Raw genomic sequence first — 46,978 nt, 5'->3', positions numbered from 1 at the left:
GGGAACAGGGAACAGGGAACAGGGAACTCGTCTGTGTAGACACGCTATGCACGGTTTCCCGGAGGTTAGCCTGCCTATCACGCTGACGCTACGCACCACACAGGCTAGAAAACCTTGGTTTTACATTAGTCCGCACAGGCAAAGCGTCAAAGCTAATACCAATTTTAAAAAAGAATGCCACAGATACACACGCCCAAACCATTGTGATATCTATCTTTCTTCATTTTGAATTTTGTAGGCGTAAGCCTTCCCTACGGGACGCTAGGCGATGCCATAGGCTATGCAAGAATTTTGAATTGGTATAACTGCTACCTATGCCAATGATCATCCATCTAACAGGGGACAAAAACAGGTGACAATGGGAAAGAGTTGAACTTTGAACCAGATGGGGAAAAGTTAGTGCTGATGTATCTAAGTGGACTATGAGCGATCGCCCTTTAAAATTATTATTAGTTGATCCAGACACCATCTTCCGTCTAGGGCTACGGGTAGCTTTAGAAGCAATTCCTGATTTGCAAGTGGTAGCAGAAGCAGCAACAGATACGGAAACTTTGCAGATACTAGCAGAAATTGGACAAAAAGACCCGCATCAAGTGAACTTGGTAGTTCTGGAATTAGGTGACAGTCGCTCGCCAGACAGTCAACAACAAGGTTTGCAACTGTGTCAACAACTCAAAGCTTTATATCCCACCCTACCCATTTTGTTACTCAGTTCTGTACAAGCACCAGGAATATTAATGGCTGCTAGGGCTTTTGGTGTCAATGGTTACTGTCCTAAAGGTACACCTATTTCTGAATTAGTCACCGCAATGGCAGCAGTAGCCAAGGGGAATTCCTATTGGTTAAAAGAAAAAGTTAGTACAGAATTAACTCCTCCCCCTCCCCCAATCTCACCACGCTTACCTTTGGCAAAGGTGCGGCAGAATTTACATTTATCAGGAATTGGTTACATTGATACTGCTCTCAAAGCAGTCACAGCACAATTACAAATTCCTGGTTTACCAATTTTAGACCGGGCAGTGCTAGCAGGACAACGGCGAGAACTCTTAACAGCACGTTGGTTGCTGAATCATTTACTCGTTTCACCCTTAGAAAGACAACAAGAACAGCTACAGGAATTCACAGCAACACCCCAACAAACATTACCTGTGATACAGCCACCTAGTGTGATTATCACCTCAGATACACAAACAAGTTTAACCTCGCCGCCGTTACTGAGTCCCAGAACACTGCAATCTAATTTATTTGCTGCTTGTATTAATAAACTGCAATTCTCTTTAAAAAACGTCTCAGATAGTCCTTTAGAAATTGATATCTTGCGCGAAGAGAAAAAACGAGAATTACTTTACCTAATTTTGCAGAGATTAGCTCAACAGCTAGATGAACTGCGTGATGCCCAAATCACAATTAATCAATTAGCAGAGTTGAGGAATGTAATTTTAAAAGATTTGTGGCAAACCACAGTTAGTGAGTTTTTTGGGAAATTCTCCCAAATGCGTGTAGGCGAGCGCCACATAGAAATTGTGAATGTATTATTACAAAATCCTGCAATCATACAAGCGGCAATTCTCAATAAAATTCCGATGACTACGGAATTATGCGCTTATTTATTATTCCAAACAGATTTGCAAGTTGATAATAACTACTATCCGGCAGGTAGTTCAGAAGCCAATTCACAAGCTGAATTACTTTTAGAAAACTTATTGATTCAGGTAGCTAATGGTGTGATACAACCATTACTTAACTATTTAGCCGATGTAGAACAAATCAAGCAAAACTTTTATGACCGTAAATTGATTTCTACGCGAGAGATTGAGAGATTTAGAAATGATTTATCTTGGAAATACCGTTTAAATAGATATGTGAATGAAGCTAGAGAAATCTTTGAAAGCCGTTATCATTTATTTGTATTTGCGCCTCGTGGTATTGCCACAATATCGATTTATGCGCCTCGGAGAGAGGAATTAGCACAGTTGTCTGGTATTCCTTTAGTAGTGACATTGGTACTAGAATTTAGAGATGCGATCGCGCCTAGATTACAATCATTATTAGCTTTTTTCGGTAGTGGTATTGTCTTTGTCCTCACACAAATAGTAGGGCGTGGTTTAGGTTTAATAGGTCGTGGGATCATCCAAGGTATTGGTAGTGTATCTTTCTCAGAAAAAAACTTTAAGCGTAACAGTGAGCGTTATAAATAATTTTTAATAAACTACAAGGAGGAATGGAAGCATAACTATGTGGAAAAAATTGCGGGGTGGATTTTTGATAGGGGTTGGTTATATGCTGTCTCCCCTTTCTTGGTGGAATGATTTGTTTTTTAATCTACCAATTGCTTTGCTTTTAGGTTATCTAGTCAGTTTCATAAATCAAGATTGGTTTCTCCCCGGTACGTTAATTGGTTATTGGCTGTCTAATGTCTTAGGTATTTTAATGATGCAGTTTGGTGCAATGGATATGTTTTTAAAAACAGAGAAACGTCACCTGAAGCGAGACGTTTTAATTGGTTTAGGTAGTTCAACACTTTATACTTTAGTAGTTGGAGCTTTAGTTTACTATCATCTGTTAGAAATACCTTCCTTTCTCAATGCTTTTTGAGAACAAATTAAATTGATAACTGATAACATAAAAATTGCAATTTTCACAAAAATTCAGTCAGTTATAAGTAGAACAGCGTCAATAATTAAAGGTTCGTAGTAAGGACTTTAGTCCTTATTTCAGGACTGAAGTCCTTACTACAAACTCGATTTCCATAAATTTACATTACTTAAGATAGTTATATTTATTCCCATCGACTTACTTAACTGACTTACACTATGATATTCGGAATTTATTCCGAGGCAACTGATAGGCGCAAGATATCTTGATCGCTGTGCTAATTTATGCCACTTGAAAAGAATCACCTAGCATTTTTATTTCTGGTAAAGGTTCACCATTTTCTAATGCTGTTTCAATGAGCATTTCTAAAACCTCCTGAGCATTTTTCAACGCTTCTTCATAACTATCGCCATGAGTGCAAGGCTGCATTATATTGGTAAACTCAGGTAAAAAAACCACATAACATTGGTCTTCCTCTGAGCATTGAAGAATTATTGTGTATTTCATTCTTCTGTTTCCTCCCCTGCTTCGATGTTCTTTAATTGTGCCAGTGCTTCAGTTATATTTTGCACCAGTTCCTACCTTAGTATGCTAAATTTTTTATTTTTTAACGCAGAGGGGTGCGGAGGTTTTTTATTTTTAAGAGATGAATATACAAGCTTGCACTGGTTCATAAATTCCAATTGCGGCGAAAATAAAAGAAACCTTCTAGCCAGTCTTGTAAGGCTAGGTTGCTATTTAATTTTTGCTCACTCCATAATTGGGCTGTTTGTGCGATAATTTCTGAAAAGCTAGGATAAATAGCTGATAAATTTCCTAAGTTTTTGATATTAATTTTTTGGGACATTGCCAAAGCAATTAGATTAATTAATTCTCTGGATTCTGCTCCTAAAATAGCTGCTCCTAAAATTTCACCGTTACGTCGGACAATTAATTTACAAATACCTGTAGTTTTATTGGCTAATTGGGCTGCTGCTATTGATTTATAATAATGTTTTAGGACTAAAATATCTTTGCGTCCAAATTGTCGCTGTGCTTGCAGTTGAGTTAAACCAACTTGTGCCATGTTTGGCTCAGAAAATATTCCCCAAGGTATATGTTGATAGTTAACTTTTAATCTGGGTAAAAATAGTGCATTTTTGATGGCAATTCTCGCTTCATAATTAGCCAATTCAGGGAATTCATAACCACCGATTACATCACCACAAGCATAGATTCTGTGGTTAGTAGTTTGCAGTTTTTCATTGACTAGCAACCGATTTGGATACGATTTTACTTTGGCGGCGGCTAAATTTAAAGTTTCTAGATTTGGTTGCTGTCCAGTAGCCACTAAAATTTCATCAACTTCTATGGCTTTATCTCCTGCCTGAATCCATTTTTTACCATCAATTCGCCTGACTTGAGTTACTACTGTTTCTGTGAGGATACGCACCCCATCAGCTTCTAATTGTGCTTGTAGTAATTGGGAAATTTCTGGTTCAATATGAGGTAGCAGGTAAGGATATTTAATGATTAAAATTACTCTGCAACCTAGTCTCACCAAAGTTTGTGCTATTTCAATACTTTGGGGAACACCGCCAATAATTACCCAATCTTGAGGCGGTGTTGATTTTTGCAAAGTTTGCCAAATATTTGATAAAGTTAGATAGTCGGTGGCTTGTAACCCCTCAATTTTTGGAATGGCTGGACGAGAACCACTCGCTAATAAATAAGTGCGTCCCCGCAGTAAGCGTTGATTAACTGCAAATGCCAAACGGCGAGAACTTTGGAATTCACCCCTACCGACAATAACATCGACTCCTTGGGCGGCTAATACAGCCGGAGAAGTCTGTTCTTGGATAGTGGAGGCAACGCCTTGAGCATACAGCATCGCCTGTTGCCATTCTACAGATATTGGGCATTTTTGGGCAGTATCAGCCTGTGTGGTGTGAACACCAAAACCGACTAAATCACCGAAATGTTGGGCTAGGTTGCCAATTTCGCCCATAGCTTGGCGATAAATTAACCCGGTATTCACTCTAGTTTCAACTAATGCTACTTTGGCTCTGTATTGGGTGGCAGCTAAGGCGGCGTAACGTCCAGCTAGACTTCCGCCTACGATTACTATGTCGTAGTCAATGGTCATTAGTCATTAGTTATTAGTCATTAGTCATTGGGCATGGGCGTAAGCAGTCTGTAGAGACGTTGCATGCAACGTCTCTACAAGTTATTCTCCTCTCCTCAGTCCCTTCCAGTCCTCAGCACTAAGTTTAACGCTGTTATTAGGCGTTGGTTATCAGAGTTAGTGCGTACAGCTACGCGGAAGAAGCGATCGCCTAGTTCTTTAAAACTCAGGCAATCACGAATTAAAATCTGATGATGTTGGAGTAGTTGTTGTTGTAACTGCAAACTCGATTGTTCTGTTTCTACGAGTAAAAAGTTAGCCGCAGCTTGTTGGAGTGTTAATCCTGGGGTGCTGGCTAAACCTTGAAACAGTTGCTGGCGTGCAGGTGCTAGCCATTGCCAAGTTTGTTGTTGAAATTCTTCATCCTGGAGGACAGCTACAGCCGCCGCCGCCGCCAGGGTGTTGACAGGCCAAGGATCACGCCATAACTGCCATTTACGGAGGCGGTCAGGGTGAGCGATCGCATATCCTAGTCTCAGACCGGGAAGACTGTAAAATTTTGTCAGCGATCGCAACACTACCAGATTTTCATACTCCTGCACCAGCCCAATCAGGCTTTGTTCCTCATCGGGAGGTACAAAATCCATAAAAGCTTCATCCACCACCACCAAAGCAAACTGCTGCAAATAAGGCAAAACTTCCTCACGGGTAAACAGTTTACCTGTTGGGTTGTGGGGATTATTTAGCAACAAGGCGCAGTTAGTAAACAGTGCTGAGTTCTGAGTGTTGAGTAATTGCTGTAACTCAGCACCCAAAACTCGGTTCTCAGCACTCAGAAGGTTACACTCCAGAACTTGAGCGTTATACGCCGCTAGGGTGCGGTAGTAGTCGCCAAACGCTGGAGTGATTAACACGGTTGCGGCTAGTTCAGCTAATTCCTTACCTGCCAAAGTCAGTAATTCGGCTGAACCGTTGCCCGGTAGAATCCACTCAGGCGGCACTTGGTGGAAGTTCCCCAGAGCTAATCTCAGATCACTGTAATCTGGGTTGGGATAGTGCCTGAGATTTCCCATTTGCGATTGAATAGCAGCGATCGCACTGTTGGGCGGCCCCAACGGGCTGATGCTCGCAGAAAAATCCACAATAGCATCAGGAAGGCAGCCAGCTATTGCTGCTGCCCAAGCTAAATTTCCCCCATGAGCCGGTTGCCGCATTACATCCAGATTCCTAACAACAGAGTCTATGCTTTTGGGGGCGCAACTCTTTCTCTAAAGAGCTTACCAGCCGAGAAAGCAGGAACTTTGGTGGCGGGGATTTCCATCTTTTCGTTAGTTTTGGGGTTACGACCTTCACGAGCCTTACGTTCCCGTGATTCAAAGGAGCCAAATCCTACCAGCGTCACTTTATCGCCAGAGGAAACAGCTTCAATAATCGTTTCCAAAGCAGCAGTTAAAACCGCATCTGCTTGTTTTTTAGTCACGCTAGCCTTTTCAGCTACTGCATCAACCAATTCACCCTTGTTCATTTGGAACTCCTTGAGGTTTACTTGAGATTTCTTCTAGATGCACCATGTCGCATCTTCACTGAAACCTCTGTTTTGAGCAATACAAAAGTCGTCTTTGGGGAGTATTTCTACTCAAAATCGCTGTAAATCCCATCTACTCGACTTTTCAATGAATCATTCTAAGGTGAACTAGCCAGAAGTGGATAGATGAAACCGTTAATTTATATGGATTTCAGCATTTTTTTTATTTTTGGGGTCATTGTTGCACTCAAAACCACCCCAAAATTAGGAATAAATACTTATTGTCAGCATAGGGCAGGGGTGCAGGGGAGGCAAGAGAGCAAAGGGGAAAATCTCATGCCCAATAACTGTTGACTTTTGACTTGATTTGTGTATTAGTAGTGTCAATCCAGTAGGGTGCGTCAGTACGAGTAACCCTAGCCATACTAAGAAAATATTCATTCTGACGCACCCTACTAACTGAGGAGTGTCAATCTTCGATGCGATAACCTAACTCTGACAATCTGAAGCGAGAGTGTCGCCATTTGGGTTGGACTTTGACGAATAATTCGAGATAGACTTTACCAGAAATGAGTTTTTGAATTTGCTCCCGTGCTGCACTACCAATTGCTTTGAGCATTGAGCCACCTTTTCCAATTAAAATTCCTTTTTGAGAATCGCGCTCAACGTGAATAGTTGCTAGTACACGGGTGATGCTGGGTGTTTCTTCAACTTGATCAATGGCGATCGCTACAGAATGGGGAACTTCTTCACGGGTTAACAACAAAATCTGTTCGCGGATCAATTCCCCCATAATAAACCGTTCTGGCTGGTCTGTTACCAAGTCGGGCGGATAGTAGAAAGGCCCATAATCTAAATTTTCAACTAATAATGTTTGCAGTTGGGGTAATCCTGTTCCTGTCTTGGCGGAAAATTTGACTATTGGCCATTGATAAGTATTTGCTAACTCTTGATAACTCTCATCAATACTTTGATAATCTGTGGGTTGTTGATCAACTTTATTCACACCTAAAATTACTGGTGTCTGGCTGCGAGTCACTAACTCAGCAATAAAGCGATCGCCTGCACCACAAGCTACTGTTCCTTCTACCACAAACAGCACTACATCCACCGAATCAATCGCTATTTTGGCGTTTTCCACCAAAATCTCACCTAATTGATGATGGGGTTTGTGTATTCCTGGTGTATCTACAAAAATGAATTGAGCCTCTGATGTGGTGACAATTCCTCTTAAACGATTGCGCGTAGTTTGTGCTACTGGTGATGTAATCGCTATTTTTTGCCCCACTAATTGATTCATCAAGGTAGATTTACCGACATTGGGACGGCCTATAATGCCAATAAAACCAGATTTGAACTCAGGAGGTGCTTGGGGAATCGCTACATCTCCTGAAAAAGATAAAATGTCATTGTCAATGCTAGCCACTGTGAGTTCTACCGTTATAATTTATAGCTGAGATAAGTTTTTACTAAGTCACGCCACAAAATATCAATTCTTCCTGAGATTTGCGCGGAACCATCTTTGTTTAAGTTTAATCTACGACTAAATATATTTTGCTTTCCTCTCAAAAAAAATGAGATAGAAATACACCACTATCTCAAATCTTCTACCTTTGTGAGTATTGCTGTTTCAATCCTATGATGTTCTTTTAACTCCATTTAAGTGGATTGGTTCATAAAACTTGAGCAGCCAGTTCATATTTCATGAAGAATTCCTAAAACAAACTCACCTTGATTCACCGCTTGATTTGTGGCAACGTCAAATACTAATCCATCTTCACCCGCACAGATATCAATGACTGTAGGTAGTTGACTTTCTTTATTAAAACTGAGAATTTGATAGAGTCTTTCGCCGGCTTTTACTTTTGTACCTAATTCTACTCTAGATTGAATCATCCCCCCAGCGATCGCATAGTATTTTTTCCGCTTGCTACTCTGAGCAAAGTACATCTGATCAGATTTATTGGCAGCTAAATTTAAGTTAGTATTTGCCAATACACCCTTCTGTAATAAATAATTCTTTACACCTGCCACACCTTTATTTACAGAATCAGGATTCATTTGCATTCCTGCACCTAATTCTAATGTCCAAGCTTCTACATCAAATTTTACTGCTCTCCCTAATTGTTGAAAACATTCCTCTAAAGCTAGCCAGGGTTTAATAAAAGCTTCGTCAAAAGCATCTCCATCATATTTATCCAGTAAAATACCCAAATCTAATAAAAAATATTTGGCAGTTTCTTCACGTTGTCGGAAATAATAAACATAGTCTAAACCTTGATTATTAGAGCTATGTAAATCAATTAAGTAATCTGCATCAAGACACAGGGATTGGAGTTGATACCGAAAAATCTCAGTGTAAGGTACACTACTAGGAGAATTGATTTCAGCTAAATTTTGCGCGAATTGTTGTTTAATGATAGTTAAGTAATTCTGGCGAATTGTTTCTAAACTCTCATGCAAATGAGATTTAGCAAATTCTAATAAACCATTGGCTGCTTTTTCATAATCCCAAAAAATCCGATTCCAGTCTTTAAATTCATAAGCACAATGTCGCCCTGGCGAAAAATGTTGAGCGCGTTCATTAGTCCCCATCGGGTTACACACGGGAACTAACCAGATTTCTCCTAATAAATCAGTGTCTTCAATTGACGATAAAAACTCAATTAGTTGATGAATAACTGCATTACCAGCAATTTCTGCACCGTGTAAATTCGATTGAATGTAAACCTTTTTACCAGGGTTAACACTGATGAATTTGTATACTTGTAAAAACAGGCGATCGCCTGAAGCCATTTGACGCAGTGGAATAGTAGAAATCACAGGAAGCATAAGAGGCTACTGGGAAAAGTTGAGGGAGCAGAGGCAATAGAGGAAGTAGCATATTAGTAGAGTGCGCCAGACATCAAAAATACGTTTATTGACAGCATTTAAACAGTCTGACGCACCCTACAAGACATTTGTCATGTCACACTTGCGTAAGTCCTCTCCAATATCAAAATTATTCGTTAGTATTGTTTCGGATTTATTGGTGGTGGAGTGTTAATTACTGTGTGGCGTAAATATATTGTGATTGCTCCTGTGAGTGTGAGCATAATTTTTCTAGCTACTGGTTGTATGGAAGATAAAGCTTCTCAGTGTCAACGACTAATTCAAGTCGTGAATGCGGGTAATGCTTTAATAGATTATAATAAAGGTCAACAAGTAACAACAAGTTTACAATTATCTAAGGATTTAGTAGCAATCACACAATCTTTAAGAGAACTCAACTTATCAGATCCTAATTTAAAAGAGATTCAAAGCGGATTTAAGAACGTTTTCCAAAATCTCAGTCAAGCGATCGCCAAAGCATCGAATGCCCTAGGTGACGCTAAAGCAGCCGAAGCATCACCATCTGGTAGAGAAACATTACAAAAAGCCAGAAAAGAAATTGAAACCGTACTCACAGGAGCCGCTACAACTGCTGGTAAGGAGTCTGATGTACTCGTCAAACGACTGAATCAGTATTGTACTCAGCCAGAATAATTGAGGGTGAGCTGTGCCAAAATTCTGGAATCCAACCTAACCAGATTGTAACTTATTTTATCGCTAGGAACAGAGCAAGATTGAGACAAATATCTATTTGAAGTTCTTGGTAGGAGAATTGACTACTAAGAACTTCTTTTTCTTAAAGATTATTTATCAAGTAAAAATATAGATATATTGCCATTAAAAAGTTATGACAGCAGAATTAATAACCAAAATTTTGCAGGTTTTAAGTAGAAACATGAGGTGGATGACTTGGAATCTATTTCTAGCTTTTATACCTTTAGCTTTAAGTGTTTGGCTGTTTCGCACTAGACGCGGACGCTCTTGGGTATGGTGGTTAGGATTGTTAGTTTTCTATGCCTTCTTACCAAATGCTCCGTATTTATTAACTGATGTTATTCACTTAATTCATGACATCCGGACAATTCAATCTGTGTGGATAATTACCTTGGTACTAATTCCTGTGTATTTACTGGTGATTTTGGCTGGATTTGAAGCTTATGTCATATCTTTAATTAATCTTGGTTACTACTTACACCGCATTGGTAAAACTCAATGGATTTTATGGATTGAGTTAATTACTCATGCTCTTTGTGCTATCGGTATTTATTGGGGTCGTTTTTTACGTTTCAACAGTTGGGATTTTATTACTCAACCAGATGCTTTACTAACTACAGGTGTAGAAGAACTGTTAGGAAAACAACCTTTAATAATTATCGCGGTCACGTTTGTTGTACTTCTAGTTTTATACTGGATGATGAAACGAGTAACCCTAGGCTTGGTGATGCCAAAAAATACAATAAGGGGAATAAACTCAGATTAAACTGATACTAATACACCCAATATAGGTTAAAAGTAAAAATTAACAGCTAATATGGCAGTCTTGTAGAGTGCGTCAGACTGCTTAAATGCTGTCAATAAACTTATGCTTGATATCTGACGCACCCTACTAATGTCTTTATCCGCGTTTATCTGCGTCCATCTGCGTTCAATTAGGCTTGATATTTGCTTCTATCCAGGGTCAAATGAAACTGTTAATCATGCTCAAAATCATGATGAATTGTCACTGTTGACATAAAATCACTGGACTTACCATTTTTAATCGCATCAAAAGTACCTTTGATAGTGCCAGCGATGGGAACAGCAACCAGCGCACCCAGTAAATTTGCTATTTCATATCCCATCAAAATAGCCACAAAAATCCAGATGGGATTCAAGCCGATAAAGTTGCCCAGTAACTTGGGAGACAATAGGTTATCTTTTATCTGTTGCATGAGAATGGCAGCGATCGCAACTTGAACAGCTAACCACCAATTTTGTAATAGCACTAAAAGGGTGACAGTCCCAATACCCAGAGTAGCCCCAATAAAGGGAATAAGCTCAGAGATGCCAATGAGTACAGCAAACAATAAAGCAAAGGGTACTCTAAGAATTAAAAAAATGGGTGTCAGCACTACAACCATGAATAGTGCTAATAATATCTGACTGAGGAAGAAGTTTTGGAAATTTAGCTGTAAAGATTTAGTCAGGGGGATACCGATATTAGCAGGTAGGAGATTGATTAAACCATACCAGACGCGATCGCCATACAACAGCATATAAAATGCCAACACCACCACCAAGACAAAATTCAGCAATCCTGAGAGCAAAGTTCCCGCTAACCCGACTGCACCCCCAGCTAACTGCTGAACTACATTCTGAATACTGGCATTGATTTGATTACTCAATACCCTCAAATCAATAGGTAAGCGTCGTTGTTTTGCAAACGCTTCCAACTGCACCAAGTTTTCTTGACTACTACTTAACCAATCAGGAATTTTATTTAATAGTTGAATAGTTTGGTCAATCACCATTGGTACTAGAGTCACACCCAAAATGCTAAAAAGAGTTAAAGTAAAAAGTAAAACGATAATTACAGCTTGGGTACGACTGATTCTAGCCCGTTCAAAGAATTTCACAGGATAATTCAATAAAAAAGCTAAAATCGCCGCACAACTCAAAATAGTAATCGGGTGCTGAAAGTAACTAAACAGAACAGATAACAGCCAAACATTCAGAGCGACGATAGGGCCGCTCAGACCATAAAATAATAAACGTTGAAGGGATGGCGAACGGCGCATCTGACGCAATCGCTTTTTATTACTCCTATAGTTAATAGTCAAGAGTCAATAGTCAACAGTGATTTTCCTAGGCTCTAGTATTACCTCGCCAGGCTCCTGCCTTCTTTGATAACATATTTGACATTAAGGAAACAAATGACAATGGACAGAACCATAGCCGACCTTCGCAAAGACTATACCTTGCAAGGTTTGAGCGAAACCGAGGTTAATCCTAATCCTTTTATACAATTTAAACAGTGGTTTGATCAGGCATTATCAGCCCAACTTCCCGAACCCAATGCTATGACTATTGCCACAACTACACCAGATGGGAGTCCTTCGGCTAGAATGGTGCTGCTCAAAGATTTTGATGAGAGGGGTTTTGTTTTCTTCACCAACTATAACAGCCGCAAAGGACAAGAACTAGCGGAAAATCCCCAAGCAGCTTTGGTTTTTTGGTGGGCAGAATTGGAACGTCAAGTCAGAATTGTCGGGCGTGTAGAGAAAACTTCTGAGGCGGAATCAGATCAGTATTTTTACAGTCGTCCGGCTAACAGTCGTTTGGGTGCGTGGGCTTCTGATCAAAGTGCAGTTATCGCTAGCCGAGAGGTTTTAGAACAGCAGATGCAGGAATTGCAGAGTAAATATGAAAATCAGGAGATTCCCCGCCCACCCCATTGGGGAGGTTTGCGGGTGATCCCCACAGAAATTGAGTTTTGGCAAGGACGCTCTAGTAGATTACACGATCGCTTACTTTATACTCGTTTAGATGATAATAGCTGGAAAATTCAGCGTTTATCACCGTAATTCTACAGACGCGATTCCTCGCGTCTTTACTCAGTTTTAGGCGCAAACTGTAATTTGGGATCAGGCATAAAAGTATATCTGAGATATATGCCACCCCAAACCAACAAAATAATTAATAAGCCACCAATTCCTAAAGGACTAGGTAGCCAAAATACCACTTCTATGTGGTTGAGTTCACCGGGTTGGAGTTGCCAGACTAATTGATTACCTTGTTTCTCTGGTACGATGGCATTTTCTGTGACTGGTATGTTTTTAGCACCCCAAGGAGTGTTTAACCCAAATTCTAAATTGAGAATAGAACCAGCATCAGCTAAAACATTACCTTTGCTAGAAATTAAGGTAAGCGATCGCAAGTCTAAATCATAAATTAATTTGTTGCGTACTACTAATAAAAAATTGTTTTGGAACAAGAGAAAGTTTGACTCAATTTTGGGTAATTCCGAGTTATATTCTGCTGGTTCACCTTTAGTCTTTTGCTGATGATTAGAATTAAAGAACTCATTAAATTTAGTTTGTAATTCCTGACCATTAGTAAAAGGAATTGTTACCACAATTTCCTCGTTAGAAATACGCTTAGTCTTACCTTCTAATCTGCGAGCGCGTTTTTCTATACTATTTAACCATTCATATACATAATCACCGCTAAAGCTGGTCAGCCTTTCTCCTATTTTGATATGCTGTACGAATTCACCACTATTAGAGTTGTGAAAATTCACCCCTACATCATAATTTACACAACCAGATAATAGCAGCGATATTAACAAGATAAATGGCATAATCTGGCGATTATGCAATTTTACTAACATTAATTGCAATGGTCTAATTAACGCCATTAACCATCTTGTCAACATAGAATAATTCATGAAATATGCTCCTCAGAGAAAAATCAATATTCTAGTCATTGTTGACACAAGCCCAACAAATATTAGTTTTGAATTTTGAATTTTGTAGCTTGCTTCTCTTACGAGACGCTACCGCGCTCGCGCAGCGTATCCGTAGGATTCACCCGTAGGGTATTTTGAATTTTATAGTCCTTGCCAAACCAAGTAAGAAATCGTCAAACCAATGGCAACTAACGCCGCCCAGATAAAGCGATTGTCTTTAGTATTAACCTGACTCAAATCAACAAATTCAACTTCAGCAGGTTTGCGGGCGGGAGATTTGCGGGGTTTGGCGGCTATACGGATTTTGGCTTCATTATCAGAGAGTGCAGCTAAATCAGGAATTTCCGTCATCCAATTACTGGGACGTTTTAGCTTTGGTGCTTGCAGAATGTAAACTAATCTGCGGGCTTGCTCACGAGTCTCTGAGTGGGGATGACGACGGAGTTGTTGACATAGTGCGATCGCATCTTCTGTACGTCCAGATGCTTCATAGGCTGTCACTAACCATATATCAACTTCGCCACCCAAACGGGAGTTACGCTCTAATAAAGCCCTTGCTTTTTCGAGATTTTCGACAGATTCACGATATTTGCCATTTTCAAAGGCGATTTTACCTGCTTGATATCTCGTTCTAGCTAATTCTAAACTTTCTGTACTCACCACTGTTTACTCACCAATCAGCACTGCTTTCATTTTGCCAAGGCTGTGAATGTTGTTGATATCTTTCTTGGGGACTGGGGACAAATCAATTCAAAATTCAAAATTCAAAATTCAAAATTAAAGAATTCTGGGGAAAAATCTCCCCACCCTCCCCTACCTCCCCTACTCCCTCATCCTCCTCATCTCCCCCATCTCCCTCATCCTCCTCATCTCCCCTAACCGGAAGTAATCTGAGAACCGAGAATCATTGTCCCGATACCGATATCTGTGAAGATTTCCAGTAATAGGGCGTGGGGAATACGTCCGTCGATGATGTGGGCTGCACGTACTCCTTGAGCAAGCGATCGCACACAACAATTGACTTTGGGAATCATTCCGCCACTGACTATCCCATTAGAAATTAACTCCCGCGCTTCCCGAATATCTACTTTGGGTATTAAAGTGGAAGGGTCTTTATAATCTTTTAAAATACCTCTGGTGTCGGTCAATAAAATTAACTTTTCTGCCCCTAAAGCGGCGGCAATTTCTCCGGCTACTGTATCGGCGTTAATGTTATAAGCTTGTCCCGTTTCATCGGCTGCAACGCTAGAAACTACAGGAATATAGCCATGAATAGCCAGAGTTTCGAGAATTTTGATATTAACATTACTGACTTCTCCTACAAAGCCAATACCTTCTTGACCTTGGGGACGGGCAGTAATTAAGTTCCCATCTTTACCACACAGCCCGACAGCCAAACCACCAGCTTGGTTAATTAAGGCAACAATTTCCTTATTAACTCTACCTACCAGCACCATTTCCACAACATCCATTGTGGGTGTATCTGTGACACGTAAACCATTCTTAAATTGTGGTTCGATGCCCAGTTTATCTAACCAACTGTTAATTTCTGGGCCGCCACCGTGGACTAAGATTGGTCGTAAGCCAACGCAGGATAAAAAGACAATATCGCGGATAACTTTGTCTTTGAGGGTGCTGTCTTTCATAGCAGCACCACCATATTTAACAACAACAGTGCGACCGGCGAATTGTTGAATATAAGGTAGTGCTTCACTTAGCACTCGTACCCGCGTCGCTTCAGTTTGCCTGATGTAATCAGTATCGTTGACCATCATGAACAGAGGTTGAGACTTACATACTTATGCAGTCAGTGTAGAAGACTTTTCCACCCGCCACAATCTTTGATTACATATCTTCTTTTTGACTCTTGAGTGGGGACTGGGGACTGTTGACTGTTGACTAATAACTAATGACTAATGACTAATGACTATTTCAACACACTGGGAATAGCCGCCATTACTTTGTCAGCAATTTGTTCTGGTTTTTCTCCCGCAACCACAGAGATTCGTAAATCTGCTTGGGCGTAAAGTGGTGTGCGTTGTTCGAGGAGCGATCGCAGTTTACCTTGAGGATCAGCATCTTGCAATAATGGTCTTGTGTTATCCTCAGCTAAACGGGTATAAAGTAACTCCACAGGTACATCTAGCCAGACAATTAAACCGTGATGCAAGTAACTCCAGTTTTCGCGCCGCAGCACAATACCCCCACCTGTAGCGACAGTCAGCTTAGTATAGGCGCAAATTTGCGCTAACACATCACTTTCTAACTGACGAAATGCTGCTTCGCCTTCTTCCGCAAATAACTGATTAATAGATTTTTTCCCGGCTTGGACAATTACATCATCGGTATCCACAAACCCATAACCTAATTGTTTTGCTAGTAATTGCCCTACTGTGGTTTTACCAGATCCCATCATCCCAATTAGGTATAGGTTAACTCCTTGCAACAAACTACTCACTCTACTTTCAAACTCCGTTTTTAGACGACTTTCTTCGGCTTGGTTTTGGTGTTGTGTTGTCCCAGGTGACTGCATAAATCAGCAGTCTTCTATTTCAACACATAAAATTTTCCTATAAAAATTTTCCTATATTAGTTACTTAGTTGTATACTCCATCAATGCTGATGTTTGAAAGAACTTGCCAGCTTGCTTGGTAATAAATCTATTACTTCTGAGATTCATCTGTGTGAGAGTTTGGACTAGCATCCTAGTGTATTATTTCTGCTGATATTTGAGCTAATATCCCCTCTAGGGTAGGTGAAAGGGGTAGCGATCGCCAAATACCATAATCAAATTCTTCTGGAATCTTTTGTCTAACTTCGCACAAAAGGCTGTTTTTCCAATCCCACCCATGCCCAAGATTAACAATAGGCGACTGTTTAATTTTTGCGATTTCTGTTTTCCCTGAAAACGTCTAATATCAATAGCTACAATCCCATTCCTCAAAGTAGCTAGTATATTTATCTGTTGTTTATGTATTTAATGTCACTTAGGCAATAGATTAATAATTTTCTGTGTAAGTCAGAAGTAATCAAGAATCAATTTTTTTCTCTTTAATTTCCTAACTTTTGTGAGTTGACGTAGTAGAGATTAATTGGTTATGGTTAGACTTAATGGAAAATTCATACAACTTGTTGGAAACTTTAAGCGTAAACTTGCCGTCAACCACAACTAGGATAACTCTAACCTGAGTAGCGCGGTTTTTTAGTGCAAATTACGCAGTTTGATACAGCACGATATGACGATTGTCAACTTTAGTTATGGCAAACTCTATCAATAAATGATTGCATCTCAAGGTGTGAAAAATGACTCAATTTCTCAAACTCTTAAAAAATTTGGTGACTTGGAAGGTTGAGGCATAAATAATACTGCATATCTTACGGTCGTTAGACCAGATTAATTTAATGTGGTGTGTAATGAGGCATCAACCATGACTCGAATTCGTGACGTTGTGCAACAAGCTTTAGTAACTGGCTATCTAACGATAGAAGCCGAAAATCAACTACGGCATCTGTTAACTACTCAGTATGACCTAGAAGATTTTAACGCCTTTATGAATTTGCAAGAAGCTGCTATGAACGGTATAGTCAAGCAAGAATCTCGCGAACGCTGCGGCATTGCATAAGTCTAGCTTTATTTGGAAGATTGATCATCTTCCCAATCATCATCTTCAAAAAATCCCCAGTCATCATCATCGGCTACATCATCAGCTACATCTTTGGCTGGTTGTTGATAGGGGGGAATAATCACTCGGTAATCAGCATCATAGACTGATTCTGTCTTACCTGCGGCAGTATTTTTTGGCTCACGGTAACTATAAGAATAAAAAGAGCCAGACTGAGAACCACTTTTGGGCTGTTGTGGGCGTTCGTAGGTAGCAGAATCTTGAAATGACTGAGCTTGAGAACTGGGTTGAGGTGCTTTCGGTGGCTGTTCTGCCACATCCCAATCATCGTCTTGATGATTAGGGGTTTCCCAATCATCAAACTCGTTATTAGTGGCGTACTCCGTTTGACTAGCTGCCTGTGAAGAATTGGATGGCGGACGTGTAAATTCTGGTTGGCGGCTAGCGGTAGTACGTCGAGAATTGGTAGTTGATTTCCAGGGGCTTTGGCGTGGTGTTCCCCCAAAATAATTAGATAAATTAAACAAGCTGGTGATTAATAAAGATGTGCCAGCACCAGCAGCTGTGCTAAACAAAATCCACATCGCCAGGGGTATCGGCTGGCTACGCATACCTAGAAATACTAGGGATAAAACAGGCGACCAATTTTGGACTAACAAAAGTGTTAGTCCTCCCATGATTGCGATTAAAAGAATTAAACGAATTAAAGTCATAAGTAAGGGAAGCAGGGGAGCCGAGGGAGCCGAGGGAGCCGAGGGAGCCGAGGAAGCAGGGGAGAAGAACTTTTACCTAGTCAACCGTCCCCCATTTTGAATTTTGAATTGATCTGTCCCTACTCCCTCTTTCATATTTACTTTTACCTTTTTACTTACTTCCCTGCCAGCGTTGAATGGGTATGCAATCAATATCCAGTTGATCTAAAGTGCGAGCCACTACAAAATCAACTAAGTCCTCGATAGTTTGAGGATGGTGATACCAAGCCGGTATGGCGGGTACAACCCGGACTCCGGCTTCTGCTAAGGTAGTTAAGTTCCGTAGGTGAATTAGGCTAAAAGGAGTTTCGCGGGGGACGATGACTAACTTGCGTCCTTCTTTGATTTGGACATCGGCAGCCCGTTCTAATAAGTCGGAACTCAAGCCTCCTGCTAACTTTGCCACGGTACTCATACTACAAGGAATCACAATCATCCCCAAGGTACGAAAAGAACCACTGGCGATATTTGCTCCCACATCACTCCAAGGATGACAGCGCAGTTTACCTGCAAGGGGAACTTCAGCTTGTTCTCGCCAGAATTGTTCTTGTGTGGTTGGTTCTGATGGCATCCGAGTTTCCTGTTCGGCTTGCCAAACCATGTATGTTGATTTAGAGGCTACTAATTCAATTTCATAGTCTGCCGCCAGCAGATATTTCAAGGCACGAACGGCGTAAATCAGTCCAGATGCTCCTGATACGCCGATAATTAAGGGTTTGTTATGATTTGTCACCGTTGCTTAATAAAAATTTACTCATCTTCAGCATAAGGTTCTAAATCATCTGGTTCAAGTTCGTTTCTGAGGTAGATATCCGCCGTGTCACCATTGACACCACCCATACCTAAACCTTTGGCTAAACCATCATTACCTACGGTGACTAAATCTATTTGCTGGCGATAGTAATCGACACTTTTGACTTGGACAGCGACGCGATCGCCTAATCTATAAGAAGCGCGATTTTTCCGGCCAAACAGTGCTTGTTGTCTAGCGCGGTACTCATACCAATCATCTTTGAGGGAACTAACGTGTACTAATCCTTCTACCCGTAAAGGTACGCCAGGACTACCTGCGGTTTCGGACTCGGTGATTGGTACTTCAATTTCCACAAAGAAACCGTAGGATTGTACGCCAGTAATCACACCTTGGAACACTTGCCCAATGCGTTGTTTCATTAATTGGGCTTTTTGTAGTCCGGCTAAATCGGCTTCGGCTTCTTGAACTTCTTTTTCCCTATCGTTGATTTGGACAATTACCCTTGTTAATTCGCTTTGTAGTTCCTGTTGTAATTCTGGCGGCAGGACGTTCCAGTTAATTTCCTCGTGGCTAGAGGAGTGACGCAGGTTTACCCGTTCTTTCACACGGGTATTACGGCGATCGCGTCCGTGTTCTAGTAGCTGATAGTACACTCTTTGCATCAGTAAATCTGGATAGCGTCGCAAGGGAGCAGTACAGTGGATGTATTGCGGTAGTGCTAAACCAAAGTGATTACCCTTGGTAGTGCTGTAAACTGCTGGCTTGAGGGTATCTTGCAACAGATAAGTCAACACTTGCTCTGAGGGAGATTCAGCAAACGCCCGGATCAGGTGTTGATAATCTAAAGGTTCAATTTCTACTTCTGATTCTAGTCCTAGTTCTACACCCAAGTTAATCGCTAACTTCAACATTTCCTGCACATCTTCTGCATCCGGTGTACCTTGTGTGCGCCAGATTGCCGGAATGCCTAAAGCACTCAAATGTTGTGCCATCAGTTGATTCGCCAAGAGTACGAATTCTGTAAATAGCGATCGCACCGGGGAATCATCCATAACTACCGCCCCCAAAATTCCTTCATCAAAATAGGGGTTTTGAGTTGAGGGTAAATTTAACTGCAAGCTACCACGGGCAAGGCGGGTTTTTCTCACAGTCTTAGAAATGCTGTACAAATTATGTAGTAGTTCAATTACCTCTGGGGATTCTTTGATGACTTCTCCTTCCAGAATTGCTTCGGCTTGTTCTTGGGTGACGGATGTATCTACATGGATAACGCTGGGTTGAATTTCCCAGTCTAAAACCTCACCTGACTGAGAAGAGAAAGTCATTAAAAACGAAATTGCCAAGCGATCGCTATTCGGCACTAATGAACAGCGTTCAGCTACAGCATCCGGTAACATAGGTAATACTAAGTCACCCAAATAAACTGATCTACCACGTTTAATCGCCTCTCTGTCTAAAGCTTCATCAGGTTGCACATAATGAGAGACATCAGCGATGTGAAAACCTAACTGCCAATTGCCGGAAACGGTTCTGGTTAAACTGAAAGCATTTTCTACTACATGAGGATCATTATTTACTTCTGTGAGCGTAATAGTAAATAAATTACGTAAATCTAGTTTGTTTTTCAGGTCTGCTTTCAGTAACTTTTTGGGTAACTTTGATGCTGCTTCTAATATTGACTCTGAGAAAGTCCGGGACAAATCATGTTTACAGGTAACTAAATCTATATCAGCTGCGGCTTCGGCATCGCTGCCGAGGATTTGCACGACTCTCCCTAGGGGCGGATATTGGGCTAGAGGATAGCGTAGCACTTCTACATGGGCCAGGTGATCGAGGGCTTCCTCTAACTTCATGCCATTAACTAAAAGTTTCAGTTCAAACAGCAGACGATCATCTAAGGGAACAGCACGGAAACCCCCTTCTACCTGTTTAATCCGTGCTAGTAAAGTATGATTGGCACGTTCTAAAATTAACTTGACTTCGCCTTCGGGAGAACGGCGACGACTACCTTCTTTGAGAACTCGGACTAAAACGCGATCGCCATTCCAGGCATTACTTAAATGACTTTCCCGAATATAAATATCCTCTGCCCCTTCGACATCTTGGATAGCAAAGCAAAAGCCTTTACTCGAACAACGTAGCTTGGCTTCAATCAGTCCTTCTTCTGTAATGCGGCGATACTTACCCCGTTCCTTCACCAACAGCCCGATTTTCTCCAATACCTCCAAAGTAATGTGGAGTTTTTCTAAACTATCTTCATCCTCGCATCCTAGTTTCTTTTCCAAAACTTTGCGAGCTACCAATTTATCATCGGTGAAATTGGCAAGGAGTGTAGCGATTGAAAATTCCATGCAGTGAACCGACCTTTGGTCAAAACGTCATTGTTTGTTGAATCTGGTACTGTGTTGTACACCCTCACGGCCTACAGTATATTAGCTGGAAACGAAATACCCTAAGTCAGGGTTCCCGAAGTTCCAGTCAAAGAAGCTAGCCCACCCTAGCGGGAAGATGCTTGTGAACCAGACGCTCTTGCTAGCTTGCTTCTCCGGAGGAGTACATCCGTTACGAACTTCTCACTGCACGACAATTTCAGAGTTAACCTGCGTTGGAGTCCCTTTACCTCACCAAACTCATAGATTACGCCTGATGCCAATTGTTTTCACAATAGTAATCACGCCAATGGCTTTGATTTCTGGGTGGGGAGAACTCTCCACATTACCCAAAAAAGCGGTACATCGTGAAAAACACAGGTGTTTGATTGTCTAGCTTCAAGGTACTTTTACGCCATCAGACTCTGATTTTTTACTAGGAGAAACTGCCGAATCAACCCATTTGCCCATACGTAGAATCAGTAACAATTGGGTGGCAGCTTAACAAGCAGTGAGGGCGAACCTTATCTCCATTATTGTAGATTTAGAGCGCACTTCGAGAAAATAGTTCTGAAGAGCGAATTGGGTAAATAGTATAGCATTAATAGTCACGCCACTGAGAGTTAATCTACCAAAGCGCGAAATTAGTCTTGTCAAAAGCTACTGCTAAAATTGGGACATCCGAGACAGATGATCATCTGCTTTTCTCCCCAAAATTTCCGGTGGTAGTCATAGGTAAAAATAACTATGCAACACCAGGGCCTAGGGTGCTTTGCTTTATCGCTAGCAATTTTTATAGGGTGGGTATTGTTCTTAGCTAAATTTTGAATTACTTCACACCCCTGATTCTTTAGATTTATATTGGTGGCAAGATGATGTTGGCTCAATTCCAGAGCTTGTATCCCAACGGCAGTTTAATTGCTGAATTAGTGCAAATTTTTCAAGGTAAATATGTCGTCAGGGCAAGTGTTATCATTGAAGGTGTCACCCGTGCGACGGGTATGGCAGCAGCTGAAACCATAGAAGCAGCAGAAGACCAAGCCAGAACTAGAGCATTGATGGTGTTGGGAATGACAAACACCCCCCAAACATCCGTAACCGGGACTGCTCAAGGGGTATCTCCAATACAGGTGAATTCTGTTGTCAATCAGCCTGGCTATGCTACGCCTCAAGACAGTAATTTTGGTAGTAATCAATGGTCAAAGACGAGCGATCGCACTCAAGATACCATCAACCGCTTTTCCCCTACAACTCATGCAGGTAGCCATAGCATAAATGACACCCCAAGTCAAGAATTTAGTCCCAGTTTACCTGCGACTAGCTACCAAGAACCAGAATATGATCCTGCCAGCGAAGACCTGCAAATGATGTCAGCTAGAGAGCTAGATACTGCTTCCTCTGTTGATGTCACAGCTAGTAATGTCACACCCTTTACACCCCGTAGCTACAATACCCCAGAAAACGTGACTAATTTACCCAGCCCAGGCAAGAAAAAGAAAAAAGCTGAACCTGTAGATTTATCTGATGTCATAGCCAAAACCGATGTCGAACTGCAACGCCTAGGCTGGACACCAGAACAGGGTAGAGAGTATTTAATTAAAACCTACGGTAAACGAGGGCGGACTTTACTTACAGAGGAAGAACTGCACAGTTTCCTCAAATACCTAGAATCTCAGCCTGATCCCATCGCCGGGTTTTAAATTAGTCAATTCCCCTCCTTACTGACAGGGAGGGGTTAAGGATAAAGTGATTATTGACTTACAACTGCTACAGGACGACTACCTGCTGAGTGACGGTCAATCACTTGGTCAATTAAGCCGTATTCTTTGGCTTCATCTGGCGACATAAAGAAATCACGTTCTGTGTCTTCGGCAATGCGCTCAATGGGCTGACCTGTGTGTTCGGCCAAATAATCATTTAACCGTTGTTTGTGGTATAAAATTTCTCGCGCCTGAATTTCGATGTCAGTAGCTTGACCTTGTGCGCCGCCTAAAGGTTGGTGGATCATAATCCGCGAATGGGGTAAACTCATCCGCTTGCCTTTAGTACCAGCACTGAGGAGAAATGCTCCCATACTGGCAGCTAATCCGGTGCAGATGGTACAAACATCAGGGCGAATCTGTTTCATGGTATCAAAAATACCCATGCCAGCAGTCACAGAACCACCAGGAGAATTTATATACAAATAAATATCTTTTTCTGGGTCTTCAGCATCCAAAAACAGTAATTGGGCAACTATCAAGTTAGCCAAATTACTGTCAACTTGTTGACCCAAAAAGATAATCCGCTCACGCAACAGGCGAGAGTAAATATCAAAAGCGCGTTCACCGCGACCCGATTGTTCAATGACGATAGGAATAGTCATGCAGCGTGCTTGTAGCTATTTTGAATACTATTTTATCGAGGACAACACCTTTCTGGGTGGGAATAGGCCATAGGGAATAGGGAATAGAGGAAAAATCAGACCTGACTATGGGGTGTTGAGCCGCCTCATCCCAAGCTGAGGTCATTTCTTCTATGGTTTGGTAGATGCCAAAAATCCTGATTGGCACTTTTTATAGTGAGAGTACGTCTAAAGAATTGACTATGCTGGTTATTTCTCACAAATCCGATAAACCCAGAGTACGAGGTGTAGTTAAATTCGCCAATCTCACTAGCAATGCTATCAACTGAGGGAGACCTGCCATGCCAAAAAGACTTGTGCAAGCCACCATCATAACTTTCTTACTTTATATTATTGCAGGACTCAGCCCCAATACGAGACTGCAAACCAGGGCGGGTTCACCCTCAACGGAAACGCCAGCACAAATCATTAGTATGTTGTTGCGTTCTCGCAATTAACCACGCTCACCAACAAGTTAAAACAACTTTTTCCACCCGACTCCTCACTCCCTCCTTACTTAATGTGTTTCTTAGGAGATATATATTTAGACATTGAGGTAAACACTGACAACAGGTAAACTGGGCTAAGAAGGCAACTACCGAATCTCAGCTATGACTAATCGCCTTGCTCACGCTCAGAGTCTTTACTTACGCAAACACGCCGAAAACCCGATTGACTGGTGGCCTTGGTGTGATGAAGCTCTTGCAACTGCAAAGGCAGAAAATAAACCGATTTTTCTGTCGATTGGTTATTCCAGTTGTCACTGGTGTACTGTGATGGAAGGTGAGGCTTTTTCTGACTTGGCTGTAGCTGAGTATATGAATGCTAATTTTTTGCCTATCAAGGTAGATAGGGAAGAAAGACCAGATATTGATAGCATTTATATGCAAGCTTTGCAGATGATGAGTGGTCAAGGTGGCTGGCCTTTAAATGTGTTTCTGTCACCAGAAGATTTAGTACCGTTCTACGCTGGGACTTACTTTCCTTTAGAGCCACGCTACAACCGTCCTGGTTTTTTGCAAGTGCTGGAAGCTTTGCGCCGCTATTATGATACAGAAAAAGAAGATTTACGCGATCGCAAGGCTGTAATTCTGCAATCTCTCCTCACTGCTGCGGCTTTACAAACTGACGCTACACAAGCAGCACAAGCACAGGAATTACTGCGACGCGGTTGGGAAACTAGCACGGGAATTATTACCCCTAATCAGTATGGTAATAGTTTTCCGATGATTCCCTACACAGAATTAGCTCTGCGGGGAACTAGATTTAATTTCTCATCTCCCTATAATAGTCAGGAAATTTGCACTCAGCGCGGGCTAGATTTAGCTTTGGGCGGCATTTATGACCATGTAGCCGGAGGTTTCCATCGCTACACGGTTGACCCTACGTGGACAGTCCCGCACTTTGAAAAGATGCTCTATGATAATGGTCAGATTGTCGAGTTTCTGGCGAATTTGTGGAGCGCGGGAATACAAGAACCGGCATTTACTAGGGCTGTAGCTGGTACTATCGAATGGCTACAACGGGAAATGACAGCACCACAAGGTTATTTCTATGCGGCTCAAGATGCTGATAGTTTTAGTAATCCTGGGGAAACTGAACCGGAGGAAGGAGCTTTTTACGTTTGGAGTTACACTGAGCTAGAAGCATTATTAGCACCGACAGAATTAGCAGAATTACAACAGGAGTTTACTGTTACTGCTAATGGTAACTTTGAAGGTAAGAATGTTTTGCAAAGACGTAATCGAGGGCTGTTAAGTACAACTGTCGAAACGGCCTTAGATAAATTGTTTACGGCTCGTTATGGTACTGCACCTGATGCTTTAGAAACTTTTCCCCCAGCGCGTGATAATCAAGAAGCTAAAACTCTGAATTGGCCGGGACGCATTCCTTCAGTTACAGACACTAAGATGATTGTAGCTTGGAATAGTTTGATGATTTCGGGGTTGGCAAGGGCTGCGGCAGTGTTCCAAGAACCGTTGTATTTTGAGATGGCAACACGGGCAGCGAATTTTATTTTAGAGCATCAGTTTGTGAATGGACGATTCCATCGACTAAATTATGAAGGTAAGCCGAGCATTATCGCACAGTCTGAAGATTATGCGCTGTTTATTAAGGCTTTGTTAGATTTACAGACTTGTGTTCCTGAGCAGAGGTTTTGGTTAGAAAAGGCGATCGCTCTACAAACTGAGTTTAATGAATTTCTCTGGAGTGTAGAATTAGGCGGTTATTTTAATACAGCTAGTGATGCAAGTCAAGATTTAATCGTGCGGGAACGTAGCTATGCTGATAATGCTACACCATCAGCCAACGGAGTGGCGATCGCTAACTTAGTGCGTCTAGCATTGCTGACTGACGACCTGCATTATCTCGATTTAGCCGAACAAGGTTTAAAGGCTTTTAATAGTGTAATGCAACAAGCACCCCAAGCTTGTCCCAGTTTATTCACGGCGTTAGATTGGTATCATAACTGTACTTTAATTCGTAGTACCACGGAGCAAATCAAGCTTTTAATACCGAAATATCTACCAACGGCTGTGTTTAGTGTGGTATCTAATTTACCAGCAGGTAGTGTTGGTTTAGTTTGTCAAGGTTTAAAATGTCTTGCTCCCTCTGAAAGTATCGAGCAAATGTTAGAGCAAGTGCAGCAGAGTCAAAATAGAGGTTAGTTGATGCAGATGAAAAATACTCTCACTGCTATTGTTTTAGCAGGTGGTAAAAGTTCTCGGATGGGTGAGGATAAAGCTTTGCTGACCTGGGAAGGTGTACCATTATTGCAGAGGGTGTGTAGTGTAGCGGCGAGTTGTGCTGAGACTGTTTATGTAGTCACACCTTGGCCAGAACGCTATCAACACTTAGACTTATCCCATAGCCAATTTATTCCAGAAGTCCCTATCACCTCATCCCAGGGGCCTTTAGTTGGTTTTGCTCAAGGTTTGACACAAGTACAAACTGAGTGGGTGTTGCTACTAGCTTGTGATTTACCGAAATTGCGGGTTGAGGTGTTGCAAGCTTGGGCGGCTGAATTGGATAATGTAGAAGATGAGGCGATCGCAACTTTAACTCAACACTCAAAAGGCTGGGAACCCTTGTGTGGTTTTTATCGCCGTCGCTGTTTACCGCAACTATTAGAGTTTATCAATCAAGGCGGGCGATCGTTCCAACAGTGGCTTCAGCATTATCCTGTACACATTTTACCCTTACCAGCACCGTCTATACTGTTTAATTGCAACACCCCAGAAGATTGGGCTTTGCTCACAGATTAAAAATCAAACTTTCTCCTCACGACAGATAAATGTAAAAATTTTTACCTTTATAAATTTTAAATACAGTATGTTTTGTTATCTATCAAACATTACTTACTCACGCTATTCCTGTATATTAAATACAGCTTTTCTCAAAAACCTTGTATACATAAAGGCGAGTAGCACAGTCATCTGATTTTCGGGGATTTTGACTGATGTGCTTACTCGCTTTTTTTTACAAATATGTTTTCGTAGTAATATAGCGTTTTCTAGTCTAATGAAGTACCAACTTATCTGCGTTTATCTGCGTCCATCTGCGTTTAATTCTGACTAACTGTACCTTACTTGAATGCGAATAGTTATAGGAATCATATTTGATTTCTGAAAAAAACTCAGTACACCTCTGTTCCCTGTTCCCTGTTCCCTGTTCCCTACCTACACAAATAATTTTATTAATCAAATCGGATTCCTATATATAGTATTCTTGATGTCATCTCATGCAACCTAAAAATTTGCTAGTTGCGTCACTCCTGTTTCAATATTGCTTACAATTAAAATAAACACGAAAGAATTTTAATATGCTTCGTCGTTGGATATCATCAGCCTTAGCAATTTTATTGAGCATAATTATTAGTGCTTGTGCAACTGCAACTACTCAACAGTCATCAGCACCAATTACTAATAATACTGAAATATCTCAACCAGTTTCTCAGCAATTACCAACAGTCAAAGCCAAAAGAGTTGTTACTCTCTCATCTTTGGCTACAGATATTATCTATCAACTGGATAAAACAAAACTTGTAGGTATTAGTGGTAGTACATTATTTAAAAATGACTCACGCTTCCAGAACATTCCGCGTGTCAGTGAAGGTCAAACTCCGCCCAATTTAGAAAAAATTGTAGCACTCAAACCAGATTTAGTCATTGGTGCAGCAGGATTTTCTAACCCAGCAATTGAACGACTCCAACAATTAGGAATTCCTACTTTATTAACGCAAGTGAATACTTGGGAATCTTTAACAGCACTGACTAAACAACTAGCCCAATTAATTGATGCTAATCCTCAGCCTTTATTAGACCGTTACCAAAGTTTTTTACCAGATAAGGTTAACCAGAGTCCTTCTACTTTAGTTCTGGTGAGTATACAACCAATTTTAGCACCAAATAAAAACAGTTGGGCAGGAGATTTATTAGAGAAATTTCAAGCGAAAAATTTAGCAGCAGAATTACAAGGTAAAAGTCCAATTGCAGGTTATGTTACACTTTCGCCTGAGAAAGTTGTTGCAGCAAACCCTGATGTGATTTTGGTAATTAGTCCGCCTTCAGGGGGTTCAGAAACAGCAGTGTTAGATAGTTTTAAAAAAGAAGCTTTTTGGCAAAAACTGCAAGCAACTAAAAATAATCGTGTCTATGTTTTTAATTATTACGGGTTAGTGAATCCTGGTAGTATAGATGCGATTGAAAAGGCTTGTCAGCAGCTTAAACAAGATTTGCAATTAACCAGTTTGTAGTAAGGACTTTAGTCCTTACAATTAAAATAAGGGCTAGAGCCGCTTACTACGAACTAAATCATTTTTAATCTTTGGTTTGTAGTAAGGACTTTAGTCCTTACAATTGAAAGAAGGGCTAAAGCCCTTACTACGAACTACATAATTTTTAATCTTTGGTTTGTAGTAAGGACTTTAGTCCTTGCAATTGAAAGAAGGGCTAGAGCCGCTTACTACGAACTAAATCATTCACTGTTTTTGATTAACTAAGCTATTTTTCTGAGGTTTGCTAAAACCACCAGTTAAGCTACGGAAATACAAGCCTCCTACAGTGAGTAAAAATATCAGATATCCTACTGCTTGTATCAGGTAAAGATGTTCTCTATAGCCAAATAAAGATTTGAGAATTATGCCAGGGAACTGTCGATCTGGTAAGATTTTGTCAGTGTTCCAGACCATTGGCCCTAAAATGCAAGAATGAATTTTGGTAAAGTGTTCGTAATAAAAACACAGACTTTCTGAGGCGCGACTGCTGAGTGCTAGGTTAGCTACAGCATCATCAAAATGTTTTAACGCTGAAACTACTAAGCCGGCGACAATCAAAACCAATAATACACCCATGACTTGGAAGAATTGGCGAATATTGATTTTGACACCTAATTTAAATAAGAGTACACCTATGGCTGCGGCTGAGGCTAAACCTGCAAGTGCGCCGACTGTAGGTATTAGTCCTTGTTGAAAGTTGGCGGCGATAAATAAGACTGTTTCAAAGCCTTCACGCACAACAGCTACTAAGATTAAACTAAAGACTCCCCAACCAGCATGAGAATTTTTTCCTAAAGCTTCGTTGACTGCGCCTTCCACTTGGGCTTTCATGGATTTAGCTTGCTTTGTCATCCAGATTAGCATCCAACTGAGCATGGCGATCGCTAACACACTAAACACACCCTCTAGCATTGGCTCAACTACAGAGGTGTATTGTGGGTTTGCTGCTCCTATGGCTGTAATTAACCAACTGAATAGTACACCGATGAGCGCACTGACCACAATCCCCACGCCAATACCAGCATATACCCAAATGTTGAGGCGGGATTGTTGAGCTTTTTTCAACAGTGCTAACACAATACCCACCACTAAAGCAGCTTCTACTCCTTCGCGGAGTGTAATTACAAATGTTGGTAGAGCCGTGCTAAAGTTCATTATGATTTAGTCATTAGTCATTGGTCATTAGTTGTTAGTCCATAGTTTTTAGTAAACAGTAGTTGACTATGGACTATGGACTATTTAGTGTTAGCTGAAGTCGCGTAACATCTTTTTCAGTTCGAGGTTATGCAATTCTTCTTGCCCGATCATTGTACGGGCAAATTCTTCTAAATAAATACTAGCATCGGCAACAGTCTCTAAGAGATTTTTATACATTTCCAATGCTTTTCTTTCGTGGTTTAAGCTTTCTTCCAAGATATCTTTCACAGAATGCTTAAAGGTTTCTTCCATTGGGGCGATTCTTAAGGTAGGATGTCCATCTAATCCTGTAAGAATTTCGCCTACTTGTTGAGCATGAAGTAAAGATTCGCTGGCCTGAGCTTTGAAAAAGGCTACAATGGGAATGCGATTAGGGCCTGTTACCATCAGGGAATAGTGGGTGTAGCGCACTACTCCGGCGAGTTCAAATTCCATGATGGCGTTTAATAAGTCGATGGTCTTTTGTTGGTCAAGCTCTTGCATTTGTCGTTAGTTACAATTACGAAGGGAGTGTTATGAGTAAGGATTTACTGGTGTACTTGGAAAAAGTATCTTACTGCTTACTCATTTTAAACGTCTTAGTTTGTAGCTGATGGTACTTGACAATACTATCTTTGTGCTTGGCTGTTAGATTGAGCAATGACTTTTTGAGAATTCACTTCAATAGTCTTCACTAGCTGAGTCACTTCGTCCGGTGTTTTTACGGGTTCAGCATCAAATTCATAAATGGTTGCGCTACCATTGCTGATTGGGCGGATTCCATTTGTCTCCTTTGCTCAGGGTGACGTTATTGGGCATGGAATTTAACCACGGTAATTAAATTGCAAATTATTTGCAACTATCGAATTGTATGTTATAGGAGTTAGGAGTTATTGTCAATGATTGTCAAGTGGTGGGTTTTGAGAGGTTAAACGCGGAGGTACGCGGAGGAAACGCGGAGGTACGCGGAGGGTTTTTCGTCGATTGCTTACGTGAATACATTTAGGTTAAAGTATTTATTTATAGTAGTAATTGAGAAGATTATGGGTAGATATTTTCTGGGGTGATTTTCTCTGGAGTTCCTGTAAGCTCTACAAGAGGTTTTAGAGATGAAAGTCTCAAAAGCTCTTGGTAAGCTTTAATGCAGTGGTTTTAGTTAAGTTCTGATTCTGGATATGAGGAATTGTCTGGAATTTTTAATTTTTCCTGGTGAGTTGTTGTCTCTGGAGGTTGCTGGGTTAAACTATTTTTTTGAACTAATTTTTTTGAGGTATAAAGTGTGCTGAGAATGGTTCTCACTTCAAAACCTGTGTCGCTCATCCTGATGGGAGTGTTGAGTTTTTATATGGTTGTGAGCGCGTCTGCTCCTGCCTATGGTATGCACGTTATGGAGGGTTATTTGCCAGCAGGATGGGCGATGTTTTGGTGGGTGCTGGCTTTACCGTTTATACTTTTGGGTGTGCGATCGCTCTCTCGCATTACTCAGGCTAATCCAGAGTTAAAGTTACTTTTAGCTTTGGCAGGGGCTTTTACTTTTGTTTTATCGGCGTTAAAATTACCTTCGGTAACAGGTAGTTGTTCTCATCCGACTGGTACGGGTTTGGGTGCTGTGTTATTTGGCCCTTTGGCTATGTCGGTTTTGGGTACGCTGGTTTTAGTGTTTCAAGCTTTATTATTGGCTCATGGTGGTTTAACAACTTTGGGAGCAAATGCTTTTTCGATGGCGATCGCTGGCCCTTTTGCGGCTTACTGGATCTATCATTTAACAATGCAGTTCACTGGTAAGCAAAAAATCGCTATATTTTTAGCCGCAGCTTTAGCAAATTTGCTCACCTATCTGATTACTTCTGTACAACTTGCTTTGGCTTTCCCCGCACCCGTGGGGGGATTTGTCGCTTCATTTTCTAAGTTTGCCGGAATTTTTGCAATTACACAAGTACCCTTAGCTATTAGTGAAGGATTGTTAACTGTGTTGGTGTGGAATTGGTTACAATCCTATAGTCCTCAAGAATTAGAATTATTGCAATTAATTAGACGGGAATCTCAAACCCATGAATCAATCTAAGTCAGGAATCAGTAATTGGTTATTATTGCTAGGAGTTATTATTTTATCAGTCACGCCTTTAATATTTTTAAAAGGTGCAGAATTTGCGGGTGCTGATGGACAAGCTGAAGAGGTAATTGGGGAAATTAAACCTGATTATCAACCTTGGTTTAAACCTTTATTTGAACCCCCAAGCGGTGAAGTCGAAAGTTTATTATTTAGCTCACAAGCTGCTTTAGGTGCGGGAATTATCGGTTATGCAATTGGTTTATATAAGGGACGTTCCCAGCAGCAAAGGAATAAGGAATGAGCCTGCAAATCGATACACTGGCTTATACTAATAAATTACGGCGATTAGCACCAGTGCAAAAATTACTGTTTGCGATCGCCTTACTGATTATATCAAATTTGGCTCATCCACCTGTGCAGATTTTAATCGCTGTTTGGATGAGCGTTTGGACAATTTTTTACGCAGGTATTCCCGCTAAAATCTATTTAAAATTAGTCTATATTCCGATAGTCTTCTGGTTAACCAGTTTACCCGCTTTAGTAATTAATGGTGTGCATATTCACCAGTTCAATTTAATTCAAGGTGATACTATTACAGGTTTAGATATTGGTGGTTATTACTTATATATTAGCAAGCAGGGAATTGAGCAAGCAGGGAGTATTTTCACACGGGCGATCGCAGCTATTTCTTGCTTCTATTTTATCATGTTAACCATCCCCTTTACTGACTTATTACAAATTTTAAAACGTGTAGGTTTACCGATACTAATCACAGACTTACTATTACTCATGTATCGGTTTATTTTCGTCCTATTAAATACAGCATCAGAATTATGGATATCTCAACAATCGCGTAGTGGCTACCGTACATTTAGCCTGAGTATAAAAAGTTTATCATTGTTAATTGGGCAGTTATTCCAACGCACTCTCGAAAAATATCGTCAAGTTTCTCTTAGTTTAGAATCGCGCGGGTTTAACGGTGAGTTTCAAGTTTGGCATTCCTATCGTTATCATCTCTCTAGAAGGTACGCAATAGAAGCTATTCTGGGATGTTTACTATTATTAGAATTAGAATTTAAAATTGCTGTTTTATAACAGTATTTCTGAAAAATTATGCAGCAATCATTACTAGAATTCCTTGATGTACAATATAGTTATCCTGGTACACACAAAGCAGCATTGCAAAGAATGACGCTGCGAATACCATCAGGAAAAAAATGTGCATTAATTGGAAGAAATGGTTGCGGTAAAACTACACTATTTTTATTAGCTAACGGTCTATATAAACCCCAAAAAGGTATAATATCTTGGCAAGGTCAGCCTTTACAATATGACCGTCGTTATCTGATGAATTTACGGCAAAAAATCGGGCTAATCTTTCAAAACCCCGAACAACAGTTAGTAGCTTCTACCGTTGAAGAAGATATTTCTTATGGTTTATGTAATTTAGGCTTGCCAAAAGCGGAAATTCAACAACGAGTTGAACAAGCTTTGAGAGAATTTGAACTAACTGAATTAGCTGATAAACCTGTACATCATTTGAGTTTAGGACAGAAAAAGCGCGTTTCTTTAGCTGATGTCATGGTGTTAAATCCAGAATTATTATTATTAGATGAACCAACCGCTTATCTAGATAAACCCCAAACTCGTAATTTAATAGCCAGCTTGCAAAAAATTCACGCATCCGGTACAACTATCCTCATGGCTAGCCATGATTTAGACTTTGTTTATAGCTGGGCAGACTGGATTTTTGTGATGGATGAAGGCAAATTAGTTTTAGAAGGACAACCACAGGATTTATTTGCCCAGAAAGATATTTTAGAACAGTTACAATTAGGTTTACCTCTGATTTACGATATATTATTTTCTGAAAATAAAACTCAAGAAGAGTTAAGTTTAGAAAAGTTACGCCAAAAAATATTAAATATGTTGCTTTAGTTCTTTTGTTCATCCATAGCGTCAAATCCAGATCCCCGACTTCTTTGAGAAGTCGGGGATCTATCTTATTTTGTAGTGAAATCAATAAAAGTTAACAACTTGCTAAATAAGTACATTATTTGATGTGTATTTTATTGCGAATATTCCCTGAGTATCAGGCTAAAATCCCCCAATAGGGCATTGAAAACAAATGAGAAATATTGTTTTTTATAAGTTTGATGCCTAAAATTGCACAGTTTTAATAAAGGGCAGATTATGCACATACCTGATGGATTTGTTTCTGTACCCGTGGCTGGGGCTACTGGTTTAGCCAGTGCTTTAGCATTGTTTGTGGCGTGTGAGCGATCGCAACAAGCCTTTGGTATTCGTCGCGCCCCGTTACTGGGTTTAACTACCGCCTTCATCTTTGCGGCGCAAATGATTAATTTTCCGGTTGCGGGTGGTACAAGTGGTCACTTGCTGGGAGGAACGTTAGCAGCAATTATTTTGGGTAGTCCTTGGGCTGGTATGCTTTGTATGGCCACAGTCTTCATCATCCAAGCTGTATTGTTTGCCGATGGTGGGATCACCGCCTTGGGAGCTAATATTTTAAATGCGGCAGTAATTAACGTTTGGGTAGGCTGGATATTAACCCAAACTTTACAAAGGTTATTCGGTGGTTCTAAAGGACGCTTACCTTTAGCTGCGGGAATTGCTGCCGGTGTCAGCGTCGTCGTAGCATCTATAGCTTGTGCGATCGAATTACTGCTTTCGGGAACTGCATCCATAGCCGTTTTACCAGCAATGGCTGGTGTTCATATCTTGATAGGTGTAGGTGAAGGCTTAATTACTGGCGGTGTGTTGACTTACCTAGCCAAAGCACGCCCAGATTTACTACCAGGGGAACAGGAAGAAATGCGTGGCTGGTTAGTACCTGTAGTTAGCATTGTCTTAGTAGCTGGGTTACTATCATTGGTAGCTTCAGCTTGGCCTGATGGTTTAGAAAGAGTAGCCGAAGACTTAGGTTTTATTAACTTAGCCGAACAGGTGCGGGTAACAGTACCAACACCCTTAGCAGACTACGGAATTGAAGGTTTAGGTGTGATTGGTACAAGTATCGCTGGGCTTGTAGGTGCGGCGATTTGCTTCGCTGTCGCCTTTGGCATCGCCAAAATCGTCAGTCCGAAGAGTGCTTAATCTGGGGACTGGGGATTGGGGACTGGGGATTGGGGACTGGGGAAGACAATGGAGAAATTATCGAAGAGTCAACAATCAACAGTCAACAGTCAACCGTCAACAATCAACAATTTTGAATTTTGAATTTTGAATTTTGAATTTTGACGTATGGTTTTAGCGTTACGTTTGCATCTATCTCTAGTGATTGTTGTCGGCACAGCTTTATTAAAGCATCATGCTTGGTATTGGCTGGCTGTATATGGTGCGATCGCTTGTCTGTGGTTGGCATTTTTACGCCCACCACTGCGTCAAATGGGAGGATTACTCGGTACAGAATTAATTTTCTTGTCTTTAGTCGCCTTACCCTTGGGTTGGGAACGAGCCAGTTTTCTGTTAGTTCGTTCTCTGGTTTGTCTCGTCGTCATGAATAGTTTTCTCTTAACTCTACCCCCTCACAGTTTTGGTATTGCGCTCAAAAGTTTACCTGTACCAACAGCTATCAAAGAAAATTTACTGCTAGCTGGGCAATACATCGAAATATTACTGTCGGAAGTCAAACGGATGCAGCGTAGCGCGCAATTACGAGGACTCAATGGTGTATCTGGCTGGTTACGCTACGCCAGTGTAGCGATGATTGGGAGTTTGTATATTCGCAGTTTGGAAAGGGCGGAACGTGTCTATGGTGCAATGGTGATTCGCGGTTATAACGGACAATTGCCCATAGATGCGACATTCCGAGCCAAAGAACGTTTTACTCTGCTGATGGCTTGGGCGATCGCTATCTGTTTTACCCTCAGTTCCTATTGGCACAATGCAGTCTTCATATAGAGTTGTGAATCTTGAAATCTTTAACTTCTCACCCCCACACATCTACCCGTCACCCCCACGCCGCAGTAGTTGAGGTGAAAAACTTAGTTTATGCTTATCCTCACCAAGCACCTGTATTACAAGATATTTCTTTTAGTTTAAATCCAGGCGATCGCGTGGCGTTAATGGGTGCAACTGGTTCTGGTAAAAGCACCTTGCTAGAAAATCTCATTGGTTTAAAACAGCCGCAATCAGGCAAAATTTTCATTAATGACATTCCCCTAGAAACCAAAACCTTACCCGAAATTCGGCGATACATTGGCTTTAGCTTTCAAGATGCTAACGACCAATTATTTATGCCCACCATCTTAGAAGATATTACCTTCGGGCCGCGTAATTACGGTGTACCAACCGCCATAGCCAGCGATCGCGCCCGTCAATTATTAGCAGATTTTGGTCTAGCAGCCTACGCCAATCGTTCCGCCCACGAATTATCCGGGGGACAAAGACGACTAGCCGCCCTCGCCGCTATTTTGGCACTCGAACCGACAATTTTGATTTTAGATGAGCCAACCACTGGACTAGACCCAGCATGGCGGCGACACTTGGCGCAAGTATTATTAAATTTACCAGTGCAAGTCATCTTAATTGCTTCCCATGAACTACATTGGTTGGGAAAAGTGACTCAACGGGCTTTGGTACTCTCTGGCGGTAGCATCGCCATTGACAGTGAAATTCAGCCACTTTTACAAGACGGGGACACTTTAGAACAGTTAGGTTTACCCATAGGTTGGTGATGATAGCGAATTGCAACCAGATAGACTACAGATTTATCCGCGTTTATCTGCGTTTATCTGCGTTCAATTATTTTTTATCTTCGCTGAGTAAAACTATAAAACTTGTAGGCGTAAGCTTATGCGTGAATTGCTCACAGCCTGATAATCTCTTAACTGAGAGTTGAAATCTGGGAAATTTATGTACAACGCACCAGCTACCAGTACCGCCCAAGCAATTAAATTGTTAGTTGTCGATATAGATGGCACAATTTCGGGAGAGTCGAACACTGTTAGTCAAGCTGTCAAAGAAGCGATCGCCGCCGCCAAAGCTCAAGGTATTGCAGTAGCGATCGCCACTGGTAGAATGTATCGCTCGGCGTTACGCTTTCATCAAGAGTTAAATTGTACTCTGCCGTTAATGGCTTATCAGGGTGCGTGGATTCAAGATCCCGCTACTCAAAAAGTTTATCAACATTTAGCTGTATCTAGAGAAGTGGCTCACCAGCTACTAGATTATTTTGAACAGCCGACGCTGCGATCGCTGCTTTCTATCCATTTCTACATCAATGATCAGTTGTATGTGCGGGAAGTCACCCCGGAAACCCAAGCCTATGCTGTTCGTTCTGGCATTACACCCATTGCTGTCGGAGATTTACGCCAAACCCTCTCCTCTGCTCAACCCACAAAGATTTTAGCCCTTTGTGACGATACCACTATCATTCAAAATTTAATGGGGAATTTGCGCCGCCAGTACACCCCGGCGGAATTGTATATGACAACCTCCGTTGCTACTTTCTTAGAAGCTGCCAATCCGGTTGTCAATAAAGGTAATGCTGTCCGTTACTTGGCAGAAGAAATCTTAGGCTTACAAAGTCACAATGTCATGACTATTGGGGATAACTTCAATGATGTAGAAATGCTGGAGTATGCCGGGGTTGGTGTAGCGATGGGAAATGCTCCAGAACAGGTGCAAGCGATCGCGGATTGGGTAGCTCCTAGTGTAGAACTTGATGGTGTAGCCACAGCCATCGAAAAATTTCTACTTTCTTAAATACCCGAAAATCAGAAAGAACACCGACGACTGGCCGTGTTTCGTCTCGGTGTTCTCGCTGGTTCGCTCCTCACACACCTGATAATATAGCCGAGGGTCATAAATCAGTCAAGACCTAGTTATAAAAGTTTTTATTGTCTGGCTCAGAAACACTACTGAACAAAGGTCAAAAGCTGTAAAACTCGATTTGGCGGGTATGATTGCAAAAGCAGAAACTAGAGTGAGCAAAACCCAGCACAGAATTTTCACTTCTGGCTAGAGTTATGCAATTAGCTGTATCTAAAGTTATAGTTCCACAGGTGCAACAGAACCCAATTTGTTGACTAACAAAAACCTGAAAACTAACTGAGTAATAATCAACAATCCCAGTCGCGCTTGGGTTAACTCTGGTAAAGAAGTTTTCACTTCCCCCCAAATGCGACACCGACACCAAAAATCCTCAAAAGCTTGACTCAAATCCAGCCCTACTTTTTCCCAGTTGATTTTATCCCCATTGTCAGGAAACTCTAACTCATCTACGGTTTTGACTAATTCCACAATTAAACTACTCTCCGCCGGATGATTCAGGCGAAGTTTAGCTTCATGATTCAGCCAAGGAATAGATTCTGTTGTCAGCAGACTTAAGAGTGGCTGATTATCGCTATAATCTGACGAAGGTGTTTTGAGTTGAATTAATCCTTCCCGGTGAGCCAGCCAAAGGAGCGAACAACAGCGTGCATGAGCATATTGTATAGCAAATAAGCGAGCAGGACTGTGAAGTTTTACACTTAGCTGCGTTCCTGGCGGTGAAGAGTAGAGGTAGCTTTTGCCAACTGCAAAACTTTGCAACCAAGTTGCTAAAAAAGAGTCACGTAATTCTAAATGAATCCAACCTGGAGGCACAATCCCCACAGACAAAGTTTCACCACAGATATCGCATAGGTGGCTAACAATGGCTTGAGCTATCTCCAAAGCGTCTTGATTATGAGATTTTGACAATCGTAGAGCCACCCCTGAAATATACAGAACTCGATGAATATCTCTACCTTGATGTAGAGGGATTTTTCCATCTTTTATCTGTAGGGTTTCCCTATGATGACTGTAAACATCAAGTGCCGTTAGTAAATAACCATATACTAACTGCTTAGGTGCAGTGTTTTTACTGAGAAATAAGTGATTATACACTTAGTTTAGATGAAAAGCACGGTTGCGGTAATTACTTGGGTATATGTCATCTAACATAGGATATAATATTACTCTAAAAGGAGAAAAATGAGACAAGCATAAAATTTCATAAATATTCGATGAATAATATGTAAACTTTACTACCAACATTGTACAGTAGGAAGTATAACAAATATAGTAGGGCGCAAATTGCTCTCTACTTTTTGGATGGCTGACGCTGTTAGGCGTTAAGCCTACTTCAAAAAAAACACAAAGACACTCCTTGCACCTTTTATGTCGTCTTTGTCTTCAGCCGAACGCTCTTTGTTACCTATGCAATCTCCATCTTCCTTTTCTGAGGCATCACGCCCTTTTCTCACCTGGCAACGCATTCTTGACTGGGCGCAAGAACACTATCGCTGCCGCACCTTTAGCAAAGATGAGCGCATCCCAGCCCGGCCTGGTTTGCTGTATTTGGTGCAGAGGGGTGCGATTCGCATGGTAGGAACCGCCCAGGTTAGTGCTACTGCGAGTCAGCTAACATCTCGACGCATCAACAGAACCCCCGAAGAAGCATTCTTGGGTTTTGTGGGAGCCGGACAGCCCTTTGAAATCGTGGCGCAGTCACCATTCACGCTGCAAGCTTATGCTCATGTTGATCAAACAGCCGTGCTATGGATGTACTGGCATGATTTAGACAACTGGCCTCATTTTCGTCGGGAAGTAATGGATGCCTTCAGATACCAGCACCAGCGTAAACTTTTGTGGCTCAGTGCTTTGGGTCAACGGCGTACAATTGACCGACTCTTAGGATTCCTCACTTTGTTAATTGAGGAATATGGAGAGCCAGCCATGAGCGAAACCGATCCCGATGTGATTCGTGGTTATTGTTTGCCTTTCCCCCTTACCCATGCTCAAATCGGTAGCGCGATTGGTTCAACTCGTGTCACCGTCACCCGTTTAATGGGTAAATTACGTCAACGTGGCTTAATTCTCACCCAAGGGGATAATTTGATTTGCTTGCCAGCAGAGTCAATTAATAGAGCCAGCTAAAGCATCATTGACTGTATTCAGCGCATCTACGGTGAGGAACTGCCACTCTGGCTATCAGCAATAGCAGAGTTCGGTGAGTTGTGATTGTCAAACTTAGGTAATCAGTTCCTACCCCCGATGAGTCAGCAGTAAGTCCGCGCCAGCAACACTTGCTTACTGCTCAGTTAAAAAAATCTGTTTGTCCACCACAAACAGATTATGCAATCGGGCAAATTTATCGCTAAAAGGCCTCAATGTTCAATTTGTGCCATTGATCAAGACATTTAGGGAGGACGAATCGTTCTTGGTATGGAGCAAGTAATAGCCCCTGCGTTCGCCCCAACGGCAAGGGCTAGATTGAACATTGAGACAATGCCTTTGGGGTTAGTAGCTAGTGAGTCATTAAGAAAGATATATTACTGCAACTTGTTTGATTAACCGCAGTATTTGCTTCTATGTGAGTTTTTGAGTCAAAAGCCTATAGTCAATAGTCGCTAGTTGTTCACTAATGACTAATGACTAATGACTAATGACTAATAACTAATAACCAATCACTAATCTTCTTCAGCAGAATTTGGTATGACTGCATCTAATGCACTTACCATTAATTTCTTCTGGGAAAATTTTAAGATTTCCTGATTCCAGTCAGGGGCAGCAAACTGGGGCAAGATTTCTTGACTAAAAGCTTCGGCGGCTTTAGAACGATAGCGGTTAGGATTAAATATCAGCCATAGTGTGCGCTTGACAACAACACCTTCAATGGGGGTGCAGTGCAGTACACCCATTTGTAATTCTTTGGCGATCGCGCTGGTGGAAACAAAAGCCGCACCTAACCCTGATTGCACAGCGTTTTTAATCGCTTCAATGGAATTGAGTTCCATTTCAATTTTAAACCGCCTAGTATCAAGACCACAGCGTGCTAATACCTGGTCAATGACCTTGCGAATTGTGGATTGGGAATCTAGGGCAATGAATTGTAATTTATATAGGTCTTCTTTTTGAATGGTGTCCTGTTTGGCGAAGGGATGGAATACAGGTAAAATCAGTGCCAGTTCATCTTCAGCGTAGGGAATAATTTCTAAAGATTCTGCCAATTCTGCGGGGATTTCACCGCCAATAATTGCCAAATCTACCTGACCATTAGCGACGCTCCAAGCAGTGCGTCGGGTAGAGTGGACGTGTAGTTGGACAGCAACATCGGGATATTTTTGGCGAAACATCCCGATCATTTTGGGCAGTAAATATGTACCAGTAGTTTGAGAAGCACCGACGATTAAAGTACCACCCTGAAGGTTTTGTAAATCCTCAATCGCTCGGCAAGTTTCTTGACACAAACTGAGGATTTTTTCACCGTAACTCAATAGTAGATGCCCTGCTTCGGTTAACTGTGCGCGTCGTCCGCCACGGTCGAATAAGGGTACATCCAATTGCCGTTCTAAATTCTGCACTTGCAAACTCACGGCAGGTTGGGAGACGTATAGACTATCAGCGGCGCGCTTGAAGCTCCCTTCTACGGCGATCGCTTTGAGAATACGTAACTGATCTAAAGTGAAAGGAAGGTCAGACATAATGGCTCAACCCACAAACTTTTGAAAGGAGCAGCTTTGGCAATCAATCAAGGTTTACAGCTAGAAGCTGTGCATGATTGGTTGCATCTTACACTTGGAGGCTTAACTCGAAAAAGACAGTATCACAACATCTTGATAAAAGTCCCCTCTGGAATACTTTGTGGTATTGGTTGTATATACTTAACTTTTCTTTAAATAACTTCACCTATGTTTATGATGCTTAATACTTGGTTAACTCCGAGTCATTTTGTCATGCTGGGGTTACTGTTAACGTTTGCGATCGCCCACAGTGGGGGAGCGGCTTTGCGACCTTGGGCAGAAAAGTACATCGGCCCCAGGGTGTATCGCATTGTGTTTGCATTAGTTAGTTTACCTTTGGCTGTCACACTAATTATTTACTTTTTTAATCACCGTTATGATGGCCTGCAACTTTGGCAGGTACAAGGTGTACCGGGAGTGAAAGCAATAGTTTGGGTGTTGTCAGCGATTTCATTTTTATTTTTGTATCCTGCCACCTTCAATCTACTAGAAATTGCGGCTATTCAAAAGCCCCAAGTGCATCTGTATGAGACAGGGATAATCCGAATTACCCGCCACCCCCAAATGGTGGGGCAAATAATTTGGTGTATCGCTCATACCCTGTGGTTAGGTACTAGCTTTACTTTGGTAACATCAATTGGGTTAGTATTGCATCATTTATTTGGAGTGTGGCACGGCGATCGCCGTTTGAGCGATCGTTATGGTGAAGCCTTTGCAATTGTCAAACAGCGCACCTCCATTATTCCCTTTTTAGCAATTATTGATGGTCGCCAATCTCTCAACTGGCAAGAATTTCTTCGTCCTGCTTACTTAGGTATTGGTATTTTTGTCGCACTGCTTTGGTGGGCGCATCCCTTTTTACTGGTAGCAACTAGCCGGGTAAGTTGGTAGTTTGCTCATGATCCCCAATCTCCAAAAAAAATACTAACAAGCGGGAAATTTCCTACTTATCAATTACTACCAAATCAATGTAGGATGAATGGAAACAGCTGTTAGTGGGGGTACGCTCATTAGTTGGAATATTTTTTTATAGTGGTAAGTTACTGAGCAATTGCCTCTGTGGGAGAGTATCAGGCACAGCATTCACAATAACCTCTCCCAGAGGTCTGCCAGGACTTAAAAAGCTAAAAAGCAGCCGTTAAAATGCTGCTGGCTTGTGTGTCAAAGCCAAAAGCAATTTTGAAACCTAACTGCTATAAAGCCTTTACTAGCTTGCTAACTTCTTCTGCTGATAGCTAGTTTGATAATAAAACCCTATAATTTTAGAGGCGTCATGGTGTTGTCGGTTAGTGAGCGGACATTTACTCAAGAAGTTTTAGAATCTCCAATTCCAGTTTTAGTCAACTTTGAAGCACCTTGGTGTGGTTTATGTCGGATTATCCACCCTTTGCTCCTGCAATTTCAAGCTGAATGCGGGGAGCAAATTAAATTAGTTGGGATTAACGCCGATGACAATTTTAAACTTTCTAACACTTATCGCCTAAAGTCTCTGCCTACCTTACTGTTGATTGAAAATGGTATGGTTCGGCATCGCTTAGAAGGTTTTCGTGGTCGAGATGACTTACGTTTAGCTTTGGAAGAAATTAAACTCACCTATAGTCATCGCCTCCCAACTTACCACAGCCCCAAGACCGCAGACCTAGAATGTCATTTAGCATGATTGGGGATTGGGGACAAATCAATTCAAAATTCAAAATTTAAAATTCAAAATTAAAGAATTTTGGGGAAAAATCTTCCCTGCTTCTCCGTCCCCCTGCCCCCTTGCTAGTGCCTAAATCTAAAACCAAGCTTAATTACCCCACCGAAATGTGATTGAGTGGGGTATTTTATCATCTAGGGTGTGTGTCACAATTATTAACAGTTCCGACCTGGACATTTGCTGGCGGCAATCACTGTACAGTAAAGTCCAAAGTTAGTCAAGAATCCTCAAAGTACGCGTCAGTGATGGAAATAATCTATCAATACGCCTGGCTGATTCCGGTATTGCCGCTTTTGGGGGCAATGCTAGTCGGCATAGGCTTAATTTCGTTAAATCAGACGACAAACCGCCTACGACAACTAAATGCAGCGTTGATCATTTCCCTGATGGGCGCAGCAATGGGTCTGTCGTTGGCCTTACTTTGGAGTCAACTCCAAGGACACGCAACCTATCTCCGCACCCTGGAATGGGCAGCAGCCGGGAATTTCCACCTGAGCATGGGCTATACTATCGACAATCTCACCGCCTTAATGCTGGTGATTGTGACTACAGTAGCCTTCTTAGTTATGGTTTATACCGATGGCTACATGGCTCATGACCCAGGATACGTGAGATTTTACGCCTATCTCAGCTTATTTGGCTCATCCATGTTGGGTCTAGTTGTTAGCCCCAACCTTGTGCAGATTTACATATTCTGGGAACTGGTGGGGATGTGTTCTTACTTGCTGGTCGGCTTTTGGTACGATCGCAAGTCAGCCGCCGATGCTTGTCAAAAAGCATTTGTGACCAACCGCGTGGGTGACTTTGGGTTACTGCTGGGCATTCTGGGGCTATTTTGGGCTACAGGCAGCTTCGATTTCACTATTATGGGCGATCGCCTAGGGGAACTGGTACAAACAGGCTCACTGAGCAATTTCCTGGCAATTCTGTTTGCAATTTTAGTTTTCCTCGGCCCCGTCGCCAAGTCCGCCCAATTTCCCCTTCATGTCTGGCTACCAGACGCGATGGAAGGCCCCACTCCAATTTCTGCCTTAATCCACGCCGCAACAATGGTAGCAGCAGGTGTATTCCTAGTTGCCCGGATGTACCCGGTGTTTGAACACGTCCCCGCCGCGATGAACGTCATCGCCTTTACGGGAGCATTTACAGCATTTCTTGGGGCTACTATTGCCATTACCCAAAACGACATCAAAAAAGGCTTGGCTTACTCCACCATCTCCCAATTAGGCTACATGGTGATGGCAATGGGTGTAGGTGCTTACAGTGCTGGTTTATTCCACCTGATGACTCACGCCTATTTCAAAGCGATGCTGTTCTTGGGTTCTGGTTCGGTGATTCACGGCATGGAAGCAGTTGTTGGTCATGACCCAGCCTTGGCGCAGGATATGCGCTTAATGGGCGGACTGCGGAAGTATATGCCCCTAACCGGACTCACCTTTTTGATTGGCTGTTTGGCAATTTCTGGGATTCCTCCCTTTGCTGGCTTCTGGTCAAAAGACGAAATTCTGGGGGCAGCTTATGCCGCTAACCCCTTGTTATGGTTTATTGGCTGGATGACAGCCGGGATTACTGCTTTTTATATGTTTAGAATGTATTTCTCGACATTTGAAGGCAAATTCCGGGGTAATGACGAGAAAATCAAAAACCTACTCAAAAAAGCTGCTGCTGATATGCCTCTAGAATTAGGTGCTGCTGCGCCTAATTTTGGGCCTGGGGCGATGAAAAAAGGAGAACTGGCAGCAAAAGCGGATCATCATGATTCCCACGGTCATCACAGTGATTCTCCCCATGAATCTCCTTGGACGATGGTCTTACCCTTGCTAGTGTTGGCTATACCTTCAATTTTGATTGGTTTGGTAGGTACACCTTACAACAATTACTTTGAACGGTTTATCTTTTCTCCTACAGAAAGCCTCACCGAAATTCTCGAAAAAGCAGCCGAGTTTGACCCCCATGAGTTTTACATCATGGCGGGTGGTTCAGTGGGTATTTCCTTAATTGGGATTACCTTGGCTTCTTTGATGTATTTGCAGCGTGTAATTGACCCAGCTGCGATCGCAGCCAAAATTAAGCCACTCTACGAACTATCCCTGAACAAGTGGTACTTCGATGACATTTACCATCGTGTGTTTGTCCTGGGTTTACGCCGCTTGGCTAGACAAGTGATGGAAGTAGACTTCCGAGTGGTGGATGGTGCTGTTAACCTGACAGGCTTTTTCACCCTTGTCAGTGGTGAAGGTTTGAAATACCTAGAAAATGGTCGCGCTCAATTTTATGCCTTGATCATCTTTGGGGCTGTTTTGGGCTTGGTGATTTTCTTTGGTGTCACCTGATTTTCATAGGGGTGGGCGTTTGTCTGCCCCTAAGTTTTGTCAGAGTCTCAATTAGACTCTTTTGTTTTGGTTAATACTTCAATAATTCACAATTCAAGCTTTAGTAAAATTTTAGTTCCGCAGCTTTTTCAAGTCAGATTTTTAACTTTAGTTAACAGAAACATTAAATTAATTTGAAATTTTAAATTACGTTTTGTAACAGGTATTTGACCTCGCCACAAAACCCGCCGCTTATAGAAAAAGAGGACTTAAAACTCCTCATCGAAAATACCAATTTGATTAAATCAACCTAACAATAACTGCCAAATCGTCAAAAAGCTGTTAGTTAATAACTAGAGGCTTTTTGACAAACATGATTTTGATAGTAGACAAATTGTGATGAATACAGCTAATTTTCCGTGGCTGACGACGATTATTTTATTACCAATAGCCGCGTCGCTACTGACTCCCATCATTCCCGATAAGGACGGTAAAACCATCCGTTGGTACGCCCTGATCGTCGGCTTAATTGACTTCGCCCTGATTGTTTACGCATTTTATACCCAATACGACTTCAACAATCCAAACTTGCAACTGGTGGAAAGTTACCCTTGGGTTCCACAGTTGGATTTGAATTGGTCTGTGGGGGCGGATGGCTTGTCTATGCCCCTAATTATTTTGACTGGATTCATCACCACCCTAGCCACCTTAGCAGCTTGGCCTGTGACTTTGAAGCCGAGGCTATTTTACTTTTTGCTATTGGCGATGTATGGCGGTCAAATAGCCGTATTCGCCGTACAGGATATGCTGCTGTTTTTCCTGGTGTGGGAATTGGAATTGATTCCGGTTTACCTGCTGCTGGCAATTTGGGGCGGTAAAAAGCGGCAATACGCAGCGACCAAGTTTATTTTGTACACTGCTGGCGGTTCGCTGTTTATTTTGGTGGCAGCGTTGACAATGGCCTTTTATGGCGATAATGTCACCTTTGATATGCGATCGCTCGCTCTCAAAGATTACGCCCTAAATTTCCAATTGTTGCTGTATGCTGGCTTCCTAATTGCCTACGCCGTCAAGTTGCCCATCATTCCCCTACATACTTGGCTACCAGATGCCCACGGTGAAGCTACAGCCCCAGTACACATGTTATTGGCTGGTATTCTTCTCAAAATGGGTGGTTATGCCCTAATTCGCATGAATGCGGGGATACTGCCTGATGCCCATGCTTACTTTGCCCCTGTGTTGGTAATTCTGGGGGTAGTGAATATCATCTATGCTGCCTTAACATCCTTTGCCCAACGCAACCTCAAACGCAAAATTGCTTACTCCTCAATTTCTCACATGGGGTTTGTGGTTATTGGCTTCGCTTCCTTTACCGACTTAGGTTTAAGTGGCGCAGTCTTGCAAATGGTGTCTCACGGGTTAATTGGGGCGAGTTTGTTCTTCCTTGTCGGTGCAACTTATGACCGGACACACACCCTGATGTTAGATGAAATGGGTGGTGTCGGTAAACGGATGCAGAAGATTTTCGCCATGTTTACCACTTGTTCGATGGCTTCCTTAGCATTACCCGGAATGAGTGGTTTCGTAGCCGAGTTAATGATATTTGTCGGTTTTGCAACCAGCGATGCTTATAGCCCTACATTTAAAGTCATCGTAGTATTTTTGATGGCGGTTGGCGTGATTTTAACTCCAATTTACTTGCTATCAATGTTGCGGGAAATTTTCTACGGTCAAGAAAACGAAGAATTAGTTTCTCACCAAGCTTTAATTGATGCTGAACCCCGCGAAGTTTTCATCATTGCTTGTTTGTTAGTGCCAATTATTGGTATTGGTTTCTATCCCAAGTTACTCACTCAGATGTACGACTCTACAACAGTACAACTAACAGCTAGGTTGCGTGATTCTGTCCCCACATTAGCACAGCAAAAACAAGAAACAGCCCAAGTTTCTTTGAATGCACCAGCAATTAGTGATTAATTGGGATTTGATGGCTGCAATTGAGATTTCTTTAAGAGTGGGTGGGAAACCT

43 protein-coding genes are annotated in these 46,978 nt (G+C 41.7%); 24 read left to right on the top strand and 19 right to left on the bottom strand.

Annotated elements, in window-relative coordinates; all coding sequences use genetic code 11:
* Positions 1-422: 422 nt before the first annotated feature.
* Positions 423-2,198 (top strand): DUF3685 domain-containing protein, encoded by a 1,776-nt coding sequence (locus tag AACS98_RS08435; protein ID WP_066378180.1) that lies wholly within the window; start codon positions 423-425, stop codon positions 2,196-2,198.
* Positions 2,199-2,235: 37 nt separating this feature from the next.
* The gene (locus AACS98_RS08430) at positions 2,236-2,595 is read left to right on the top strand and encodes a hypothetical protein (RefSeq protein WP_066378178.1); all 360 of its coding nucleotides are present in this window, start codon (positions 2,236-2,238) and stop codon (positions 2,593-2,595) included.
* Positions 2,596-2,877: 282 nt separating this feature from the next.
* Here the strand turns inward: AACS98_RS08430 and AACS98_RS08425 are convergent, their stop codons facing one another.
* The 6 genes from AACS98_RS08425 to AACS98_RS08400 all read right to left on the bottom strand — a co-directional run bounded on the left by AACS98_RS08425 (position 2,878) and on the right by AACS98_RS08400 (position 9,056).
* The gene (locus tag AACS98_RS08425; RefSeq protein ID WP_066378176.1) at positions 2,878-3,102 is read right to left on the bottom strand and encodes a type II toxin-antitoxin system HicB family antitoxin; all 225 of its coding nucleotides are present in this window, start codon (positions 3,100-3,102) and stop codon (positions 2,878-2,880) included.
* Positions 3,103-3,265: 163 nt separating this feature from the next.
* Complete coding sequence (locus tag AACS98_RS08420) at positions 3,266-4,720, bottom strand: dihydrolipoyl dehydrogenase family protein (protein ID WP_066378173.1); 1,455 nt, start codon at positions 4,718-4,720, stop codon at positions 3,266-3,268.
* Between the two features lie 95 nt (positions 4,721-4,815).
* Positions 4,816-5,913, bottom strand: a complete 1,098-nt coding sequence (gene cobD / locus AACS98_RS08415) for a threonine-phosphate decarboxylase CobD (RefSeq protein WP_066378169.1) — start codon at positions 5,911-5,913, stop codon at positions 4,816-4,818.
* A 26-nt stretch (positions 5,914-5,939) separates the two neighbouring features.
* Complete coding sequence (locus AACS98_RS08410; protein ID WP_066378166.1) at positions 5,940-6,224, bottom strand: HU family DNA-binding protein; 285 nt, start codon at positions 6,222-6,224, stop codon at positions 5,940-5,942.
* 469 nt (positions 6,225-6,693) lie between these two features.
* Positions 6,694-7,650 carry a GTPase Era gene (gene era, locus AACS98_RS08405; protein WP_066378164.1) on the bottom strand — a complete coding sequence of 319 codons (957 nt, stop codon included), beginning with the start codon at positions 7,648-7,650 and terminating at the stop codon, positions 6,694-6,696.
* Between the two features lie 269 nt (positions 7,651-7,919).
* Positions 7,920-9,056, bottom strand: a complete 1,137-nt coding sequence (locus AACS98_RS08400) for a succinylglutamate desuccinylase/aspartoacylase family protein (RefSeq protein WP_066378162.1) — start codon at positions 9,054-9,056, stop codon at positions 7,920-7,922.
* Positions 9,057-9,269: 213 nt separating this feature from the next.
* On the opposite strand from AACS98_RS08400, the gene AACS98_RS08395 reads away from it, so the two are divergent.
* Both AACS98_RS08395 and AACS98_RS08390 read left to right on the top strand, forming a co-directional pair.
* Positions 9,270-9,749 carry a hypothetical protein gene (locus AACS98_RS08395; protein ID WP_066378233.1) on the top strand — a complete coding sequence of 160 codons (480 nt, stop codon included), beginning with the start codon at positions 9,270-9,272 and terminating at the stop codon, positions 9,747-9,749.
* Between the two features lie 193 nt (positions 9,750-9,942).
* Positions 9,943-10,575, top strand: coding sequence for a DUF1361 domain-containing protein (locus tag AACS98_RS08390; protein ID WP_066378159.1), 633 nt, complete (start codon positions 9,943-9,945; stop codon positions 10,573-10,575).
* Between the two features lie 211 nt (positions 10,576-10,786).
* Here the strand turns inward: AACS98_RS08390 and AACS98_RS08385 are convergent, their stop codons facing one another.
* Positions 10,787-11,872, bottom strand: coding sequence for an AI-2E family transporter (locus tag AACS98_RS08385; protein ID WP_066378156.1), 1,086 nt, complete (start codon positions 11,870-11,872; stop codon positions 10,787-10,789).
* Between the two features lie 141 nt (positions 11,873-12,013).
* Here AACS98_RS08385 and pdxH point away from each other — a divergent pair, with 141 nt between their 5' ends.
* Positions 12,014-12,658 (top strand): pyridoxamine 5'-phosphate oxidase, encoded by a 645-nt coding sequence (gene pdxH / locus AACS98_RS08380; protein ID WP_066378154.1) that lies wholly within the window; start codon positions 12,014-12,016, stop codon positions 12,656-12,658.
* A gap of 26 nt (positions 12,659-12,684) precedes the next feature.
* Here pdxH and AACS98_RS08375 read toward each other — a convergent pair whose 3' ends face one another.
* From AACS98_RS08375 to AACS98_RS08360, 4 genes are all read right to left on the bottom strand, one after another.
* Positions 12,685-13,464 carry a DUF3153 domain-containing protein gene (locus AACS98_RS08375; protein WP_369815967.1) on the bottom strand — a complete coding sequence of 260 codons (780 nt, stop codon included), beginning with the start codon at positions 13,462-13,464 and terminating at the stop codon, positions 12,685-12,687.
* Positions 13,465-13,683: 219 nt separating this feature from the next.
* Positions 13,684-14,202, bottom strand: a complete 519-nt coding sequence (locus AACS98_RS08370; RefSeq protein ID WP_066378230.1) for a hypothetical protein — start codon at positions 14,200-14,202, stop codon at positions 13,684-13,686.
* A gap of 215 nt (positions 14,203-14,417) precedes the next feature.
* Positions 14,418-15,317 carry an acetylglutamate kinase gene (gene argB, locus AACS98_RS08365; protein WP_066378152.1) on the bottom strand — a complete coding sequence of 300 codons (900 nt, stop codon included), beginning with the start codon at positions 15,315-15,317 and terminating at the stop codon, positions 14,418-14,420.
* A gap of 152 nt (positions 15,318-15,469) precedes the next feature.
* Complete coding sequence (locus AACS98_RS08360) at positions 15,470-16,000, bottom strand: shikimate kinase (RefSeq protein WP_066378227.1); 531 nt, start codon at positions 15,998-16,000, stop codon at positions 15,470-15,472.
* A gap of 970 nt (positions 16,001-16,970) precedes the next feature.
* Between AACS98_RS08360 and AACS98_RS08355 the strand changes: the two genes are divergently transcribed.
* The gene (locus tag AACS98_RS08355; protein ID WP_066378145.1) at positions 16,971-17,165 is read left to right on the top strand and encodes a hypothetical protein; all 195 of its coding nucleotides are present in this window, start codon (positions 16,971-16,973) and stop codon (positions 17,163-17,165) included.
* 8 nt (positions 17,166-17,173) lie between these two features.
* Here the strand turns inward: AACS98_RS08355 and AACS98_RS08350 are convergent, their stop codons facing one another.
* The 3 genes from AACS98_RS08350 to AACS98_RS08340 all read right to left on the bottom strand — a co-directional run bounded on the left by AACS98_RS08350 (position 17,174) and on the right by AACS98_RS08340 (position 21,022).
* Entirely contained in the window at positions 17,174-17,878 is a 705-nt protein-coding gene (locus AACS98_RS08350; RefSeq protein WP_066378142.1) for a hypothetical protein, read from the bottom strand.
* 151 nt (positions 17,879-18,029) lie between these two features.
* The gene (locus tag AACS98_RS08345; RefSeq protein ID WP_066378138.1) at positions 18,030-18,650 is read right to left on the bottom strand and encodes a flavin prenyltransferase UbiX; all 621 of its coding nucleotides are present in this window, start codon (positions 18,648-18,650) and stop codon (positions 18,030-18,032) included.
* A gap of 17 nt (positions 18,651-18,667) precedes the next feature.
* A complete protein-coding gene (locus AACS98_RS08340) occupies positions 18,668-21,022 on the bottom strand; it encodes a ribonuclease R family protein (protein WP_066378135.1) in 2,355 nt (784 codons plus the stop codon).
* Positions 21,023-21,915: 893 nt separating this feature from the next.
* Here AACS98_RS08340 and AACS98_RS08335 point away from each other — a divergent pair.
* On the top strand, positions 21,916-22,740 hold the full coding sequence (locus AACS98_RS08335; RefSeq protein ID WP_066378132.1) for a hypothetical protein: 825 nt from the start codon (positions 21,916-21,918) through the stop codon (positions 22,738-22,740).
* Positions 22,741-22,790: 50 nt separating this feature from the next.
* On the opposite strand, the gene clpP is transcribed toward AACS98_RS08335, so the two are convergent.
* Positions 22,791-23,405, bottom strand: a complete 615-nt coding sequence (gene clpP / locus AACS98_RS08330; protein ID WP_066378128.1) for an ATP-dependent Clp endopeptidase proteolytic subunit ClpP — start codon at positions 23,403-23,405, stop codon at positions 22,791-22,793.
* A gap of 320 nt (positions 23,406-23,725) precedes the next feature.
* On the opposite strand from clpP, the gene AACS98_RS08325 reads away from it, so the two are divergent.
* The 4 genes from AACS98_RS08325 to AACS98_RS08310 all read left to right on the top strand — a co-directional run bounded on the left by AACS98_RS08325 (position 23,726) and on the right by AACS98_RS08310 (position 28,179).
* Positions 23,726-23,881: a hypothetical protein gene (locus AACS98_RS08325; RefSeq protein ID WP_197480105.1), complete on the top strand. Its 156-nt coding sequence runs from the start codon at positions 23,726-23,728 to the stop codon at positions 23,879-23,881.
* Positions 23,882-24,034: 153 nt separating this feature from the next.
* A complete protein-coding gene (locus tag AACS98_RS08320; RefSeq protein WP_066378119.1) occupies positions 24,035-26,092 on the top strand; it encodes a thioredoxin domain-containing protein in 2,058 nt (685 codons plus the stop codon).
* 9 nt (positions 26,093-26,101) lie between these two features.
* Positions 26,102-26,689 (top strand): molybdenum cofactor guanylyltransferase, encoded by a 588-nt coding sequence (locus AACS98_RS08315; RefSeq protein ID WP_066378118.1) that lies wholly within the window; start codon positions 26,102-26,104, stop codon positions 26,687-26,689.
* A gap of 557 nt (positions 26,690-27,246) precedes the next feature.
* Positions 27,247-28,179 (top strand): ABC transporter substrate-binding protein, encoded by a 933-nt coding sequence (locus tag AACS98_RS08310; RefSeq protein ID WP_066378115.1) that lies wholly within the window; start codon positions 27,247-27,249, stop codon positions 28,177-28,179.
* 225 nt (positions 28,180-28,404) lie between these two features.
* Here AACS98_RS08310 and AACS98_RS08305 read toward each other — a convergent pair whose 3' ends face one another.
* Positions 28,405-29,355, bottom strand: coding sequence for an FTR1 family iron permease (locus AACS98_RS08305; RefSeq protein ID WP_066378112.1), 951 nt, complete (start codon positions 29,353-29,355; stop codon positions 28,405-28,407).
* 90 nt (positions 29,356-29,445) lie between these two features.
* The gene (locus AACS98_RS08300) at positions 29,446-29,880 is read right to left on the bottom strand and encodes a ferritin-like domain-containing protein (RefSeq protein WP_066378110.1); all 435 of its coding nucleotides are present in this window, start codon (positions 29,878-29,880) and stop codon (positions 29,446-29,448) included.
* A gap of 784 nt (positions 29,881-30,664) precedes the next feature.
* Between AACS98_RS08300 and AACS98_RS08295 the strand changes: the two genes are divergently transcribed.
* From AACS98_RS08295 to AACS98_RS08260, 8 genes are all read left to right on the top strand, one after another.
* The gene (locus AACS98_RS08295; RefSeq protein ID WP_198161124.1) at positions 30,665-31,441 is read left to right on the top strand and encodes an energy-coupling factor ABC transporter permease; all 777 of its coding nucleotides are present in this window, start codon (positions 30,665-30,667) and stop codon (positions 31,439-31,441) included.
* Positions 31,428-31,730, top strand: coding sequence for an energy-coupling factor ABC transporter substrate-binding protein (locus AACS98_RS08290; RefSeq protein ID WP_066378107.1), 303 nt, complete (start codon positions 31,428-31,430; stop codon positions 31,728-31,730). The genes AACS98_RS08295 and AACS98_RS08290 overlap by 14 nt, the downstream gene beginning before the upstream one ends.
* Positions 31,727-32,524, top strand: a complete 798-nt coding sequence (gene cbiQ, locus AACS98_RS08285; RefSeq protein WP_066378103.1) for a cobalt ECF transporter T component CbiQ — start codon at positions 31,727-31,729, stop codon at positions 32,522-32,524. Before AACS98_RS08290 ends, cbiQ begins: the two co-directional genes overlap by 4 nt.
* 18 nt (positions 32,525-32,542) lie before the next feature.
* Positions 32,543-33,367, top strand: coding sequence for an energy-coupling factor ABC transporter ATP-binding protein (locus AACS98_RS08280; protein WP_066378100.1), 825 nt, complete (start codon positions 32,543-32,545; stop codon positions 33,365-33,367).
* Positions 33,368-33,622: 255 nt separating this feature from the next.
* Positions 33,623-34,543 (top strand): energy-coupling factor ABC transporter permease, encoded by a 921-nt coding sequence (locus tag AACS98_RS08275; RefSeq protein ID WP_066378098.1) that lies wholly within the window; start codon positions 33,623-33,625, stop codon positions 34,541-34,543.
* A 147-nt stretch (positions 34,544-34,690) separates the two neighbouring features.
* Positions 34,691-35,350: an energy-coupling factor transporter transmembrane component T family protein gene (locus AACS98_RS08270; RefSeq protein ID WP_066378095.1), complete on the top strand. Its 660-nt coding sequence runs from the start codon at positions 34,691-34,693 to the stop codon at positions 35,348-35,350.
* Positions 35,351-35,361: 11 nt separating this feature from the next.
* Entirely contained in the window at positions 35,362-36,126 is a 765-nt protein-coding gene (locus tag AACS98_RS08265; RefSeq protein WP_066378093.1) for an energy-coupling factor ABC transporter ATP-binding protein, read from the top strand.
* A 178-nt stretch (positions 36,127-36,304) separates the two neighbouring features.
* Entirely contained in the window at positions 36,305-37,156 is an 852-nt protein-coding gene (locus tag AACS98_RS08260; RefSeq protein ID WP_066378091.1) for a Cof-type HAD-IIB family hydrolase, read from the top strand.
* 285 nt (positions 37,157-37,441) lie between these two features.
* Here AACS98_RS08260 and AACS98_RS08255 read toward each other — a convergent pair whose 3' ends face one another.
* A complete protein-coding gene (locus AACS98_RS08255; RefSeq protein ID WP_066378082.1) occupies positions 37,442-38,320 on the bottom strand; it encodes a glutamate acetyltransferase in 879 nt (292 codons plus the stop codon).
* A gap of 273 nt (positions 38,321-38,593) precedes the next feature.
* On the opposite strand from AACS98_RS08255, the gene AACS98_RS08250 reads away from it, so the two are divergent.
* Positions 38,594-39,352 carry a Crp/Fnr family transcriptional regulator gene (locus AACS98_RS08250; protein WP_015137174.1) on the top strand — a complete coding sequence of 253 codons (759 nt, stop codon included), beginning with the start codon at positions 38,594-38,596 and terminating at the stop codon, positions 39,350-39,352.
* A gap of 533 nt (positions 39,353-39,885) precedes the next feature.
* On the opposite strand, the gene AACS98_RS08245 is transcribed toward AACS98_RS08250, so the two are convergent.
* Positions 39,886-40,899, bottom strand: coding sequence for a LysR family transcriptional regulator (locus AACS98_RS08245; protein WP_066378079.1), 1,014 nt, complete (start codon positions 40,897-40,899; stop codon positions 39,886-39,888).
* A 213-nt stretch (positions 40,900-41,112) separates the two neighbouring features.
* On the opposite strand from AACS98_RS08245, the gene AACS98_RS08240 reads away from it, so the two are divergent.
* From AACS98_RS08240 to ndhD1, 4 genes are all read left to right on the top strand, one after another.
* Positions 41,113-41,829: an NnrU family protein gene (locus tag AACS98_RS08240; protein ID WP_082803692.1), complete on the top strand. Its 717-nt coding sequence runs from the start codon at positions 41,113-41,115 to the stop codon at positions 41,827-41,829.
* Positions 41,830-42,211: 382 nt separating this feature from the next.
* A complete protein-coding gene (locus AACS98_RS08235; protein ID WP_066378076.1) occupies positions 42,212-42,598 on the top strand; it encodes a thioredoxin family protein in 387 nt (128 codons plus the stop codon).
* Between the two features lie 284 nt (positions 42,599-42,882).
* Entirely contained in the window at positions 42,883-44,970 is a 2,088-nt protein-coding gene (locus AACS98_RS08230; protein WP_066378073.1) for an NAD(P)H-quinone oxidoreductase subunit 5, read from the top strand.
* Positions 44,971-45,348: 378 nt separating this feature from the next.
* Complete coding sequence (gene ndhD1 / locus AACS98_RS08225) at positions 45,349-46,926, top strand: photosynthetic/respiratory NAD(P)H-quinone oxidoreductase subunit D1 (protein WP_066378071.1); 1,578 nt, start codon at positions 45,349-45,351, stop codon at positions 46,924-46,926.
* The last annotated feature ends 52 nt before the right edge of the window (positions 46,927-46,978 follow it).

Origin of the sequence: Anabaena sp. CA = ATCC 33047 (genome assembly GCF_963870205.1) — a bacterium.
Classification (GTDB): Bacteria; Cyanobacteriota; Cyanobacteriia; order Cyanobacteriales; family Nostocaceae; genus Trichormus.
Note: the sequence above shows the minus strand (reverse complement) of the source record. Positions and strands in the feature narration are given on the sequence as shown.

Excerpts from the sequence above, each read along its gene's own strand:
- AACS98_RS08435 (WP_066378180.1), top strand. The coding sequence starts at position 423 with ATGAGCGATCGCCCTTTAAAATTATTATTAGTTGATCCAGACACCATC.
- AACS98_RS08430 (WP_066378178.1), top strand. The coding sequence starts at position 2,236 with ATGTGGAAAAAATTGCGGGGTGGATTTTTGATAGGGGTTGGTTATATG.
- AACS98_RS08425 (WP_066378176.1), bottom strand. The coding sequence starts at position 3,102 with ATGAAATACACAATAATTCTTCAATGCTCAGAGGAAGACCAATGTTAT.
- AACS98_RS08420 (WP_066378173.1), bottom strand. The coding sequence starts at position 4,720 with ATGACCATTGACTACGACATAGTAATCGTAGGCGGAAGTCTAGCTGGA.
- cobD (WP_066378169.1), bottom strand. The coding sequence starts at position 5,913 with ATGCGGCAACCGGCTCATGGGGGAAATTTAGCTTGGGCAGCAGCAATA.
- AACS98_RS08410 (WP_066378166.1), bottom strand. The coding sequence starts at position 6,224 with ATGAACAAGGGTGAATTGGTTGATGCAGTAGCTGAAAAGGCTAGCGTG.
- AACS98_RS08400 (WP_066378162.1), bottom strand. The coding sequence starts at position 9,056 with ATGCTTCCTGTGATTTCTACTATTCCACTGCGTCAAATGGCTTCAGGC.
- AACS98_RS08390 (WP_066378159.1), top strand. The coding sequence starts at position 9,943 with ATGACAGCAGAATTAATAACCAAAATTTTGCAGGTTTTAAGTAGAAAC.
- AACS98_RS08385 (WP_066378156.1), bottom strand. The coding sequence starts at position 11,872 with ATGCGCCGTTCGCCATCCCTTCAACGTTTATTATTTTATGGTCTGAGC.
- pdxH (WP_066378154.1), top strand. The coding sequence starts at position 12,014 with ATGGACAGAACCATAGCCGACCTTCGCAAAGACTATACCTTGCAAGGT.
- AACS98_RS08375 (WP_369815967.1), bottom strand. The coding sequence starts at position 13,464 with ATGTTAGTAAAATTGCATAATCGCCAGATTATGCCATTTATCTTGTTA.
- argB (WP_066378152.1), bottom strand. The coding sequence starts at position 15,317 with ATGATGGTCAACGATACTGATTACATCAGGCAAACTGAAGCGACGCGG.
- AACS98_RS08355 (WP_066378145.1), top strand. The coding sequence starts at position 16,971 with ATGACTCGAATTCGTGACGTTGTGCAACAAGCTTTAGTAACTGGCTAT.
- AACS98_RS08350 (WP_066378142.1), bottom strand. The coding sequence starts at position 17,878 with ATGACTTTAATTCGTTTAATTCTTTTAATCGCAATCATGGGAGGACTA.
- AACS98_RS08340 (WP_066378135.1), bottom strand. The coding sequence starts at position 21,022 with ATGGAATTTTCAATCGCTACACTCCTTGCCAATTTCACCGATGATAAA.
- AACS98_RS08335 (WP_066378132.1), top strand. The coding sequence starts at position 21,916 with ATGTTGGCTCAATTCCAGAGCTTGTATCCCAACGGCAGTTTAATTGCT.
- clpP (WP_066378128.1), bottom strand. The coding sequence starts at position 23,405 with ATGACTATTCCTATCGTCATTGAACAATCGGGTCGCGGTGAACGCGCT.
- AACS98_RS08325 (WP_197480105.1), top strand. The coding sequence starts at position 23,726 with ATGCCAAAAAGACTTGTGCAAGCCACCATCATAACTTTCTTACTTTAT.
- AACS98_RS08320 (WP_066378119.1), top strand. The coding sequence starts at position 24,035 with ATGACTAATCGCCTTGCTCACGCTCAGAGTCTTTACTTACGCAAACAC.
- AACS98_RS08315 (WP_066378118.1), top strand. The coding sequence starts at position 26,102 with ATGAAAAATACTCTCACTGCTATTGTTTTAGCAGGTGGTAAAAGTTCT.
- AACS98_RS08310 (WP_066378115.1), top strand. The coding sequence starts at position 27,247 with ATGCTTCGTCGTTGGATATCATCAGCCTTAGCAATTTTATTGAGCATA.
- AACS98_RS08305 (WP_066378112.1), bottom strand. The coding sequence starts at position 29,355 with ATGAACTTTAGCACGGCTCTACCAACATTTGTAATTACACTCCGCGAA.
- AACS98_RS08300 (WP_066378110.1), bottom strand. The coding sequence starts at position 29,880 with ATGCAAGAGCTTGACCAACAAAAGACCATCGACTTATTAAACGCCATC.
- AACS98_RS08295 (WP_198161124.1), top strand. The coding sequence starts at position 30,665 with ATGGTTCTCACTTCAAAACCTGTGTCGCTCATCCTGATGGGAGTGTTG.
- AACS98_RS08290 (WP_066378107.1), top strand. The coding sequence starts at position 31,428 with ATGAATCAATCTAAGTCAGGAATCAGTAATTGGTTATTATTGCTAGGA.
- cbiQ (WP_066378103.1), top strand. The coding sequence starts at position 31,727 with ATGAGCCTGCAAATCGATACACTGGCTTATACTAATAAATTACGGCGA.
- AACS98_RS08280 (WP_066378100.1), top strand. The coding sequence starts at position 32,543 with ATGCAGCAATCATTACTAGAATTCCTTGATGTACAATATAGTTATCCT.
- AACS98_RS08275 (WP_066378098.1), top strand. The coding sequence starts at position 33,623 with ATGCACATACCTGATGGATTTGTTTCTGTACCCGTGGCTGGGGCTACT.
- AACS98_RS08270 (WP_066378095.1), top strand. The coding sequence starts at position 34,691 with ATGGTTTTAGCGTTACGTTTGCATCTATCTCTAGTGATTGTTGTCGGC.
- AACS98_RS08260 (WP_066378091.1), top strand. The coding sequence starts at position 36,305 with ATGTACAACGCACCAGCTACCAGTACCGCCCAAGCAATTAAATTGTTA.
- AACS98_RS08250 (WP_015137174.1), top strand. The coding sequence starts at position 38,594 with ATGTCGTCTTTGTCTTCAGCCGAACGCTCTTTGTTACCTATGCAATCT.
- AACS98_RS08245 (WP_066378079.1), bottom strand. The coding sequence starts at position 40,899 with ATGTCTGACCTTCCTTTCACTTTAGATCAGTTACGTATTCTCAAAGCG.
- AACS98_RS08240 (WP_082803692.1), top strand. The coding sequence starts at position 41,113 with ATGATGCTTAATACTTGGTTAACTCCGAGTCATTTTGTCATGCTGGGG.
- AACS98_RS08235 (WP_066378076.1), top strand. The coding sequence starts at position 42,212 with ATGGTGTTGTCGGTTAGTGAGCGGACATTTACTCAAGAAGTTTTAGAA.
- AACS98_RS08230 (WP_066378073.1), top strand. The coding sequence starts at position 42,883 with ATGGAAATAATCTATCAATACGCCTGGCTGATTCCGGTATTGCCGCTT.
- ndhD1 (WP_066378071.1), top strand. The coding sequence starts at position 45,349 with ATGAATACAGCTAATTTTCCGTGGCTGACGACGATTATTTTATTACCA.